Here is a 57,671-nt window from a genome sequence, read left to right as displayed (position 1 = left end):
GCTCCACTGCCTCGGGGAGGACGGCGAGGACTGGCGCGGTGTGGTCGGCAGGCTCGCCGGCACCCACCGTGTCTACGCCCTCGACCAGCGGGGCCACGGGTACAGCGACTGGCCCGGGGCGTACGGCTTCGAACGGTGGCGGGACGATGCGATCGGCTTCCTCCAGGCACTCGGCCTGGAGCGGGTGATCCTGATCGGGCACTCGCTGGGCGCGGTGGCCGCGCTGCTGCTGGCCGCGGACCGGCCCGAGCTGGTGGACCGCCTCATCCTGGAGGAGGTGGCGCCGCCGCGGCCCGCCGATCCGCCGCAGGAGGTGCCGGAGCAGCCGGCCGGCCCGCAGCCGTTCGACTGGCAGGCCAAGGTCGCCGTGGTGGCGGAGCGCAATGCGCCCGACCCCGTGTGGTGGGAGGCACTGGAGAAGATCACCGCACCGACCCTGGTCATCGGCGGCGGCGAGTCCAGCCATATCCCGCAGGAGCACCTCGCCGAGCTGGTCGAGCGGATCCCGGACGCCTGCCTGGTGACGGTGGAGGGCGCCGGCCATCTCGTCCACGAGGAGCGCCCCGGGGAGTTCCTCGCCGCGGTCAACTCGTTCCTCGCGCCGCGCCCGTAGCCTGCCGCGCGCTGTCGTGCGGGTCCCGACGGGCCCCGGCGGGGTCCGCCGTGGCCCGCACGACACACCCTCGGTCCCCGCCGCATGGCCCCACGGGGCCCCGGCCGCCTCGTCCGTCTCAGGGCTGTCGTCGCGCGCCCGCCGGGGATGACGGGACAGCCGTTAGGCTCACGGGAGATGCCGCCGCTGAACTCCCCGGGGGTTTCCCGGGGTTCGAGAAAGGCCGACCGTGCAGCTGATCACCTCGATGCGGAGCGCCCTGACCGCCGGAGCGGCCGCCGCCGTCCTGCTGACCGGAACCGGTGGGGCCGTCGCGGCTCCGGCGGCCCCACCGGCCAGGGCCACCGCCAAGGCCAGTGCTCCGTCGGCCAAGGCCACTGCCCCGTTGGCCGCCGACACCGCGCTGGCGGCCAAGGGGCACGCCCCGGCTGCCGCCACCGCGCACTCCGCGTACGGCCGCCTCGGCCCGCTCGCCGAGCTGTCCGCACAGCGGCTGGCCACCGGCGATCTGGTGGCCGCGGCGAAGTGGGGCACCGGCGGCCCGATCGACGACCCGGCCCGTGAGCAGGAGGTACTGGACGCGGTGGCCGAGCAGGCCCGGCGGCTGGGTGCCGACCCGGCGGCCACGGTGCGGATCTTCCGGGACCAGATCGAGGCCAGCAAGGTCGTGCAGCGGGGGCTGCACCGCAGGTGGCACGCGGACCCCGCGCAGGCGCCGACCACGCGACCCGACCTCGACGAGGTCCGCAAGGAGATCAACCGCATCAACGGCGAGCTGGTGCGGGCCATCGCCCGTTCCCCGCACGCCCGCTCGGCGCCGTACTGCGCTCCGCTGCTGACCGTGGCCGCCGCGCAGGTCCGCCATGAGCGGCACCTGGACGGGCTGCACACGGTGGCGCTGGCCCGTTCGCTGCGCTCGGTCTGCGACGGCACCTGACCAACGGCCACGGCCGCGCCCGCGGCCCGCCCGGCTCAGCCCGTCCGCTCGCCCGTCGCCACCGCCCAGGGCCTGTCTTCACAGGTCCGTCTGCCTGGCGACGCTTCCCCAGCTACCGCTGGGAGGTGCCCCAGGCACGCACGCTCCCCCCACGCCTGAACGGCGCGGAGAACCCCCATCCGCGTTGTCGGGCTCATCCCAGTACACCCGGTACACCCGGTACACCCGGTACCGGGACGACCCTCCGCCTTGCGATCGCGCTCGGCATCCACCGGTTGATCAGGAGCCGGGACGGAGCGAGCGGTGGGGGCCCCTCCCGCGCCCTTGAGGCGTGGGGGAGAGTTGCAGCGCGCCAGACGCCGCCAGGCCCGCCCTACGGGCGAACGACGGGACTGTGAAGACAGGCCCTCGCCCAGCGGTAGTCCGCCTTGCCGCTGGGCGAACGCTGGATGTGGTCGGTGAAGACGACGGCGCGCGGAATCTTGTAGCCCGCCAGCCGGGTCCGGCAGTGGAGCTGGAGGCCCGCGAGGTCCAACGGCGCGGCGTCGGGGCGCAGTTGGACCACGGCCGCGACGCGGTTGCCCCACCGCTCGTCCGGCACGCCCGCCACCAGCGCGTCATAGACGTCCGGATGCGCCTTCAGCGCCTGTTCGACCTCCTCCGGGTAGACCTTCTCGCCGCCGGAGTTGATGCACTGCGAGCCCCGGCCGAGGACGGTGACGATGCCGGCCGCGTCGACGGTGGCCATATCGCCCAGCAGCACCCACCGGTCACCGCGCGCCTCGAAGAAGGTCTCGGCGGTCTTCTCCGGGTCGTTGTAGTAGCCCAGCGGGACATGCCCGCGGAGCGCGATACGGCCCACCTCGCCGACCGGGACCGGTTCGTGGGTCGCGGGGTCCACCACCGCCGTACGGGAGTTGACCCGCAGCCGGAATCCGTTGGCGGGTCCCGAGTCCTCGGTGGCGGTGCCGTTGAAGCCGGATTCGGAGGAGCCGAAGTTGTTGAGCAGCATGACGTGCGGGGCCAGCGCACTGAACTGGGCGCGTACGGTCTCGGAGAGGATCGCGCCGGAGCTGCTGACGCTGAACAGCGAGGAGCAGTCGGTGCCCTTGAGCGGTCCGGTGAGCGCGTCGACCAGCGGGCGCAGCATCGCATCGCCGACCAGCGACACGCTGGTGACCCGCTCCCGCTCGATCGTGCGCAGTACCTCCTCGGGCACATATTTGCGGTGGACGACGACCTTCTGGCCGAAGTGGAAGGCGATGAACGCGGTGAGGGTGGAGGTGCCGTGCATCAGCGGGGGAGTGGGGAAGAAGACGATCCCCTCACCGCCGGCCGCGACCCGCTCGGCCAGCTCCTGCGGCCGTTGCACGGGCTCACCGGTCGGTGCCCCGCCGCCCATCCCGGCGAAGAAGAGGTCCTCGTGGCGCCACATCACGCCCTTGGGCATACCGGTGGTGCCGCCGGTGTAGATGACGATCCGGTCGTCGGCGGAGCGCGGGCCGAAGCCGCGCGCGGGGGAGCCGGCGGCCTCGGCGTCCGCGAGCGCGACGGGTGTGATCCGCGGCTCGGGGGCGTCGGCCGGCGGGGTGCCGACGCGTACGAGATGCCGTAGGCCGGGCGCCTGGGGGAGGGTGGCGGCCACCCGCGCGGTGAACTCCGCGTCGAAGACCAGCGCCGCCAGGTCGGCGTCCCGGTAGAGGTAGGCCAACTCCTCTTCCACATAGCGGTAGTTGACGTTGACCGGGACGGCGCGGATCTTCAGGCAGGCGTAGACGGCCTGGAGGTATTCGACGCCGTTGTAGAGGTGCAGCCCGACGTGCCGGCCGGGGCCGATGCCGTGGTCGGCGAGGTGGTGGGCCAGGCGATTGGCCGCGCGGTCCAGCTCCGCGTACGTCAGGCGTCGTTCGGCGCCGGTCCCGGGGTGGCCGACGTACACCAGCGCCTCGCGGTCGGGGACCGTGTCGACGATCGACTCGAAGAGGTCGGCAAGGTTGTACTCCACGTCTCCTCCAGACCGGGCGGGCGTCGGCTTGGCGGTCATTAGAGCGCCGCCGGAAGGAGCAGGGAAGGGCCACGGCACAAGAAAACTGACTATGTGTCAGAAAGGTCTTGAAGTCGGTGTGCGCCTACTGCAACCTGTTCTACGTCGCGAGACGGGAGGACGGAATGGGCAGCACGGAACATCTGTCGGTGGAGCGCCTCGGCGCGACCCTGGTGCTCACCCTCAACCGGCCGGAGGCGAAGAACGCGCTCTCGCTGCCGATGCTGGTGGGCCTGTACGACGGCTGGATCGCCGCCGACGAGGACGACACGATCCGCTCCATCGTCCTCACCGGCGCCGGCGGCACCTTCTGCGCCGGCATGGACCTCAAGGCCCTTGCGGGCGACGGCATGGCCGGCGAGCACTACCGCGACCGGCTGCGTGCCGACCCCGATCTGCACTGGAAGGCGATGCTGCGGCAGCACCGCCCCCGCAAACCCGTGATCGCCGCCGTCGAGGGCCACTGCGTCGCGGGCGGCACGGAGATCCTCCAGGGCACGGACATCCGCGTCGCCGGGGAGAGCGCCACCTTCGGGCTCTTCGAGGTCCGGCGCGGGCTCTTCCCGATCGGCGGATCCACCGTCCGCCTCGCCCGCCAGATCCCCCGCACCCACGCCCTGGAGATGCTGCTCACCGGCCGGCCCTACCCCGCGCGCGAGGCCGAACGCATCGGGCTGATCGGCCATGTCGTGCCCGAAGGGACCGCGCTGGACAAGGCCCTGGAGATCGCGGAACTGATCAACGGCTGCGGACCGCTGGCCGTCGAAGCCGTCAAGGCCTCCGTCTACGAGACCGCCGACATGACCGAGACCGACGGGCTCGCGGCCGAACTCGCCCGCGGCTGGCCGGTCTTCGACACCGCCGACGCCAAAGAGGGCTCCCGGGCCTTCGCCGAGAAGCGCCCGCCCGTCTACCGGCGCGCCTGACCCAAGGAGCCCGCATGCCAGAGGTCCTCACGGCGCCTCTCGTCGTCGAATTCCCCTTCACCCGCTCGCTCGGCCCCGTCCAGAGCGCCTTTCTCACCGGGCTGCGCGAGCGCACCGTCCTCGGTGTCACCGCGAGCGACGGCCGGGTGGTCGTACCGCCCACCGAGTACGACCCGGTCACCGCCGAGGAGGTCCGCGAGCTGGTCGAGGTCGGCACCGGCGGCACCGTCACCACCTGGGCCTGGAACCCGTCCCCACGCCGCGGCCAGCCGCTCACCACCCCCTTCGCCTGGGTGCTGGTCCGGCTCGACGGCGCCGACACCGCACTGCTGCACGCACTGGACGCACCCGGCCCCGACGCCGTACGCACCGGGATGCGGGTCCGGGTCCGCTGGGCCGCGGAGCGCACCGGCGCGATCACCGACATTGCCTGCTTCGAGCCGGACGACAGCGCCGCGGACGACGGCCGGCCGGCCGCGCACAGCGGGGAGTTCGCGGACGCCGTCACCGGTATCACCGTCCCCGCCCGGCTCGACTACACCTACTCGCCCGGTCGCACCCAGTCCCGCTACCTCCGGGCGCTCACGGATCACAGGATCGTCGGCGAGCGCTGCCCTTCCTGTCGCAAGGTCTATGTCCCGCCCCGCGGCGCCTGCCCCACCTGCGGTGTCGCCACCGACACCCAGGTCGAGGTCGGCCCCCGCGGCACCGTCACCACCTTCTGCATCGTCAACATCAAGGCCAAGAACCTCGACATCGAGGTCCCTTACGTCTACGCCCATATCGCCCTGGACGGTGCCGACCTGGCGCTGCACGCCCGCATCGGAGGCATCCCGTACGACCGGGTCCGCATGGGGCTGCGCGTCGAACCCGTCTGGACCGAGGGCGGCCGCTTCCCCGACCACTACCGCCCCACCGGCGAACCCGATGCCGACTACGCCGGCTACAAGGAGCTGATCTGATGCGCGAAGTCGCCATCGTCGCCTTCGGGCAGAGCGATCATGTCCGCGACAGCGCGGAGACCTCCGAGGTCGAGATGCTGATGCCGGTGCTCCACGATGTCCTGGCGCAGACCGGCCTGGCGGCCCGCGACATCGACTTCACCTGCTCCGGCTCCTCCGACTACCTGGCCGGCCGGGCCTTCTCCTTCACCATGGCCCTGGACGGCGTCGGCGCCTGGCCGCCGATCTCCGAATCCCATGTCGAGATGGACGGCGCCTGGGCGCTGTACGAGGCCTGGGTGAAGATCCTCACCGGTGAGGCGGAGACCGCACTGGTCTACGCGTACGGCAAGTCCTCGCCCGGTGATCTCCGTGAGGTCCTCACCCGGCAGCTCGACCCGTATTACGTCGCCCCGCTGTGGCCCGACTCCGTCGCGCTCGCCGCACTCCAGGCCCAGGCCCTGATCGACGCGGGACTCACCGACGCGCGGGCACTGGCCGGTATCGCGGCCCGCAGCCGGGCGGCCGCCGGGTCCAACCCGCACGCCCAGCTGCGCGGCGAGGTGCCCGCAGGCGAGGTGCTCGTCGCCCCGCTGCGTACCGGCGACTGCCCGCCCATCGGCGACGGCGCGGCCGCCGTCGTCCTCGCCGCCGGCGACACCGCCCGCAGGCTGGTCGACCGCCCCGCCTGGATCCGCGGCCTCGACCACCGCATCGAGGCCCACAGCCTGGGCGTCCGCGACCTCACCGACTCGCCGTCCACCCGGCTCGCCGCCGAGCGCGCCGGTGCCTTCGAGCTCCCCCATGGCCTGGACGGCACGGGAGGTGCCCCCATGGTCGATACGGTCGAGTTGCATGCCCCCTTCACCTCCCAGGAGGTCGTGCTGCGCCGCGCCCTGAAACTCGACGCGCCGGACAGCACGGTGTGCATCAACCCGTCGGGCGGCGCACTGGCCGCCAACCCCGTCATGGCCGCCGGCCTGATCCGCCTCGGCGAGGCCGCCGCCCGCATCCACCGCGGCGCATCCGACCGCGCCCTCGCCCACGCCACCTCGGGGCCGTGCCTGCAACAGAACCTGGTCGCCGTCCTGGAGGGTGAGCGATGAGCAAGGAGCCCGTGGCCGTCGTCGGCATCGGCCAGACCAAACACGTCGCCGCCCGCCACGACGTCTCCCTCGCCGGACTCGTCCGCGAGGCGGCCCGACGCGCCCTGGACGACGCCCAGTTGACCTGGGCCGACATCGACGCCGTGGTGATCGGCAAGGCCCCCGACTTCTTCGAGGGCCTGATGATGCCCGAGCTGTATCTCGCCGACGCGCTGGGCGCCGTCGGCAAACCGATGCTGCGGGTGCACACCGCCGGATCGGTCGGCGGCTCCACCGCCCTGGTCGCCGCCAACCTGGTCGCCGCCCGGGTCCACCGCACCGTCCTCACCCTCGCCTTCGAAAAGCAGTCCGAGTCCAATGCCATGTGGGGCCTGTCCCTGCCGGTCCCCTTCCAGCAGCCCCTGCTGGCCGGCGCCGGCGGCTTCTTCGCCCCACACGTCCGCGCGTACATGAGGCGCACCGGGGCCCCGGACACCGTCGGCTCCCTCGTCGCCTACAAGGACCGCCGCAACGCCCTCAAGAATCCCTACGCCCACCTCCACGAAAACGACATCACCCTCGAAAAGGTCCAGGCCTCGCCGATGCTCTGGGACCCGATCCGCTACTCCGAGACCTGCCCGTCCTCCGACGGCGCGTGCGCGATGGTCCTCACCGACCGCACCGGGGCCGCCCGCGCACCGCACCCGGCGGCCTGGGTGCACGGCGGTGCGATGCGCAGCGAACCCACCCTCTTCGCCGGCAAGGACTTCGTCTCCCCGCAGGCCGGCAAGGACTGCGCCGCCGACGTCTACCGGCAGGCCGGCATCACCGACCCGCGCCGGCAGATCGACGCGGTCGAGATGTACGTCCCCTTCAGCTGGTACGAGCCGATGTGGCTGGAGAACCTCGGCTTCGCCGAGGAGGGCGAGGGCTGGAAGCTCACCGAATCGGGCGTCACCGCACTCGACGGCGACCTCCCGGTCAACCCCTCCGGCGGGGTGCTGTCCACCAACCCCATCGGCGCCTCGGGCATGATCCGCTTCGCGGAGGCCGCCCTCCAGGTGCGCGGGCAGGCCGGCGGCCATCAAGTCGACGGCGCCCGCACGGCGTTGGGACACGCCTACGGCGGCGGCTCCCAGTTCTTCTCGATGTGGCTGGTCGGGGCCGGCCGGCCGACCACCTGACACCCCTCGGGGGCGGGCGCGCCGACCTGGCGCGCCCCTCCCGGACCACCACTCCACCGGCCCGCCACGTCCCCTGTCCGTCCCCGGACACAGTGGTTAGGCTGACGCGGACGACGTACCGGGAGGAGCGGGACACGTGACCGACAGCATCACCGAGCAGCGGCTCGCGGGCGGACCCAAGCCTGATGTCGACCTGACGCAGGCCGAGTGGCAGTCGAGCACCCAGGGCGTGGGCGGCGTCCAGATCGCCTTCGTCGAGGGCTATATCGCGATGCGCAACCGCCACAGCCCGGACGTCCCCGCGCTGATCTTCACCCCCGCCGAGTGGCGGGCCTTCGTCCTCGACGCCCGCGACGGCGAATTCGATCTCACCTAGGTCTTGACGCACGGATCGGGGAGAGCGGCCCGAGCCGGGGACCGGCGACCGCGACCGTCATGCCATCGGCCCACGGTGTCAGACGCCCGCCCCGCGGTGCCCCGCGCCCGCCCGCGGCGCCCGATGCCCGCCCCCGCCGCCCCGGCCCCACTCGCGAGCCGGCGTCAGGTGAGCACCACGCACCCTCTCTCCCGTAGCGCCGGCACCGGGCTCGCGCCGTCGTCCACGGTGTTCCAGCGCAGATCCAGCTTCTCCAGCGACGGCAGCCGGGCGATCCACGGCGGCAGCGCCTCGATCCGGTTGCCGCGCAGGTCGATCCGGCGCAGCAGCGGCAGCACGCGCAGCGCCTCGGGGACGCCGGGGAGAGCGTTGTCCCGGAGTTCGAGCACCCTCAGCTCGCGCAGCGCCGCCGTGCTCTCGGGCAGCGCCGTCAGCGCATTGCCGCCCAGCCACAGCTCACGGAGGCGGCCCAGCCGCCCCAATGACTCGGGCAGAGTGGTCAACTCGGCGTTCTGGCAACGTAGTTCGACCAGCGCGGCCATCTCGCCGAGCGCGGCCGGCAGCCGGCCGAGCGGATTCTCGCCGACGTTGAGATAGCCGAGCCGGTCCAGCCTGCCGAGCGAGTCCGGCAGTGCGGTGAGCCGGTTGTCGTGCAGATAGAGGAAGCGGGTCAGCCCGGTGAGCCGGCCGATCTCGTCCGGGAGGGCCGTCAGCGCGTTGTGGCCGAGGTCGAGGGTGTGCAGCGCGCGCAGCCGGCCGAGGAGTGCCGCCGGGATCTCGGTCAGAGCGTTGTCGGCAAGGATCAGCACCTCCCAGTCGTCACGCCGCCAGACCTCGGAAGGAACCGAACGCAGGCCCGCTTTCCAGAGGTCGAGCGTGGGAGGGGTGCTGGACCCGGGACAGGGCATGGGGTGCGCAGTCCTTTCCGGAAGTGCCGGGCGCGCCGCCTGAGGGCTGTCGCCGTGCGCCCGCCAGGGGTTACGGGACGGCCCTTCACCGGCCGCGACCAGTCGGCCGGGCCGACCGCCGCCCAGGCCGCGGACGCCTCGGCCAGCGCGGCCCGTACGGCGTGCCCGAGCGCCGCCGCATCACGCACCGCTCCGGCCTCGATCGCGGCCGCACGCGCCGGGCGCCCGCCGTCGTACGGCTCGACCGGCTCACCGCGCAGCGCGTAGCGGGCCTGCCGGGCCAGGGCGAGCGCGACGCCCTCGAGGTGCGAGAGAACATGTGCACGGGACCAGCCGGGCAGCTCGCTCGGCTCCCGCACCCCGTCGTCGCCCAGACCGGGCAGCAGGGCCCGCAGCCGCTCCTGGCCCGTCTCGACCGCAGCCCGTACCGCCTCGGCCGGCAGCGCATGCTCATGCGTCACGGACACGGAGGTCCCTTCGTCCATGCGTTGCGGCACGCCGGCAGAGCGCCCGCGAACACCGGGGGACCGCAGAGCAGTTGACGTACGCCGGCCATACTTCCCCCCCAGCTAGTTAATGGTTGGCGGTGACGTTACCATTAGCCTCATGACCGCAACACGGCTCGCACTCGAACTCGCCGTCACCCTGCGCCACGACGGGCACGGCGGCGTCGCCGATGACCTGGCCGGTCCGGAGGGGCTCGCGGTCTGGGTGCGTGAGCGGGCCGCGCTGCTGGACTGCGCGGAGGACCCGGCCGTCCCGGACGAGGCGCTGCACACCGCCGTGCGCGAGCTGCGGGCCGCGGTCCGGTCGCTGTTCGCCCGCGCCGTCCGGCCGGGGCCGCCCAGTTCCGCCGATGCGCACCGGCTGCTCCCGGAGGAGGAGGCGCTTCGTCGGCTGAATGCCGCCGCGGCCCTGGTCGCCATGACACCCCGGCTCAGCTGGGAGCCGGGCGCGCCGCCCGCCGTGCGGCACCACCCGGCCGGCTCCGCGCCACCCGCCGACCGGATCGTCGCCGCGCTGGCCCGCGCCGCCCTCGCCTTCCTCGCCGGCCCCGACCGGGAGCTGCTGCGGGCCTGCCCCGCCCCGCGCTGTGTGCGCTACTTCGTCAAGGACCATGCCCGCCAGGAGTGGTGCGCCCCTTCCTGCGGCAACCGCGCCCGGGTCGCACGCCACCACGAGCGGCGCCGGGAAGGACAGGGCGGCGCCCCGTAGGGTGGGTCGCATGACGGGCGAACGTGATCTCCGGGCCCTGCTCAGCGGGATGCGTCCCGAGCGGAACGAGGGCCGCTTTGTCTTTGCGAGCGTGCCCGGCGCGATCCCCGGTGGCCTGACACCGGTGGTCACCGTCACCGAGCCCGAAGGCCGCACCCTCGTCGTCCACCAGGACGAGGCCGACCGCGCGGGCCTGGCGTACGACTATGTCGCCGGCTGGATCACCCTGCGGGTGCACTCCGCGCTGGACGCTGTCGGACTGACCGCCGCCGTGGCCACCGCACTCGCCCAGGCGGGCCTCAGCTGCAATGTCGTCGCCGGTTTCCACCACGATCACCTCTTCGTGCCGTATGCCGCCACCGACGAGGCGCTGCGCCGGCTGCGCGCGCTGGCCGACCAGGCATAACGGCCGGTACAGCGACCAGCGGCAAGAGGACGCGGCGGCTCCGCCCACCGGGCGCCGTTCCGCCCGACGTCCGCGCCGCGTGCCCGGCCGGGCCACGTACGATGGCGGCATGTCCTTCCTCCGCCGCCGCAGCGCAGCCACGCCCGCCGGGCCTGACTTCGACGTCCTCGCCATGGACCCCGGGGACTGGCCGGGCAATCTCGGGGCCGGGCTGCTGCCCGCGCCCGACGGGAGCTGCCAGGGCGTCTTCCTCCGCTACGACCTGTTCGGCGGCCGCGGCCCCGCGATGGTCATCGGCAACCTGCCCGAAGGCTCCCCGGCCCGCGAGCTGGAGGACGACCAGGTGCCCTTCGAGGTGGCACAGCTGCTCGCGGCGCTCGGCAACGACGAGCCGGTGACGGTCGTCGAGAGCGAGGACACCCCCGTGATGCACGAGGACAACCTGCTGATCGTCAAGCGCATCAAGTGCTCCGAGAGCCGGATCTCCTGCGCCCAGTTCGACCGCAGCGACGGGGTACTGGTCACCATCGCCAGCTGGGACCGGCCGATCACGGACGACCTCTACGCGCTGCTCAAGCCGCTGCCGGCGGAGCTCTTCCAGCAGGGCTGAGTCCCGGCACAGCTCCGGAGCGGACACCGTCGCGCCCGGTGGACGGCACTGCCGTCCACCGGGCGCGACGCGCTCACCCGAACGGTGCGCGAGCGGACTCAGGAATCCGAGCGCCGCACCTCGACATCGGCCGCCCGCACATACCCGACCCGGTGCCCGAGCTGGATCTCGTAGTAGACGTCCTCGCCGCGCACGATCGCGTGTTGGGAGACATCGAAGGTCGGGGCGTAGAAGTAGTCGCCCGCCATCCGGTCCCCGACGGCGTACTTCTGGCCGGCGGCGAGTTTGTACGGCAGCGGCGAGACCGCCTGGTAGGGCACCCCGGCCGGGTAGGCCCCCTTCTCCGGGTAGGCGCGGCCGTAGACCGGGATCTCCTGCCGGCCGTCCTTCGGCGTGGCGATCAGCCCCTTGGCGTTCACCGCCGTCGGCGCGCGGTGCGGATTGTGGAACCACGCCTTCTGCCCGAGGTACCAGACCGCCGTCCAGTCGCCGGACCGGCCCGCCACGGCGAACCGCTGGCCCGTCGAGGCGCGGGCACCGATGTCGTTCACGCCGTTCGTCGAGTCACTGCCGTCCGGGTGCAGGCCGATGTCCTTGACCAGCGGTGCGCTCTCGCTCGGCGCGGTGTACAGCCGGACCGCCGTGGAGCCGTGCGGTGCGCAGGTGTCACCGGGCTTCTCGCAGCCGGTGTAGACCGGCTTGTTCCGCTCGTAGTGGGGGCGGATGGTGACCAGCCCGCCGTGCGAGCCCGAGGCGGCCTTGAACGGCTTGCCCAGCAGAGTGAAGTAGTGCGACCAGTCCCAGTACGGACCGGGGTCGGTGTGCATACCGGGGATCGTGGCCGTGGTCGTGCCGGGCACATTGTCGTGGCCCAGGATGTGCTGCCGGTCGAGCGGCACGTCGTACTTGCGGCTCAGGTACTTCACCAGCCGGGCCGAGGCGCGGTACATCGCCTCCGTGTACCAGGCGTCCGGCGCGGCGAGGAAGCCCTCGTGCTCGATGCCGACGGAGTGCGAGTTGATGTACCAGTTGCCCGCATGCCAGGCGACGTCCTTGGTCGGCACATGCTGGGCGATCAGACCGTCCGCGGAGCGGATCGTGTAATGCCAGGACACATAGGTCGGGTCCTTGATCAGCTTCAGCGTCGTCTCCCAGGACCCCTCGGTGTCATGGATGACGATGGTGCTGACCCGCTGGTCGTCGGGCCGGCCCGCCTTGTCGTGGTTGCCGTAGTCACCGTCGCCGAACTCCTCGTACGGTGCCGGGACCGACTCGCAGGCGACCTTCCGCGGGCACTCCGGCGTGCGGGCGGACTGCGGTGCCGATGCCCTGTCGGGCGAATCGCCGAGACGTTTCTTCTGCGTGGCGTCGGGGGCCAGTTCCGGAGTGGCGGGCAGCGTGACCCGCTGTCCCGCGTCGGTCGTGCGCGTCTGGCCCCGGCGCATCACCTCGTAGACCTCGTCCGCAAAGGCCTGACCGCCGCGCAGGTCGTCCTGGCCGCCGTACCGCGCCACCGCCGCGTACCACTGCGCCGGGTCGCTGCCGGCGGTCTGCCCCAGCTTGCGCTGTTCCGCCGCGAGCAGCGCCGCCCCGCCGAGCACATTGGCCGCGGGGTCGGTGCGCAGCCTCTCGGCCGGAAGGCCGGCCAGCGTGGCAGCCGTCGTCAAGGTCCGCAGCCGGGCGGGGAGTTCCGCGGGCACCACGGCCCGCTTCGCGGCACCGGCCGACACCTTCTGACGGGGCCGCGCCTCGTCGCCGCGGGCGTCCTCGTCGCCCTCGCTGAACTCCGGGGCCCGCGCCAGGGCCGTACGGGCGTCGGTCAGATGCATCGGGCCGTAGCCGCCGGAGACGCTGGGCGCGCCGCCATGGGCGTCCCAGCGGGACTCCAGGTACGCGACGCCGAGCAGCACGCTGCGCGGCACATGGAAGCGGGCGGCGGCGTCGGTGAAGGCGCGCTGAAGTTCATCCGTCCGGGGTGGCCCGGCGTGTGCGGACGGCGCTCCCGAGAGCGGCAGCAGCAGCACCGCTGCCGCGACGGCGGTGGCGGATCTGCGCAGGGCGGGGCGGTGGAATCTCTTCTCGTCTTCCGGGGCGGATCCTCGCAAAGCAACCTCCTCGAGCCGGCCCGAGCCGGGGCGGTGTGACGGCGGGTGCGCAAACGGCCGCACGGGCGGGACCCGAGACTAGAGCCCCCGTCGGCTTAGAGCTATACGTTTGCCGAGGGTCCGTCAATCACCGTGCCGGTTCGGGATTTCGCATGTCAGGGCGTCTCCAGAGGAGCCTTCCCGGACCGGTGCCCGGCCTGCGGGGCGTCAGTGGAATGGACCAATGACCTGACTCGGACGACGGCCGCCGGACGGACGGCCAAAGGAGAGGGCGAGGTCGGTGCGCCGCACATGGGTGAGCGGCGCACCCCGTACCCGGGCGCGCCGCTCACAGTCCCCCCTTGCGGGTGCCGGCGACATCCGGCACCCCTCGGCAGTCAGCGGGTGCCGACCGCCGCCCGCACCGCACGACGTGCCATCTGGCAGTCGTCGTGCAGCCGGCGCAGGAGCAGCCGCTGCTCCTCGCCCGCCGCGGGTACGCCGGGTAGTCCCGGGCCCGGTGTGCCCGTCGGCGTGGGTTCGCGCATGGTCCGTTGGACCGCGGTCTCATAGCGTCGGATCTCGCGGGTGAGCACCAGCATCAGATTCACCAGGAAGGCGTCCCGCGAGGCCGGTCCCGCGTTCTGGGCGAGCTGGCTGATGTGCCGGCGGGCCACCGGCGCGTCACCGAGCACCGACCACAGCGTCGCCAGGTCGTAGCCCGGCAGATACCAGCCCGCGCTGTCCCAGTCCAGCAGGACCGGGCCCGCGGGGGAGAGCAGCACATTGTTCAGCAGCGCATCGCCGTGACAGAACTGGCCCTGGGTGTGCGACAGACCGTGCAGCAGCTTCTGCAGATCGCCCAGGTCCCGGTCCGTGAGCAGCCCCAGGTCGTGATAGCGGCCGATCCGGCCCGCATAGTCCAGCGGGGCGTCGAACAGCCCGGCCGGCGGACGCCAGAGGTTGATCCGGCAGATCGCGCTGAGCGCGGCCCGTACGTCCGCGCGGGGAGGCGCCTCGGACGGGTGCCGGGTCAGCGCCGCGACCCGGCCGGGCATCCGCTCCATGACCAGTGTGCAGTTGTCGGGATCGGCCGCCACCAGACGCGGCACCCGTACCGGCGGACGATGCCGGACGAATGCGCGGTATGCGCTTATTTCCTGCCGGAACCTCTCCGCCCAGGCGGGGGACTGGTCCAGTAAACACTTGGCGACCGCGGTCATTCGGCCCGTCGTGCCGACGAGAAGGACGGACCTGCCGCTGCGCCGCAGCACCTGCACCGGGTTGAACTCCGGGCAGATGCGGTGCACCGAGGCGACCGCGGCGCGCAACTGGGCACCCTGGGGGCCGGACAAGTCGAGTCTCCCGCTGAGCGGCTGGGCGCCCGTCGTCTGCGTCCGCCGGGTACGGCCGCCGGGGAGACCGGTGAGCGCCCCCGCGGAAGGGGAGGGGTCGAGATACGGCCCGCTTCCGGTGGGGTGCGGGCGGTACGGCCGGGTGGGGGCGGTCACGGCGGACGATGCTGCATACATGGGTGAGACAGATCCCTTCGTGCGCCGGCGAGTTGCGTGCGCTCCCCGGCCCGGTGATGGGAACCCGTGAACGGGCCCCGTGCAGGAGGCCGATCCAGGGCCCCTGTGAAGGGCGCGCACCCTGGGGAATGCGGTCCCGCCACCAGGCCGGGGGCGGCATATCTACAGAACACGCGACTGCGGGTGGCAGACCATCTGGCGCACCCTGGCGAACCCTGGCGAATGCCCACAGCCCATGTCACCGGCCGTTACTGTCAACTCAGTCGAGGAACCTGGGGGCTTGACGTGGACAGGCAGCCGAACACCCGTCTCGCGGACCTTTTCGGCCTGGCCGGCTGGTCCAAAGGAGAGCTGGCGAGACTGGTCAACCGGCAGGCGGCGGCCATGGGCCATCCGCAGCTGGCGACCGACACTTCACGAGTGCGGCGCTGGATCGACATGGGGGAGACCCCGCGCGATCCGGTGCCCAAGGTTCTGGCTTCCCTGTTCACCGAGCGCCTCGGCCGTGTCGTAACCATCGAGGACCTCGGGTTCGCAAGAACCGGTCGCTCGGGGAAGCGGCAGGCCATGGACGGTCTGCCGTGGGCTCCCGAACGGACCGCTGCGGTCCTCACGGAATTCACGGGAATGGACCTCATGCTCAACCGACGCGGCTTGGTGGGTGCGGGCGCCGCACTCGCCGCGGGCTCCGCACTCACCGGCGCCATGTACGACTGGCTGCACACCGACCCGGCCCCGGCGGCCGCCCCACGCCACGACCCGTTTGCTCCCGACTCCTTCGACGAACTCGACCAGATCGGCCTCGACCGCTATGAGGCGGCCCCCGTGGGGTCGCAGGAGATCGATGCGCTGGAGCGCTCGGTCGAGGTGTTCCGCGCCTGGGACGCGGCCCGCGGCGGCGGGCTGCAGCGCAAGGCCGTGGTGGGCCAGCTCAACGAAGTGGGCGGCATGCTCGCCTACCGCCACCCCGACCATCTCCAGCGCAGGCTGTGGGGGGTGGCGGCCAACCTGGCGGTGCTGGCCGGCTGGATGTCCCATGACGTGGGCCTGGAGCCCACCGCCCAGAAGTACTTCATCATCGCCGCCCATGCGGCGCGCGAGGGCGGCGACCGCCCACGCGCCGGCGAGGCGCTCTCCCGTGCCGCCCGTCAGATGGTCCATCTGGGCCGTCCCGACGACGCGCTGGATCTGATGAAGCTCGCCAAGTCCGGCTCCGGCGAGGAAACCCTGCCGCGCACCCGCGCCATGCTGCACACCATCGAGGCCTGGGCGCAGGCGTCCAAGGGCCACGGCCAGGCGATGCGCCGCACCTTGGGCGAGGCGGAGGACCTGTTCGTCTCGGACAAGGGCGATGTGCCGCCGCCGAGCTGGATGCAGATGTTCGACGAGGCGGATCTGCACGGCATGCAGGCGCTGGCGTTCCGTACGCTCGCCGACCACGATCCGTCGGCCGCCAGGATCGCCCAGCATCACGCCAAGCGGGCGCTGAAGCTGCGGGAGAACGGCCGCCAGCGGTCACAGATCTTCGACTACATCTCGATGGCCTCGGCCTGCTTCATCGGCGACGACCCCGAACAGGCCGACCGCTACGCCCGGTTGGCGCTGGTGTCCATCGGCGAGAACTCCTCGCACCGCACCTGGGACCGGCTCCGCGAAATGTTCCGCCTCACGGGACAGTATGCGAGTTACGCCAAGATCCAGGACCTGCGCGAGGAGATCCAGCATGTCCTGCCGAAGGCGAAGCCCAAGACCAAGGGATCGGGTCTCGGCCCCGGAATCGGATCACGAGTCGGAAAGAATTTCTCGGCCTGAGACGGGCGGATGCGGCGAGCGTGACGGTACGTCACCCATAGGGGTGGCGTCCTCCACGACGCCGCTGCCTCATCCGTCAGCCGATGGTCCGCCCACCGACGCCCTCGGGGCGGCCGGCTCGGGATGCGCCGGTCCGCCCTCAGCTGCCGCGGGGTGTGTCAGTCGCCGACCCTGGCGATCAGCACACACGCGTCGTCCTCCCGCTCGGCGCTGCCGAACTCCTCGACGACGATGCGGACGCTGTCCTGCGCACTGCGCGCCGCGGCGAACCGAGGCGCCAGGGCGAGGAGCCGCTCGGTGCCCTCATGGGGGGCGTGCACACCGTGCGTACGGCGTGGGACGAGACCGTCGGTGTGCAGGACGAGCAGGTCACCGGGCTCCAGTTGCTCGGTGTGCTGGGTGTAGGCCGCGCCCGAGGTCGCCCCGAGCAGGACACCCTCGGGCGGGTCCAGCGCGCGCCCCGTGCCGCCGCGGAACAGCAGTGGCGCGGGGTGCCCGGCCTGGGCCCACTCCAGCGTCCGCGCCGCTGGATCGAACCGGCCGCACACCGCGCTGCCCAGCGCCGGCTGGGCGGCGGTGTCCAGCAGCTGGTTGAGGAAGCTCATCAGGGGACCCGGCCGGTTTCCGGCGACCGCCATACCGCGCAGCGCGCCGAGGACCATGGCCATACCGGACGTGGCGGTGGCGCCGTGGCCGGTGAGATCGCCGACGCTCAACAGCGTGGTGCCGTCGGGGAGTTGCAGTGCGTCGTACCAGCCCCCGCCGACCAGGTCGCGGGTGCCGGACGGCAGATAGCGCCCGGAGAGGTCGAGGGCGACGGGACCGCCCTGCGGGAACCGCAGGGAGCCGCGCCACGGGGGCAGCACGGCTTCCTGCAGCTCGACCGCAAGCCGGTGCTCGGTCTGCGCGATATGCCGCTCGCGGTGCAGCGAGTCACGGGTCTCGCGTACCGCCTGCTGGCTGCGGCGCAGCTCGCTGACGTCCCGCAGCACGGCCCACATACAGGCGGTGCTGCCGTCGGCGTCGAGCACCGGCTCGCCCACCATGTGCACCGTGCGCAGACTCGTGTCCGGGCGCACGATGCGGAATTCGCCGTCGATCGGCCGGCCGTCCACCAGACAGTCGGTGACCATCGTGGCCAGCCCCTCCTGGTCGTCGGGGTGGACCAGGGACGGCAGCTCGTCGAGGGTGAGCGGTCCGTCGGAGGGGGCCCTGCCGAACATGGCGAACAGCTCGTCGGACCAGCTGACTTCGTCGGTGAGCAGATTCCACTCGCCGCTGCCCACCCGGCGCAGCAGTGCACCGCGCTCATGCGGCTCGGGTTCCGGCGCGGCCGGGGGGAGTTCGGCCTCCGGTGCCGGGGCGTCCTCGCTCTCGGCGGGCAGGCCCTCTCTCAGCTGGTCGAGATGGCCCCCGAGGTCGTCGAGGTGGTGGACGGCGAGATCGCACAGCGCCCGCTGCCAGCGCAGCTGCGGGTCCGTGGCGAGGCCGGTGTCCACTGCGGACTCCCTGCGCACCGCATCGAGGTCACCGCGCAGGCGGCGGGCCTGCGTGATGAGTGACTCGACCGTGTCGCGCTCGGGGGGCCGGTCGGCTGGGTGATCCGCGAAGAGAGGGGACGGCATGACGTACTCCGTGATCAGGCGGCGCCGGGCTGAAGGGCCGGTAACGACTGTTGCACAGGCGGCGACCGTCCGTAAGTGATTTGGCACTACCCGATACGGTGGTGCATCTGGCATATGCCCCCGGCTTTCCTGGGGCATACCGGGGGCGAATCGGCGGAATGACAGCTTCCAGGCTAGGCTTCGGCCGCCGTACGCAGGCGCTTCCGCCGATCCATGGTGGGAACGAGGCTTACGGCCCGCGGTCACCGGCAAGAATGCCGGTCAGCGGAAATCCCGTTGCCAGCCTGCCCCCCGCACCGGATGCTGACCTCATGTTCGATCCAGACATAGCGCCCAGCGGCACCCTGCTCGGCCTCCTGCAGCGAGGCCGCGGCGACGGGACCCTGCATGCCCTCGCGGCGCCGCGGGCCGAGGCGCTCGCGGCACTGAACGACAGCGTGCTGCGCGATCCCCGTCGCGACTGGCAGGTCGAGAACCGCTCGCTCTACTACGCGCGCCTCTATATGCAGCTCGACGGCGGGCTCGAGGAGATCGAACGGCACCTCTTCCACCCCGACGACCTCGTGGACACTGGCGAGGAGCGCACCGGCCTGGCCCTTGCGGTCCTCGGCCACCTCGCCGCGTACGGCAGGGACGCCGCCCGGCTGCTGCTGCGCAGCTATGCCGCGGCCGGCAGCAACTGGCGCTGGGCCCTCGACGAGCTTGCGCTGCGTGACGACGACGCCGGGCTGATGACTCTCGCCCCCGCCGTCCTCGCCCGCTTCCCGGAGACCGAGGACGGCCGGGCCGCGCTGGCCGCCGCCGTGCGCGACGCCTTCGAGCCCCGGCCCTGGCGCCTGTGGGCCGAGGACCCCCGATACGGCCCGCGACTGGCCGCCGCCGGGGAACAGGGCTCCTTCGACCGCTGGCAGCGGCAGCTGCGGCCCCGCGGGCCGCGCCCCGGCTGGAGCGTGACCGAGGTGCTCCAGTGGGCCGAAGAGGGGATGGAGCCGGAGTCCGAGGATCACCGGCACCTCGCCGCGGCCCGCTGCCTGGCCGCCGTCGCCGGTCCCGAGGACCGCCCAGAGCTGCTGCGCGCCGCGCGCAGCGCACCGGACGCCGCCCGCGCCGCCGTACTCCACCACCTCGCCGAGCGCGGCGACCCGGACGCCCTCGATCTGATCGAGGACGCGGTCGTCGACCCCTTCTCCTCCGAGCGGCTGGCGTCCGCCGCACTCGCCGCCTTCGCACGGATGCGCAGTGTGGCCGCCGTCGAGCGGGCCCGGGTCTGGGCGCCGCGCGCGGACCTGCTCGGTGCGTCCGCCGCCGCGATGCTCGCCCGCCGCGGCGGACGGCGCGACGCCGGACCGGTGCTGGCCGCGCTGCGCCGCACCGTCCGTGAGGAGGGGCCGGACGCGGACGGACTGTGGGAGCTGGTCGACGGCACCGGCCGCCTCGGCGTCGGCTGCGCCGCCCCCGTCCTGCGGCACATCTACCGGGAAACGTCCTCCTCCCACCTCCGCGGCCGGGCCGCCGGCGCGCTCGCCGCCACCGACCCCGGTTTCGCGGCCGGCTTCGCCGTCGAGTGCCTGTGGGACTGCGAGGAGAACACCCGGGAACTGGCCGCCCGGCACGCCGCCACCGGCGACGACCGGGTCGTCGAACAGCTTCGCCGCCTGGCCGCCGACCCGGCCGAGGAAGCCGAGGTACAGACGGCCGTGCGCAGCCGGATCGGACCTGAGTCCTAAACCTTTCCCACGTCTTCGGCTTTCCCGCCGTGGTGGTTGTCCGCCGTTTGCCACCCGCTGCGCGGTGCGCCCGCCGTTGCGCCTGCGGCGGGCCGGGGTCGCTGCGCGGGGCTGTCGGGTGCGGTGCCGCTCCTCCGGACTTCGTCCTGCGGCGCGTCCCCTCCCGTTGGGGGGTGGGAGAAGGCCGGTGGGGGTGCACGTAGGTGGTCCGGCACCCCTCGTGGATCAGACAGACGACCGAGTGGCCCGCCCCCACCCACATTCACTTTCTCCCTCCACGGGAGGGGGCGGACCGAAGGACGAAGTCCGTAGGGCCGTCACCGCACCCGACAATCACCCGCCCGCCGCAGGCGCAACGGCGAACAACCCCTACGGCGGGACAGCCGACAACGTGGGCCGCAAGCAGAGCGCAGCGGAGAGGCGCAACGGCGACAAACCACCACGGCGGGACAGCCGAAAACGTGGGAAGCAGACCAAGCGCAGCGGACGGTCATAGGACGTTCTCCGCCAGGAAAGATCCCCTTGGCCCCCTCCACGCACGGCGCGCCGAGAACAGCGGTATGCGTGTCGTTCTCGTCACCGAATCCTTCCCGCCCGATGTCAACGGCGTCTCCCACTGCGCCCTGGAAACTGCCCGGCATCTCGTCCGGCGCGGCCACGATCCGCTCGTCATCGCGCCGCTCGGTGGCGCTGCGCCGGCCGCCGGTACGTACGAGAGCCCTTGCCCCGTCGTCCGTGTGCCCTCCGTGCCGCTGCCCGGTTACCCGCAGGTGCGGATCGCGCTGCCCGGACGCCGGCTGTCCGCGGCGCTCGACGGGCACCGCCCCGACCTGGTGCACCTCGCCAGCCCCTTTGTGCTCGGCGCCCGGGGCATGGCGGCCGCCGCCCGCCGCCAGGTGCCCGCGATCGCCGTCTACCAGACCGATCTGGGCCGCTACGCCCGCACCTACCTCGGTGGCGGCGCGGCCGCGGCCTGGCGCCGTATCCGGGCGGTGCATGCTGCCGCCGACCGCACCCTGGCGCCCTCCAGCGCGGCGCTGCTGGACCTGACCGAGCACGGCGTGCCGCGGGTGCATCTGTGGCCGCGCGGCGTCGACTCCGAACGGTTCCACCCCGGACGGCGCGACGTGGTGCTGCGCAGCTCGCTGACCGCGGGGCGGGAGCTGCTGGTGGGGTACGTGGGGCGGCTCGCACCGGAGAAGGACGTCCGGCTGCTGGCCGAGACCTCGCGGCTGCCGGGCGTACGCACCGTCGTCATCGGCGAGGGGCCCAGCGCCGCCGGGCTGCGCACCGCGCTGCCGGAGGCCCGCTTCCTCGGCCGCCGTACCGGGGACGAACTCGCCCGGCTCTACGCCTCGCTGGACGTGTTCGTCCACACCGGGCCGTACGAGACGTTCTGCCAGACGGTGCAGGAGGCGATGGCCTCCGGCGTGCCGGTGGTGGCGCCGCGGGCGGGCGGTCCGCTCGACCTGGTGGACCACGGCCGTACGGGGCTGCTGGTGACACCGGGCGACGGCGGCGCGTTCCGGGACGCGGTGCGGCTGTTCGCGGACAGCGCCGACCTGCGGGTCCGGTACGGTGCCGCGGCCCGCAGAGCGGTGGCGGACCGCACCTGGGCGGCGGTCGGCGACCAGCTCCTGGGCCACTACGAGGCCGTGCTCGGCGACCGGACGGCGGTGGCGGCATGAACGCGCGGCGCACCACCGGGGCGGCCCTGCGGATCGTCCGGATCGCCAACTTCGTCACCCCGGCCTCCGGCGGTCTGCGCACCGCGCTGCGTGAACTGGGCGCGGGCTACCGGGCCGCCGGGCACGAGCCGGTGCTCATCGTCCCCGGACCGCCGGGGACGGGCGGGAGGGCCGGCCTCCGCGACGAAGCCACCGCGCAGGGCCGGGTGATCACCGTGCCGGGTCCTGAGCTGCCGGGCAGCGGCGGCTACCGCATGCTGACCGACCGCCGACGGCTCCAGCGGCTGCTGGACTCGCTGGCCCCCGACCGGCTGGAGGTCTCCGACCGGACGACGCTGCGGTGGACGGGTGAATGGGCGCGCCGGGCGCGGGTGCCCGCGGTGATGGTCTCGCACGAGAGCGTCGACGGGGTGCTGCGCACCTGGGGCGTGCCGCCGCCGCTGGCCCGCGCCGCCGCGGACCGGCTCAACCTCCGTACGGCGCACGCCTACAGCCGCGTCGTGTGCACCACCGACTGGGCGGCGGCGGAGTTCACCCGGGCCGGTGCGCGCAACGTGGTGCGCGCTCCGCTCGGTGTCGATCTCGCCGTCTGGCACCCGGACTGCCGCAGCCCGGAGCTGCGACGGCGCTGGGCGGGCCGGGCGGAGGTCCTGCTGCTGCTCTGCTCCCGGCTGTCGCAGGAGAAGCGTCCCGGGCGGGCCCTGGACGCACTGGCGGAGCTGCGGTGCCGCGGGATCGACGCGACGCTGGTGGTGGCCGGTGACGGGCCGCTGCGTGCACGTCTGGAGGCCCGGGTGCGGGCCGAGCGGCTGCCCGCGGCCTTCCTCGGACATCTCGCCGACCGGTCCCGGCTCGCCGCGTTGCAGGCCGGTGCCGACGTCGCACTGGCGCCCGGCCCGGCCGAGACCTTCGGGCTGGCCGCCCTGGAGGCGCTTGCCTGCGGCACGCCGGTGGTCGCCAGTGCGGCCTCGGCGCCGGCGGGTCTCGTCGGCAGCGGCGGTGACACGGCGCTCGACGACGGGCCCTCGTTCGCCGATGCGGTCCAGCGGGTCCTGGCCCGGCCCGAGCCCGCCCGGCGCGCCGCCGCCCGCCGCCGTGCCGAGGGCTACGGCTGGCAGCCCGCCATCGATGCCTTCCTCGCGGCGCACGACGCGCCCGCACCGCTCGGCAGGCCGGTCGCCGCCTCGTCCTCGCCGTCCCCGGCCGGCCCGCCCGGCGGGTGGTGACGGTGCGCCCCGAGGAGGCAGTGATGCCGGAGCAGGCGCCGGGCGGCGGCCGTGGCCCGGCTCCGGCCCGCTTCGTCGCGCTCGGCGATTCGCTCACCGAGGGCCTGGGCGACCCCGTACCGGGCGGCGGCCGGCGGGGCTGGGCGGCCCTGCTCGCCGGGACGCTGGGCGAGCGTCCGGGCGGTGTGGAGCTGGTGAACCTGGCGCGGAGCGGGGCACTGGCGGCGGAGCTGGCCGAGCGGCAACTGCCCGCGGCGCGGGAGCTCGCGCCGCGCTTCGCCTCTGTGGTCGTCGGGGCGAACGACACCCTGCGCGCGGCCTTCGCCATCGAACGGGTCGCGGCCGCACTGGACCGGGCGCACGGTGCGCTGAGCGCCGACGGGGCCGTGGTGCTGACGGCGTGTCTGCCCGATCCGGGCCGGATGCTGGGGCTGCCCGCGCCGCTGTCCCGTCCGCTGGCCCGCCGGATGCGCGCCGTGAACACCGTCGTCCATGCGGTGTCCGCCCGCTACCAGGGCGTGCATCTGCACCTCGCCGAGCACCCCTGGGTCACCGAACGGGCCTCCTGGAGCGTGGACCGGCTGCACCCCGGCGAGCGCGGCCACCGGCTGCTGGCCCGCGGCTTCCACGCGGCGCTCGCCGCCGCCGGCGTGAGCGTCGGACCGCCGCCCGCGCTCACCCTCGACGGTCCGCCGCCGACCCGCGCCGGATCCGCCCGGTGGATGGCGACCCGCGGCACCCGCTGGGTCGCCGACCGCTGTACGGATCTGCTGCCCGGCCTGCTCGGCCTGGCGCTCCAGGAGTGCCGGCACGGTCTGGCCGGATCCGGGCGGCTGCTGGACGCCGCGGCCGAGCGGGCCACCCGCGGTGCTCTCGCCGCCCTGACCGAACCGGACGGTGCCCCGGCGTGGAAAGCCCCTGCGGCGGTGAGGGGCGCTGCGACAATGACAGGATGACCGGACGCTGGGAGTTCTGGATCGACCGCGGTGGCACGTTCACGGACGTCGTCGGCAGGCGACCGGACGGGCGGCTGGTCACCGGCAAGCTGCTCTCGCACCACCCGGAGCGCTATCGGGACGCCGCGGTGGCCGGCATCCGGATGATGCTGGGGCTCGGCCCGGACGAACCGGTGCCCGCCGAGCGGGTCTCCGTCGTCAAGATGGGCACCACCGTCGCCACCAACGCCCTGCTGGAGCGCAAGGGCGAACCGACGGTGCTGCTGACCACCGCAGGGTTCCGGGACGCGCTGCGGATCGCCTACCAGAACCGGCCGCGGATCTTCGACCGCCGGATCGTGCTGCCCGAAGCGCTCTACGACCGGGTGATCGAGGTGCCGGAGCGGATCGGCGCCCAGGGCGAGCTCGTCCGGCCGCTGGACGTGGACGAGGTCCGCCGGGCGCTGATCCGGGCCCGCGCGGACGGCCTGCGCAGCGCCGCCGTCGTCCTGCTGCACGGCTACCGCCATGCCGAGCACGAGCGGGCCGTCGCCGAGCTGGCCAGACGGGCCGGCTTCGCCCAGGTCAGCTGCTCGCACGAGGTCAGCCCGCTGATGAAGCTGGTGCCGCGCGGCGACACCACCGTCGTCGATGCCTATCTCTCCCCGATCCTGGGCCGCTATGTCGACGAGATCGCCGCCCAACTCCCCGGTATCCGGCTGATGTTCATGCAGTCCAACGGCGGACTGCGGCAGGCCGCACACTTCCGTGGCAAGGACGCCGTGCTGTCCGGCCCCGCGGGGGGCGTCGTCGGCATGGTCCGGACGGCCGCCGAGGCGGGCGGCGGCCACGACCGGGTGATCGGCTTCGACATGGGCGGCACGTCCACCGATGTGTCGCACTACGCCGGGGAGTTCGAGCGGGTCTTCGGCAACGAGGTCGCGGGCGTACGGATGCGCGCGCCCATGATGAACATCCACACCGTCGCGGCCGGCGGCGGCTCCGTACTCCACTTCGACGGCCGCCGCTACCGGGTCGGCCCCGACTCGGCCGGCGCGGACCCGGGACCGGCCTGCTACCGGCGCGGCGGACCGCTCACCGTCACGGACGCCAATGTGATGCTCGGCCGCATCCAGCCCGCCCATTTCCCCGCGGTGTTCGGGCCGGAGGGCGACGAGCTGCTGGACGCCGGCATCGTCCGCACCCGCTTCGCGGAGCTGGCCGCGCGGGCCGCGGCCGAGACCGGGGACGACCGCGGCCCCGAGGAGGTCGCGGCCGGCTTCCTCGGCATCGCGGTGCTCAACATGGCCAACGCCGTCAAGAAGATCTCCGTCCAGCGCGGCCACGACATCACCCGCTACGCCCTGACCAGCTTCGGCGGAGCCGGCGGCCAGCACGCCTGCGCGGTCGCCGACGCGCTGGGCATCGACACGGTGCTCGTCCCGCCGCTGGCCGGGGTGCTCTCCGCGTACGGCATCGGGGTCGCCGACGCCACCGCGATGCGCGAGCAGGCCGTCGAGGCGGAGTTCACCGACCCCGGGGCCGTCGGCCGGGTGCACGAGGTGTGCGAGGCCCTCGCCGGACAGACCCGGCGCGAACTCCTCGACGACGGGGTGCCGGACGAGTCGGTCAGCACCCGCGCCCGGGTGCTGATCCGTTACGCCGGGACCGACTCCACCATCGGTGTCCCGCTGGCCGACGCCGAGACCATGACCGCCGAATTCGTCCGGGCACACCGCGAGCGCTACGCCTTCACCATGGACAAACCCCTGGTGGCCGAGGCGGTGTCGGTCGAGGCGCTGGGCGCGGCCGGCGGCGCGGGCGGCTACGAGGCGCTGTCCGGCGGCAGCGAAGGGGAGCCGGTGCCCGCCGCCACGGTCCGGATGTACGCGGGCGGCCGCTGGCAGGACACCGGCCTCTACCGCCGCACGGACCTGCGCCCCGGCGACACCCTCACCGGCCCGGCCGTCGTCGCCGAGGAGGACGCGACCACGGTCCTGGACCCGGACTGGCGGGCGGCCATGGGCGAGGGCGGACACCTCCTGCTGACCCGGGCCCGGCCGCGCACCGACCGGGTCGCGGTCGGCACCGAGGCCGACCCGGTGATGCTGGAGGTCTTCAACAGCCTCTTCATGGCCATCGCCGAGCAGATGGGCGTCCGTCTGGAGAACACCGCACACTCCGTCAACATCAAGGAGCGCCTCGACTTTTCCTGCGCCCTCTTCGACGCCGACGGCAATCTGATCGCCAACGCCCCGCACATTCCCGTGCACCTGGGCTCGATGGGGGAGTCCATCAAGGAGGTGCTCCGGCGCCGCGCCGGCGAGATGCGGCCGGGCGATGTGTATGCGATCAACGACCCGTACCACGGGGGCACCCACCTCCCCGACGTCACCGTCGTCACTCCCGTCTTCGACACCGAGGGGGCCGAGCTGCTGTTCCTGGTCGCCTCCCGCGGCCACCACGCCGAGATCGGCGGCATCACCCCGGGCTCGATGCCCGCCTTCAGCAGCACCATCCAGGAGGAGGGCATCCTCTTCGACAACTGGCTGCTGGTACGCGACGGCGAGCTGCGCGAGGACGCGACCCGCGAACTGCTCGCCGCCGGCCCCTACCCCTCCCGCGCTCCGGACGCCAACCTCGCCGACCTGCGCGCCCAGATCGCCGCCAACGAGAAGGGCATCCAGGAACTGAGGCGGATGACGGAGCAGTTCGGGCTGGATGTCGTCCAGGCCTACATGGGGCACGTCCAGGACAACGCCGAGGAATCGGTGCGGCGGATCATCGCGCGGCTGTCGGACGGCAGCTGCCGCTACGAGACCGACAGCGGGGCCGAGATCCACGTCGCGCTGACCGTCGACCGTGCCGCCCGCGGCGCCGTACTGGACTTCGCCGGCACCTCGCCCCAGCAGCCCGGCAATGCCAATGCGCCCAGCTCGGTGGTGATGGCGGCCGTCCTGTACGTCTTCCGCACCCTGGTCGCCGACGACATCCCGCTCAACAGCGGCTGCCTCAAGCCCGTCGAGGTCCGTATCCCGGAGGGTTCGATGCTCGCCCCCGTCTTCCCGGCGGCCACCGTCGCGGGGAATGTGGAGACCTCCCAGGCGGTCACCGGCGCGCTGTACGCCGCGCTCGGTGTCCAGGCCGAGGGCTCCGGCACCATGAACAACGTCACGTTCGGCAACGACCGGGTGCAGTATTACGAGACCGTCGCCAGCGGTTCGGGTGCCGGTGACGGCTTCGACGGCGCGGACGCCGTCCAGACCCATATGACCAACTCGCGGCTGACCGATCCCGAAGTGCTGGAGTGGCGCTACCCCGTCCGCGTCGACAGCTTCGCCATCCGCTCCGGCAGCGGCGGTACGGGCCGCTGGCACGGCGGCTGCGGTGTCGAGCGGCGGCTGCGCTTCCTGGAGCCGATGACGGTCGCCCTGCTGACCAACCACCGCAGAATCGCGCCGTACGGCATGGCGGGCGGCGCCCCCGGCGCGCTGGGCGCCAACTCCATCGAACGGGCCGACGGTTCGCGCGAGGAACTGGCCGGCTGCGACGCGGCGGACGTCGGCGTGGACGATGTGCTGGTGCTGCGCACACCGGGCGGCGGCGGATACGGGGCGGTGGACGAGGACTGACGGGGCCTTCGGCGGGCTTCGGTTGCGCTCCGCCAGGGGCGCGGGGGCTGCGCGAGCGGCCACGACGCAACCGCAGACGCACCTCGGCATCCCGCGGCATCTCGCGGCACCTCCCGGCAGTCCCGCGAGTGCTCAGCGCATGCGGAGAAAGCGGACCGGCGTCCCCGGTACCGCCTGGGCCGCGGGGGCCAGGTAGCGCTCGGGGACGACGCCGATGACCGGGTAGCCGCCGGTCGTGGGGTGGTCGTGGAGGAAGAGGACCGGCAGCCCGTCGGGCGGGACCTGGAGGGCCCCCAGGGGCATGCCCTCGCTGGGGAGTTCGCCGGTCCGGGCGCGTTCCAGGGGCGGGCCTTGGGTGCGCAGGCCGATGCGGTTGCTGGCCGGGGAGACCCGGAAGCGGCCGGTGGCGAGGGTGTGCAGCCCGGCGTCGGTGAACCAGGCGTCTCGGGGGCCGGGCAGGAACGGCAGGAGGAGCTCCGTCGCCGGACCGGTGTGCGGGACCGCGTCGGCGGTGGCCGGCGGGCCGTGCGGGTCGCCCAACGGTAGGACCGCGCCATCGGTGAGCGGGTCGGGGCCCAGGCCGGAGAGCAGATCGGCGGCGCGGCTGCCGAGGACCGGTTCGGTGTCGATGCCCCCGGCGAAGGCGAGGTGGGAGCGCAGACCGTGGGTGGCAGGGCCCGCGTCCAGGACGGCGCCCGCCGGGACGCGGACCGGTGCGCCCCAGGGGGCGGGGCGGCCGTCGACGGTCACCGGGCAGGGCGCGCCCGTGACGGCGACGGTGGTGGCCGTACGGACCCGCAGGGCGCAGCCCGTGAGCGTGGTCTCCAGCGTGGCGGCGGACTCGGGGTTGCCGACCAGGCGGTTGGCGAGGCGGTGCGCCGGTTCGTCGAGGGCACCGGCCCGCGGCACACCGAGGTGGGCGTGGCCGGGCCTGCCGAGATCCTGCACGGTGGTGAGCGCACCGGCCCGGACGACCGAGAAGGCGCGGTCGGTCATCAGGCGGTCTCCTGCGGGACGAAGCGGACACGGGTGCCGGGCGTGAGCAGCGCCGCCGGTTCGCGGCGCGGGTCCCACAGGACGGTGTCGGTGGTGCCGATCAGCTGCCAGCCGCCGGGGGAGGAGCGCGGGTAGACACCGGTGTACGGGCCGGCCAGGGCGACCGAGCCGACCGGGACCTTCGTACGGGGAGTGTCCCGGCGCGGTACGTGCAGCGGCTCGGGCAGTCCGGTCAGATAGCCGAAGCCGGGGGCGAAGCCGCAGAAGGCGACATGGAACTCCGTGGCGGAGTGCCGTCGCACCACTTCCTCGGGGGTGACGTCCCACAGGGCGGCCACATCGGCGAGGTCGGGGCCGTCGTAGCGGACCGGGATCTCCACGGCGGGCCGGTCGCCGGCGGTGAGCGGCGGAATGTCCCAGGCGGCGAGTTCGGCGATGAGCCCGCGGGGGTCGGCGAGGCCGTCGAGGAGCACCGTACGGGCGGCCGGGACGATCTCGCGCACCGGCGGCAGGGCGCCGTCGGCGGCCCGGCGCAGCAGTTCGGCGTGCAGCGCCTCGACCTCCTCGGCGCTGTCCAACTCGATGAGCAGGCCGTGTTCACCGACCGGCAGCGGCCTCATGCGAAGCTCCGGATGTGCACCCCGGCCGCGGCCAGCTCGGACCGTACGCGCAGGGCGAGGCCGGCGGCGCCGGGGGTGTCGCCGTGCAGACACAGCGAGCGGGCCGTGATGCCGACGCGCCGGCCGTCGTGGGAGGTGACGGTGCGGTCGCGGGCCATGCCGAGGGCGCGTTTGACCACCTCGTCGGCGTCGTGGATCACCGCGCCCGGTTCACGGCGCGGTACCAGAGTGCCTTCGGCGGTGTAGGCGCGGTCGGCGAACGCCTCACCGACGACGGGCAGGTGGGCCCGCTGTGCGGCCTCGTGCAGCCGGGAGCCGGGGAGCCCGAGGACGGGCAGGCTGCCGTCGGCGGCGCTGATGCCGTCGATGACGGCAGCGGCCTGCTCCTCGTCATGGAAGCAGCGGTTGTAGAGCGCGCCATGGGGTTTGACGTAGCCGACGCGGGCACCGGCGGCGCGTGCGAAGACCTCCAACGCACCGATCTGGTAGGTGATCTCGGCGGACAGCTCGTCCGGCGGTACCTCCATCGCGCGGCGGCCGAAACCGGCCAGGTCGCGGTAGGAGACCTGGGCACCGATGACCACGCCGCGTTCGGCGGCCAGTTCGCACACCCTGCGCATCGTGGCCGGGTCACCGGCATGGAAGCCGCAGGCGACATTGGCGCTGGTGACGACGGAGAGCAGGGCCTCGTCGTCGGTGAGCTGCCAGCGGCCGAAGCCTTCCCCGAGGTCGGCGTTGAGGTCGATGACGGAGGGGGTCTCCGGGCCGTCGCTCATGTGTATCCGTTCCAGAGGTGCTCGGTGCTCGGTGCCGGGTGGGTGTGCGGGGCGCACCGGCCGCTTCGGGGGCGGGAGGGGCGGGGGCCTCCGCACCGGCCGGCCCGTATCCGTAGTGGCTCTCCCCCGAGGGCAACTCGAGCCGACCGGCATGGACGACAACGTAGAGGATCGTTGAACGATCCGACAAGAGGTGGGCTGCATCCGGGAGAGGATGCGTTGTTTTGTTCCCCCATCTGGGATTGACTTTCGCTCACACGACACCGGGACGGCCGCGACTGCCACCCCGGTACGGCGCGAGAGCAGGGAGCGGTATGGCGGGCGGAGCGGCGAAGAACGACCAGTGGCGGCTCACCGAGGTCGCGGGCCTCGAAGGGGACCGCGCTCTGCTGGGGCGCTCCAGCACGGCCGAGCGGGTGGCCGACATCCTGCGCGACCGGATCACCGAGGGCTACTTCCCGCCCGGCGCCCGGCTCTCGGAGGAGAGCATCGGCGGTGCGCTGGGCGTCTCGCGCAACACCCTGCGGGAGGCGTTCCGGCTGCTGACGCACGAGCGCCTGCTGGTGCACGAGCTCAACCGCGGGGTGTTCGTCCGGATGGTGACGGTCGAGGACCTCGAGGACATCTACCGGGTGCGCATGCTCGTGGAGTGCGCGGCGGTGCGGGGGCTGGGGCAGGGACCCTACGGCCCCGGTGTGACCGAAGCCGTTGCGGCGATCGAGGCCGCCGTGGAGGCCGGCGAGGCCGCCTCCGGGGACCGGGAGTGGCAGGCGCTCTCGACTGCCAACATCCGTTTCCACCAGGGCATCGTGGCCCTGGCGGGCAGCCCGCGCACGGATGAGCTGATGCGGGCCGTGCTCGCCGAGCTCCGGCTGGTCTTCCACGTCATGGCCGACCCCCGGCGCTTCCATGCGCCCTATTTGACCCGTAATCGGCAAATTGTCGAGGCGCTGCAGGCGGGTGATGCCCCCGAGGCCGAACGGCTGCTGCTGTCCTACCTGGAGGACTCGCGCAGCCAGTTGTCGGGAGCGTACGCGCAGCGCATCGCGGAGGGGTGAGACCCGCGGTGCGGGCCGCCGCGGGAGGTGCGGGCTTGCGCCGCGGGGGCGGGTTGAGATCCGTCCTCGCAGACCCCTTGTCGGATCGTTGAACAATCGCCTAGCCTCCGCTGCAATCTCTTCATCTCCTTGTGGACCCCGTGGGGTCCCCCGTACGCGGAAGGCGGATCCATGATCGTGCTCCTCGGCGTGCTCGTGGTCGTGATCGGCTTCGCCACGAAACGCAATCCCCTGCTGGTCGTGGGGGTGGCCGGTATCGCGACCGGCCTCCTCGGAGGGCTGTCGCCGGGCAAGGTGCTCGCCGCGTTCGGCGACGGCTTCGCCGGCAGCCGGGCGGTGACGATCTTCGCGATCACCCTTCCGGTCATCGGCCTCCTGGAGCGCTACGGCCTCCAGGAGCAGGCCCGTAACCTCATCGCCCGGTTCGCCACGCTCACCACCGGACGCTTCCTGGCGCTCTACCTCGGACTGCGGCAGATCGGCGCCGCGGTCGGGCTGACCAATGTCTTCGGCCACGCCCAGACCGTCCGCCCGCTCGCCGTCCCGATGGCAGAGGGAGCGGCCGAGCGCAAATACGGCGAACTCCCGGACCGGACACGGGAGAAGGTCAGGGCGTTCTCCGCCAGCGCGGACAACGTCGGCCTCTTCTTCGGGGAGGACGTCTTCCTCGCCGTCGGCTCGATCCTGCTGATCACCGGCTTCGTCAACACCACCTACGGCACCCACCTCGAACCGCTTCAGCTCGCGCTGTGGGCGATCCCCACCGCCCTGTGCGCGTTCGTGGTCCACGGCTGGCGACTGCTGCGCCTGGACCGCCAGTTGGAACGCGAACTGCTCACCGCCCATGTCCACAACACCGCCGCAGCGGAGGCCGCCCAGTGATCAAGGCAGAGTGGTTCTACTGGCTGGTGGGCCTCAGCTTCCTGGTGATGGCCTCTCAAATGGTCACCGACCGCAGCAACCCCAAGCGCTACGGCACCGGAGCCTTCTGGGGCCTGATCGGCGCCGGCTTCATCTACAGCAGCTGGGTCGTCACCAAGCAGGCACCGGCCGAGCCGCTGGGCGTCGCGGTGCTGGTCATGGCCTGCCTGGCGGGCTTCGGCTTCACCGGGCGCGGCACCCCGCGCACCACCACCCCCGAGCAGCGCACGGCCAGCGCCGCCAAGCTCGGCAACAAGCTGTTCGTCCCGGCGCTCACCATCCCGGCCGTCGCCATGGCCTGCGCCATCGGCGTCAAGCACCTGTCCATCGGGGGTGAGCCGGTTCTCCAGGAGGGCAGCGAAACCATCCTGGGCCTGGGGATCGGCGCCGTCGTCGCGCTCGTCGTCGGCATGATCATGCTCCGCGAAAAGCGGATCTCCGTGCCCGTGCAGTCGGGCCGCTCCATGCTGGAGGCGATGGGCTGGGCCATGCTGCTGCCCCAGATGCTGGCCACGCTGGGCGCCATCTTCCAGGTCTCCGGCGTCGGCGACCAGGTCGGCAAGATCGCCACCTCCGTACTCCCCGAGGGCTCGCTCTACATCGCGGTCGTCGTCTACTGCGTGGGCATGTTCGTGTTCACCATGATCATGGGCAATGCCTTCGCCGCCTTCCCCGTGATGACCGCGGCCGTCGGCTGGCCGGTCCTCATAGGCCACTTCGACGGCAACCCCGCCGCCGTCCTGGCCATCGGCATGCTCGCCGGATTCTGCGGCACCCTCGTGACCCCCATGGCCGCCAACTTCAACATCGTTCCGGCGGCCCTGCTGGAACTGAAGGACCAGTACGGGCCCATAAAGGCGCAGCTGCCCACCGCGGGCGTCCTGCTGGGCTGCAACATCTTGATCATGGCGCTGTTCGCCTTCTGAGCCGGCCCCGGGCGCAGGTGCCGCACTCCACGGCACGGCCCCTGACCCTGTTCGCTGCCCCACCACCGGACGCATCGCACCAAGGATGACCGTATGACCCGGGTACTGCTGACCGGATTTGCACCCTTCGACGGCGAATCCACCAATCCCTCCTGGCAGGCGGTACGCGCCGCCGCGGACGAACCGCCCACCGGCATCGAGGCCTTCGCCGTCGAGCTGCCCTGCGTCTACGGAGCCTCGGTGGCGGTGCTGCGCGCCGCGATCGAGGAGACCCGACCCGACATCGTGCTCTGCGTCGGCCAGGCGGGCGGCCGCCCCGACATCACCGTCGAACGCATCGCCATCAACGTCGACGACGCCCGGATCCCCGACGTGTCGGGCGCCGAACCGGTCGACGAGGCGATCGTGCCGGGCGGCCCCGCCGCGTACTTCTCCACCCTGCCGATCAAGGCCTGTGTGGCCGCCGTGCGCGCCGCCGGGCTACCCGCCACCGTCTCCAACACCGCGGGCACCTTCGTCTGCAACCACGTCTTCTACGGCCTCGCCCACCTCATCGCCACCGAACTGCCCGACCTGCGCGGCGGGTTCGTCCACGTCCCCTACGCACCGGAGCAGGTCGTCGACCGCGCCCAGCCGTCGCTGCCGGTCGGTGCGGTCGCCCGGTCCCTGCGCGAGATCGCGGTCACCGCCGCGCACACCCGCACCGACCTCCGCGTCTCCGGAGGAGCCACCCACTGAGGCCGGCACCGGCGCCCACGGGACCTGGCGGCCGGCCGCCGTGGGCCACGCCGTAGACTGACGCGCCGGTCCGGCTAGTGGTCCGTCAACGGCTCCACCAGCGGTTCCACCCATGAACGGACCCGCGCCGTTTCGTCCGTTGTCAGTGCGAGCGCCTACTCTGTGCGACGTGACTTTTTCCGCCCCGGGGGCCGCTGCGCCCCAGCTCAACGGGCCGAACCGGCCCGCGCCGGGCCCGGCCGCCGACGAAGGCCTGGCCCGTCGGCTGCGCGCCCTCGCGTGCACCGCGCCGCTGCACGACCTCGACGTGCGCAAGGCCAACCTCGCGGGCGAATACGGGATCTATGCCATGGCGGAGGTGGCGCTCGCCGTCATCGATCTCGTCACCCTCAACATGGACTTCGACACCGGCGCCGACCACGAGGAGATAGTGGCGAAGGTGCTCCCGCGGGTCGCCGCCCAGGCCCCCCGCCGTCCCACGGGTGAGCACGAGCGGGTGGCCCGCTGGGTGCTGGAGAACCTGATCAACGTCGGCAGCGTGGACCGCGGCTTCCGTGCCGTCTACGGCACCTTCGACACCGAAGGCCAGTACGTCCGCCGCGACTACGACTTCAAGCTCATCGAGGAGGTCCCCGGCGCCGGCGGCACCGTCTTCCTGCGGGCCACCGACGAAGCCGTCAACGTCCTGGTCGGCGCGCTCGACACGGACGTCACCAGCGCCCAGATCGCCGCCGAGGTCAAGCTGGAGGTGCTGATCAACCGCGGCCGGCTGGCCGACGCCCAGCTCGCCGCCGAGCAGGCCCGCTACCGCACCGTGCAGTACGCCGAGACGCTGCGCAGGACCCTGGACGCCACCCGCCGCAACGTCCGCGCCGTGGACTGGCTGGAGACCGTCCCGGACATGATCAACGAGGCGCTGGACCACGTCGCGGACCGCTACCGCCACGAGAACGCCATCCTCACGAACATCCGCAAGGCCCGGGACGAGACCGAGGAGCCCGAGCACAAGCGCCGCGCCGCCGAGCTCGTCGACATCGTCAAGGACTGCATCCGCCGCCACACCCAGCTCCAGTCCCGGCTGCTGGAGGCCGGACCGCTGTTCCGTGCCGAGCAGGACCGGCAGGCCTTCGCCACCCCCGCCGCCCGCTCCGGACTCGACCTGTACGGCCAGCTCGTCGCCCCGCTCCTGCCGCTCCCCGCCGAGCAGGCCATCCGCGTCACCGACGCCTTCTTCGCCAAGGGCACGGGGCTGCGCACCCCCTCGGCCGTCCGCGTCGGCGACCTCGTCGAGGTGCTGCTCACCCCGCCCATGGAACGCGAGCATCTCGGCGCCGAGATGCCCGAGCCCGACCTGGTGGCCACGCCCGACGACAGCCGCTTCAGCGAGGCGCAGCTCGACGCCGCCATGGCGCTGCTCGACCTGCCCGCCGACGCACCGCGCAGGCTCTCCGGACTGCTGGCCGAGGCGCGCCGAGGCGACCCCGAACTCCCCTACCTCGTCGCCCTGCTGGCGGTACACGCCGCCAGCCCGCCGGTCGGCACGGCCTACCGCCAGGGCGAACAGCAGCTGCTGTTCGCCGTGGACGACGGCACGGAGCTGATAGACCCCGAGTTCGGCGGCGCCGACCTCATCGTCGGCACGGCCCTGCTGGACTCCGCCGGGATGGCAGCGGACCGTTCGGAGGTGGCGTGATGTCCCGCGCCCGGGAGCAGCGGCCGGCGAACGGCGCGGCGCGCCCGGCCCGGCAGGGCCCCGGCGCGCCGGGCGGCCGCCCGCCGTCGTGCCGGCCAGAAATTTCCGAGACCGTCCCCCGCAAGGAGCTAGTTCCGTGACCCAGTACGACGAGGCACCGCAGCCGGACCTGGCGTCCGGGGCCGGTGAACCGGGCTGGGGCGCGCCCACCGCCGAAGCCGAGCCGGCCGCGGCGGGGCCGGCGCCCCTGACCCCGGCCGATGCCGCCGACGCCGCCCGGCTGGTCTCCTTCGGCCTCCAGCCCAAGCTGCTGCCCGCCCGCGACGCCGAATACGGCGAACTGCTGCGCCGCTATCGTGACGAGCCCGCCTTCGCCCGCCTCGCCGACGCCGTCGCCACGGGCCTCGGCCTGGTCGTCCTGGAGGTCTCCACCCGCGCCGGGATGGCCGTCACCGCCGACGAGGACTCCGTCTTCGCCGTACGGATGGGCGACTACGCGCGTCGCGCCTCCGCCGACTCCGCCGACCGCTTCCTGCACGGCCTGGCCCATCTCGCCGTCGCCGCACTGGCCTTCCCACGCCCCGAGGACCTCGCCGACGACGGCTATATCGGCCGGATCACCGTCAACGGCGTGGACGCCTTCGTCCGGCAGGCCTGCCGCCGGCTGGAGGAGCGCGCCGAGCAGGAGGGCGAGAACACCGACCCGGTCACGGACGCCCCGGGCCTGGAGTCCGCCTGGCGCATCTACGCGCGGCGCAGCGCGACCGGCGCCACCAAGGACGCCCGGCGGCTGGCCGGTTCGACCACCGGCATCATCGCCAAGGCCGTCACGTTCCTCGTCGACTCCGGCTTTCTCCAGCGCACCGGCGACGACGCCGGCGGCGCCTACCGCACCACCGCCCGCTATCAGCTCCAGGTCCGCGACATGGCCGGCAGCGCCGCCATGGCCGAGCTGCTGGAGCTGGGCATCGTCCCCGTCGCCGACGGCAGCGCCGCGCTGCTGCCGGGCGAGGAGACCGATGACCTCGAGCTGGTTTCCGATGCCGGACTGCCCTTCCACTCCGGCTGACGGGGCGGCCTTTCGACCACTGACGTTCCGACTGACCGGCCGGCTGCAGACTGACTGACTGACGACCGGCCGCCGACCGGTAGACCGGCTACCGGCCACTGACCGATCCGACTGCCTGACCTGCTACTGACCGGCTACCGGCCACTGACTGATCCGACCGACTGACCTGCTACTGACCGGCCAACGGCAACGGCCATCGACTGATCCGACCGACCCGCCCACGACCACTGACCGACCGCCCCGATCGACCGTTCCGATCACCGGCCACCGGCCGCCGACCGCCGATCACCGACTGCCGATCACCGACCGCCGACCGCCCGTCGCACGACCGCCGACCGCCCGTCGCACGACCTCCGCTCCCCCCACCCCCGAACCCACCCCCGCCCCCTCCCCCGAAGGGGGAGGAGGGGAGGGGGCGGGGGAGCAGCCGGCTGGTGGTTGCAGTGCCCGACCCCCGGCCACCACCCCTTCCCGCCACAACAACGAGAGTCCGCCATGTACGAGCTGTCCCGGGTCCGCCTCTACTCCATCGGGCCCGCCGGTGCGCGCTATGCCGACACCGTGCTGGACCTGCGCGGAGTCGGCGCGACCGTGCCCCAACCGGCCCCGGCCCAGGCGGACTTCTTCGAGGACGAACCGGTCGGCCCGCCGCGCCGCCCGGCCCCCGCGGGCGTGCTCTTCCTGGAGAACGGCGGCGGCAAGTCCGTCCTGCTCAAGCTGATCTTCTCGGTGATGCTGCCCGGCCACCGCAACACCCTCGGCGGCGCCAGCTCCGGCGTGCTGCGCAAGTTCCTGCTCGCCGACGACTGCGGCCATGTCGCCCTGGAGTGGCAGCACGTCCTCACCGGCGAGAGCGTGGTCGTCGGCAAGGTCAGCGAATGGCGCGGCCGGCAGGTGTCCAACGACCCCCGGAAGTTCGCCGAGGCCTGGTACAGCTTCCGCCCCGGGCCCGGTATGAGCCTGGACTCCCTCCCCGTCGCCGAGGCCACCGTCGTCCGCCCCCGCCAGGAGAGCGGTGAGGGCAGTTCCGGCGCCCAGGGCCGCCGGCGCACGATGAAGGGCTTCCGCGACGTCCTCACCGAGGCCGGGAAGAGCTACCCCAACCTCGACGTCGTCTGGGAAGAGATCCACGAACGCTGGAACGAACACCTCGGCGAGCTCGGACTGGACCCCGAACTCTTCCGCTACCAGCGGGAGATGAACGCGGACGAGGGCGAGGCGGCCGGGCTGTTCGCGGTGAAGAACGACTCGGACTTCACCGACCTGCTGCTGCGCGCCGTCACGGACACCCGGGACACCGACGGCCTCGCCGACCTGGTGCACGGCTTCGCCCACAAGCTCGGCCGGCGCGCCGAACTCACCGCCGAGCGGGACTTCACCGCCGGCTCCCTCGACCTGCTCTCCCGTATCGCCGACGCCGCCGAGCAGCGCGAGCGCGCCCGCGAGGTGCATGCGGGCGCCGAGCGCCGCACCCGCGGTCTCGCCCAGCGGCTGTACGCCCGCGGCACCGAAGAGCGCGGCCGCGCCGCCGAGCTGGCCGAAGAGGTCGCCGGCGCGGCCCACCGCGTCACCGACGCCGAGCGCGTCCGGGAGCGCCGCTCCCTGGTCTCCGCCGAACTCGCCTACCGGCACGCCTCCCTGGCGCTGGCCGCCGCCGAGAAGGGCGCCGCCGCCCAGCGCCGTGAGCTGAACGACGCCCGTACGCTGCACAGCGCCTGGCAGGCCGCCGAGACCGCGCTGCGCCACCGCGCCGCCGCCGACCGCTCCGCACGGGTCGCCGTCGCGATCCGTGAGGCCGAGCGCGATGCCGCCCCCGCGCTCGCCGCGCGGGCCACCGCCGCCACCGACCTCGTACGCGCCCTGCATGCGGCCGCCGAGGCCGGTGAACGGGTCGCCAACGAGGAGGAGGAGCGCTCCGCCGCCCTCCAGGAGGCCGGGGAATCCGCGCACCGCGACGCCACCACGTCCGCCACCCACGCCCAGCGCGCCCGCAGCGAGGCCGACCACCTCAAGCAGCGGCTGGCGGAGGTCGCCGAGGAGACCGCCGAAGCCGTCCGGGCGGGCTGGCTGGACGACAGCGCCCCCGACGCCGACCCGGCCCGTGCCGCGCTCGCCGCCTCGGACGCGGAGAAGACCGCCGTCGAGGCCTGGGACTCGGCCCGTGAGACCGCCCGGCAGGCCACCGACCGCGCCCGCGAGGCCACCGCCCGGCACGCCGCCGCCGAACTCGCGGCGGCCCGCGCCGAGGACGCCGCACAGGCCGCGGAGCGGGCCTACGACGCCGAGCGCCGGGCCGCCGAGTCCATCGGCGCCGAGCAGCGGCTCGCCGACCTCCTCGGACTCCCGCAGTCCGAGACCAAGCCCCTCGGCGTGCCCGGCCCCCGTACGGCCACGCCCGGCACGGACCCGGCCACCCCGCGCCGCCCCGCCGCCGGCCCGCTCACCGCCGACGAGCTGGACCGCAACGCCGACGAGCTGCACGAGCTGCTGGAGGAGGGCGTCGCCGCCGCCGAACGGCAGCTGTTCGACCTGCGCACGGCCGCCGCCGACGACGCACGGATCCTCGGCGCGCTGGGCGACGGCGGACTGCTGCCCCCGGGCCCCGATGTACTGGCCGCCGTGGAGTACCTCGGCGAGCACGGCGTCCCCGCGTTGCCCGGCTGGCGCTATCTCGCCCAGTCCGTCGACCCGGCCGACCACACCCGGGTGCTCGCCGCCCGCCCCGAGCTGGTCGACGGCGTGATCATCACGGACCCGGAAACCCATGCACGGGCCCGCGAGGTGCTCGCCCAGGCCGCGCTGCTGCCGCGTTCGGCCGTCGCGGTCGGTACCGCCGCCGCGCTGCTCGCGCCCACGCCGGCTCCCGATGAGCGGGAGAGCGGCGTCTTCCTCGTGCCGCCGAACCCGGCGATGCACGACGAGTCCGCCGCCGACGAGGAGCGCCAGGCGCTGCGGGCGCGCGCCATAGAGCGTGACGAGGAGATCCGGGCACTGGCCGCCCGGCTCGCCGGGGACCGTGCGCTGGCCGCCCGGCTCGGATCGTGGCGGGCGGGCTGCCCGGCCGGCCGGCTCGGTGAACTGGCCGCCGCCGCGGACGAGACCCGGACGGCAGCGGACGAGGCCGCCGCCGAACTGGCCGAGGCCCGCGCCGCCCGCGCCGAGACCGATGAGGTCGCGGCCGAGGCCACCCGGGTGCGGGACGAGCGCCAGGAGACCGCACAGCGCGCCCGCCGCGCCGCCGACCTGCTGGCCGGGCTCGCCCACCGGCTGCGGGAGCGTGCCGCCTGGCAGTCCCGGATGCGGGAACTCGCCGATGAAGCGGCCGAGTTCGAGGCGCGCGCCGAGGAGTGCGTGGACCGCGCGCGGGCCGCCGACGAGGACCGCAGGGCCGCCCAGCGCGCCGCCGACGACGCCCGCCGCACCGCCCGTGCGCTGCGCGCCGAGCGCGCCGAGATCGCCGGTGTGCCGGACGACGTGGGGGAGGCCCCCGAGGGCGCGAGCGCCTCGCTGCCCGCGCTGCGCGAGGCCTACCGCGCCGCCTCCCAGCTCTACGAGAAGGTCGGCGTGGGCGCCGATCTGCGCGCCGAACAGGCACGGGCCGAGGGCGACGAGAGCGCCGCCCTGGCCGAGCTGAACCGCCTCACCAACAAGGTCCGCACCCGCGCCGAGGCGCTGTTGGAGAGCCCGGACGCCGCCGACGGCCCGTCCCGGCAGGCCGCCGCCGGCCGCGCCGAATCGCTGGTGCAGATGCTGGAGACCCGAGCCTCGGCCGCCAGCGAACAGCTCGGCCGGCTGCGCGGCGAAGCCGAGCGCCTCGCCCCCGCCGACGGCGAGGCGCACACCGAGCTGCCCGACGAACTGGTGCCCAAGGACGCGGACCGCGCCAAGGAGCTGCTGCGCACCGCGGCGGGCGAACTGGCCACCGCCACCGAGGCGTTGGAGACCGCCCGCGAGCGGCACGAGGAGCTGCTGCGCGGCCACCGCGCCGCCGAGGACGCCGCGGGCGGCTTCGACGAGACCGCCGCCCTGCTGCGCGATCTGCTCCGCGACCAGCAGGACGCCGAGGACACCGCCGGCGGTCAGATCGAGCCGTACGCGGGCCGGGTGGAGGACGCCCGGCAGGCGGCCGCCGAGTCCCGCCGCTCGCTGCGCGGCTGTGCCGCCGACCTCTCCAGCGCCGAGTCCGCGGTGCGCGAGGCGAGCGACATCCTCGTACGGCACGCCAACTCCACCCGCTACGAACAGGTCCGTACCCCCGCCCGGCAGCAGATCCGCGAACTGCCCGCCGCGGCCCTGCCGGACCATGCGGCCAAGTGGGCGGAGGCCTTCGCGCCCCGGCTGCGGGTGCTCACCGACGAGTTGGAGCAGCTGGAGCGCAACCGCGACTCCATCGTCGACCGGCTGCGCGGGCTGGTCGAGTCGTCGCTGACCACACTGCGCTCCGCCCAGCGGCTGTCCCGGCTGCCCGAGGGGCTGGGGGAGTGGTCAGGACAGGAGTTCCTGCGGATCCGCTTCGAGGACCCCGACCAGGCCACGCTCACCGAGCGGCTCGGCGAGGTGATCGACGAGGCGACCCGTGCGGCCGTCAGGAAGAACAGCGATCTGCGGCGGGACGGGATGTCCCTGCTGCTGCGCGGGGTCAGCGCGGCGCTGCTGCCGCGCGGTGTGGCCGTGGAGATCCTCAAGCCGGATGCGGTGCTGCGCGCCGAGCGGGTGCCGGTCGGGCAGATGGGCGACGTCTTCTCCGGCGGCCAGCTGCTGACCGCCGCCATCGCGCTGTACTGCACGATGGCGGCGCTGCGCAGCAACGACCGGGGCCGCGACAAGCAGCGGCACGCCGGCACGCTGTTCCTGGACAACCCCATCGGCCGTGCCAACGCGACCTATCTGCTGGAGTTGCAGCGTGCCGTCGCCGACGCGCTGGGCGTCCAGCTGCTGTACACCACCGGCCTCTTCGACACCACGGCGCTCGCCGAGTTCCCGCTGGTCATCCGGCTGCGGAACGACGCGGACCTGCGGGCGGGCCTGAAGTACATCAGCGTGGAGGAGCATCTGCGGCCGGGCCTGCCGCAGCCGGACCCGTCCGGCGAGGCGGTGCACGGGCAGATCACCGCCACGCGGATGTACCGCCGCCCCGAGGACCCGGCTCCGCAGGAGCAGCCGGACGACGCCGCCGGGTGACCGGCGTCGGCGGAGGCCCGCGGGCCGGGCCGGGCGGAGCCGGGCGGATCCGTAGCGGGCGCCCTACACCACCACCACGGACCGCAGGACCTCCCCGCGCTGCATCTTCGTGAAGGCCGGTTCGATGTCGTCGAGCGTGATCGTCTCGCTGATGAACCGTTCCAGGTCGAGCTTGCCGCTCAGAAACAGATCGATCAGTACGGGGAAGTCGCGGCTGGGCAGGCAGTCGCCGTACCAGGACGACTTCAGCGCACCGCCGCGCGAGAAGAGGTCGATGAGCGGCAGCTCGATGCGCATGTCCGGTTCGGGGACGCCGACCTGGACCAGCGTGCCGGCCAGATCGCGCATGTAGAACGCCTGCTGGTAGGTCTCCGGGCGGCCCACCGCGTCGATCACCACATCGACGCCGTGCCCGCCGGTGAGCGCGCGGACCGCCTCGACCGGGTCCGTACCACGGGAGTTGACGGTGTCGGTGGCGCCGAACCGCTCCGCGGCGTCCAGCTTGCCGTCGTCGAGATCGACGGCGATCACCCGTCGTGCGCCGGCCCGGGAGGCGCCCGCGATGGCGGCGTTGCCGACGCCGCCGCAGCCGATGACGGCGACGGTGTCCCCGCTGCCCACCCCTCCGGTGTGGACGGCCGCGCCGTACCCGGCCATCACCCCGCAGCCGATCAGACCGGCGGCCTCCGGGCGCGCCGAGGGATCGACCTTCACCGCCTGCCCGGCGGCGACCAGGGTCTTCTCGGCGAAGGCGCCGATGCCCAGGGCCGCCGTCAGCTCCGTGCCGTCCAGCAGGGTCATGGGCTGGGCGGCATTGCGCGAGGCGAAGCAGTACCAGGGACGGGCGCGTCGGCAGGAGCGGCACTGCCCGCAGGGCGCCCGCCAGGCCAGCACCACGTAGTCGCCGGGCGCCAGGTCCGTGACTCCGGTGCCGACGGCCTCGACGACCCCGGCCGCCTCATGGCCGAGCAGGTAGGGGAAGGCGTCGCCGATCGCGCCGTCGCGATAGTGCAGATCGGTGTGGCACACCCCGCAGGCCTGCACGGTCACGAGCACTTCGCCCGGGCCGGGGTCGGGTACGAGGATCGGCAGCACCTCGACGGGGGCGCCCTTCTTGAGGGCGACGACGGCGCGGGCTTCGTGCGGCATGTCTCACTCCTAAAACAGCGCCTGCGGGGCGGCAGGGCGGGTAGCACGCGTGAGGTGGCACGGATGCCTGTGAGGGGTTGGAGTGGTGCGCGGTGCTGAGAACCTGGGACGGGGTGCTGAGAACCTGGGAACGGTGACAGCGGTGGAAGACGGTCCACCCCCGTCGCCGTGTTGCCTATAGTGCGCCGGGTTGCGCTATAGGAGACATGCTGGAAGTCCGGTCAGGGATCCGTCAAGGGGGATTTTCCGCTACGGGGCTCAACCGGCGTACCCCATCCGGCGGGAGAGCTCCGCGGCCGCCTTGGCGGACCGCTCCGCGAGCTCCGGCAGCAGCTCACGCTCCATCCGGTAGGCCGGTCCGGAGACGCCGAGCGCGCCGATCACCGCGCCGTCGTGCGCCCGCACCGGTGCCGCCACCGCGTTCAGCCCGATCTCCAACTCCTCGCTGGTGCAGGCGTATCCGTCCGCGAGCGCGGCGGCGAGCTGTTCGCGCACACCGGCCGCCGTGGTCAGGGTGTTCTCGGTGAACCGCGGCAGCTTGCGGGTCACCAGGGTCTCCCGGCGCTCCGTCGGCAGATGCGCCAGCAGTACCTTGCCGCTGGCGGTGGCGTGCAACGGGGTGCGGCGGCCCAGCCAGTTGTACGCGGTGACCGCCGCGGAGCCCCTGGCCTGCATGATGTTGACCGCCGCATCGCCGTCCAGCACCGCGATGTTGGCGGTCTCCCCGGTGTCCTCGGCGAGCGCCCGGCACACCGGCTGGCCCTCCTGGGAGATGTCCAGCCGGATCGCCGCGGCGCCGGCCAGCCGCAGCACCCCGGCGCCCAGGTAGTACTTCCCGCGGTCCCGCTCCTGCTCCACCAGTCCGCGGTTCTCCAGCACCCCGAGGATCCGGAACGCGGTCGACTTGTGGACGCCCAGCTCCTCGGAGATCTCGGTCACCCCGGCCTCGCCCAGCTTGGCCAGGATCTCCAGCACGCTCACCGCACGGTCCACGGACTGGACGGATCCCGCCCCGCCGCGCCGTTCCTCGGACCGGTCGTCTGTCGTATCGCTCGTCTTCGGCATGGGTCTTTGTGTCACCACCCGGTGGCCCCCGAGGGGCACGTCTGAGGGCATCTGCCGGGAAGCCCTTGACGGCCCGCTTCCCGGCTTGGATTCTGTTGCGCATCGCGCTCTGCGATGCGTTATTCAGAACACATGATACCGATCAGCGAGAGGGGGGCCAGATGATTCCCATCTGCCGCATCGAGGACCTGCCCGAGGGCGAGTCCGTACGGATCGAGATCGACGACGTCACGCCGGCCATCGCGGTCTTTCATGCCGAGGGCGGCTACTACGCCGTCGACGACACCTGCAGCCATCAGGACGCCTCCCTCTCCGAGGGCTGGGTCGAGGGCTGCTTCGTCGAATGCCCGCTGCATGCGGCCCTGTTCGACCTGCGTACCGGGGCCCCGGCCTGCCTGCCCGCCCGCAGGCCGGTGCGCACCCACGAGGTCAGTGTCCTGGACGGCATGATTCACGTACGGCCCGCCGTACGGGAAGAGGCGGTGGCGTAACCACCCGGTCACGGCGTGCGGGTCGGGACCGTTCCGAGCCGCACCCGGTCACGGCGTGCGCGTCGGGACCGTCCCGAGCCGGGTGCGGTTCCTCGGTTCCCCGGGAGGCCGGACGGTCCGAGGGGTCCGGCGGGCCAGGAGTCCTCCGGGGAACCGCTTGTCCCGCCCGCCCGTTCAGGCGGCCGCCCGGTCGATCCCCGACGGGTTCTCCCGTACTTCCCTGCGCTGCCGCCGGCGTGCCCGGCGCCGCTCCCGGCGCAGCTCCCGGGCCGTACTGCTGGGCTGCGACTGCACCCCGTTGCGCTGCACCCACACCTGACGGGTCACCCAGACGTCCAGCACCGCCCAAGTGGCGACCACGGTGCTGGCGACCGTGCTGAGCACCGCGGGGAACGCGTACCAGGAGCCCGCCAGGGTGCACAGGAACGCCACCATGGCCTGGGTCAGGGTGAGTGCCGCGATGATGACGGCACGCACCGCGGCGGTGCGCACCGGATCGGCCATCCGGCGCCGGACCGCCGGCTCCTCCTGCCACAACGGATGTCTGCCGGTGTCCATGAACCCGTCACGCTCCCCGTACTCTCCCCGCATGTCCGACTCCTCGGTGGCTGCCCGGATTCGCCGGGTACATGTCCCTCGTGCGGCACCCCGTCCTGTTGCATGGTCACGTACCGCGGCCGCGCGGAGTGATCCGGGGTAGAGCAAAACCGGCCAACCGTCCGGCATCTTTGCCGGACAGGGCAGGGGCGAACTGCCCTGCCAATGCGGGCGGGTTGTCCGGGAATCGGCGGACAACTCATGATGATCCCGCCCCGGCCGCTTCCCCTGCGTCACGAGAGGTCTTCGGCTGGGTCACTCGACAGTAGTAGGCTCGCGCCGTTTGTTGACGGAACACCACCCCCGTGCGCCGGGGTTGACGTAGGGGAGGCCATGCGCTTTCGCGGGAAGTCGGTCCGCCGGAAGATCGTGGCGTTGCTGCTCGTACCACTGGTGTCCCTGATGTCCATGTGGGCCTTCATGACCTATATCACCGGGCGTGAGGCGAACCAGCTGCTGGACGTCGGCAACGTCGTGAAGAATCTGGGCTATCCGGTCGAGGACGTCATCCAGACCCTCCAACGGGAGCGCCGGCAGAGTCTGCTGTACCTCGCCGACCGGCGCGGCGCCGACGCGCTCGACGAGCTCCACCGGAGGACCCGGGCCACCGACGAGGCCGTCAGCCGGCTGCGCGCCGACATCGACCTCCGCGATATCCGCGAGGATCTGAGCGAGGACACCGGCGACCGGATGACCGGCGTCCTCAAGGGCCTGGGCGCACTCGGCTCGCTGCGTGCCCAGGTCGAGGACAACACCGTCTCCCGCGACGAGGCCATGGAGAGCTACAACGCCCTCGTCGACCCCGGCTACGACTTCCTCGCCGCGCTCCACGCCCTGGAGAACGTGGAGATGGACAAGCAGGCGCGTGCGCTGGTCAACGTCACCCGGGCCCGGGAGGCGGTCTCCCGCGAGGACGCCCTGATGTCCGCGGTGCTCGCCTCCGGCAGCATGAGCAAGCGCGATCTGCGCGCGCTGTCCGACCGGGTCGCCGAGCGCCGGGTCCTCTACCGCACCAACCTGCCCGCCCTGCCCGCCAAGGACCGCGGTCTCTACGCCGATTACTGGCACTCCGCGAAGGCCCGCGAGCTGACCTCCTACGAGGACCGGGTGATCGCCGCCGGTCCGCAGGCCGGACCGCGGGCGGTCAACGCCGAGCGCTGGAACACCACGGCACGCAAGGTGCTCGACGACCTCCAGCGGATGGGCAAGGACGCCGGTGACCGCTACCAGGAGCGTGTCGCCCCGGTCGCCATGAACGTCCTGCTCAAGGCCGCCATCGCCGGCGTCCTCGGCTTTGCCGCGCTGCTGGTCTCGCTCATCGTCTCGTTCCGTATCGGCCGCCGCCACGTCCGGGACCTGATCCGGCTGCGCAAGGCCGCCCATGACGTCTCCGGCGTACGGCTGCCGAGCGTCATGCGCCGGCTGGCGGCCGGCGAACAGGTCGATGTGGAGACGGAGGCGCCCCGGCTCGAATTCGGCCCGGACGAAACCGGCCAGGTCGGCCAGGCGCTCCACACCCTCCAGCGGGCCGCGATCGAGGCCGCCGTCAAACAGGCCGAAATGCGTCGTGGTGTGTCCGAGGTGTTCGTCAACCTCGCCCGCCGCAGCCAGGTCCTGCTGCACCGCCAGCTGACCCTCCTGGACGCCATGGAACGGCGCACCGAGGACACCGACGAACTCGCCGACCTCTTCCGGATCGACCATCTGACCACCCGTATGCGACGGCATGCGGAGGGCCTGGTCATTCTCTCCGGCGCGGCACCCTCCCGGCAGTGGCGCAAGCCGATCCAGCTGATGGACGTGGTGCGTGCGGCGGTCGCCGAGGTGGAGGACTACGAGCGGATCGAGGTGCGCCGCCTTCCCCGGCTCGCGGTGGACGGCCCCGCGGTGTCCGACCTCACGCACCTGATAGCCGAACTCCTGGAGAACGCCACCGTCTTCTCGCCGCCGCACACCGCCGTGCAGGTCCTGGGCGAGCGGGTCGCCAACGGCTTCACCCTGGAGATCCACGACCGCGGTCTGGGCATGACCCCCGATCTGCTGCTGGAGGCCAACCTCCGGCTCGCCGAGACCCCCGAGTTCGAGCTGTCCGACACCGACCGGCTCGGCCTGTTCGTGGTCAGCCGGCTCGCCCAGCGGCAGGACGTGCGGGTCTCCCTTCAGCCCTCGCCGTACGGCGGGACCACCGCCGTGGTCTTCATCCCGGCGAGGATCCTCACCGAGAGCACCGCCGGCGGCCGGGAGGACGACGACCCGGCGCCGGACGGTCTGCCCGGCGGCCCGGTCGGCAATGAACTGGAGCACGCGGCGGGCAAGTTGGCCGCGCTCTCCCAGGCACCGCCCCGCCGGGAGCGGCGCATCCCGGCCGTCATCGACGGCCCGGTCGAACTCGAGGCGCCGCTCGGCCCGGACGAACTGGCCCCGGACGGCCTGGGCCCGGACGGCCTGGGCCCGGCCGACGACGAGGACGCTCTCTTCCGCAAGCGGGACCGCGACCGCGAGCGGAAGGGGCCCGCCCCCGCCCCCGACGGTCCGGCCGCCGCACCGCGCGCCATCGCACCGGTGCCGCCCGTCCCCGAGGGCGAGCAGCACCAGCAGACCCGGGACCAGGCGCCCGGCGGGCCGGCACCGCTGCCGCGCCGCCGCCCCCGCCCGCCGGTGCTGGTCGCCGACCACGGCAGAACGGTCGACGACCGCGGCGCCCAGGAGCAGCGGGCCGCCGAGCGTCCCGGCTCCGAGCGTCCCGGCTCCGAGCGTCCCGGCTCCGGGCGTCCGCGTCCCGAGGGCTCCGAGGCCCGGCCGTCGTCGTCGGCCGCGCCCGAGCCGCCGGGCCCGGCCCTGGACGGCACGCAGCCCACCAAGGACCGCGAGCGGCCCGCGCCCACCACACCCACGGGGCTGCCCCGCCGGGTACGGCAGGCCAGCCTCGCGCCCCAGCTCAAGGCCGAGGCCACCGGGCAGACCGAGGTGCAGGGGCGGAGCACGGAGGCCGAGGACGACCGCGACGCCGAGGCGGTCCGCGCCCGGATGGCCTCGCTCCAGCGCGGCTGGCAGCGCGGCCGCCGCGACAACGGCGAGGACCCGCGCGCGACCGCACCACCACGGGGGCAGACCCCCGCAGCCGGTGAAACGGCGGCTGCGGGCGGAACGGCCCCGGACCCCACAGGACCGGACACCACAGACCCGGACGCCCGTGCCACGGCCACACAGGACGGCCACGACACGGGCAGCACAGCACCACCAGGAACCACATCGGGAGGGGACGGTCCATGACCGCACCGAAGGCAGCAGCTTCCACCGCATCGGTCTCGGAGAAGGGATCCGGGGAGCTGAACTGGCTCCTGGACGAGCTCGTCGAGCGGGTCGGCTCCATCCGCAAGGCACTGGTCCTCTCCAGCGACGGGCTGGCGACCGGGGCCTCGAAGGACCTGACCCGCGAGGACGGCGAGCATCTGGCCGCGGTCGCGTCCGGCTTCCACAGTCTGGCCAAGGGCGTCGGCCGGCACTTCGAGGCCGGGCAGGTACGGCAGACCATGGTCGAGCTGGACGAGGCGTTCCTGTTCGTCAGCGCGGCGGGCGACGGCAGCTGCCTGGCCGTACTGGCCGACGCGGACTCCGACGTCGGGCTGATCGCGTACGAGATGACGCTGCTGGTCAAGCGTGTGGGTACGCACCTGGGCACCGCGCCCAGGTCCGGCCTTTCCACCTGAGCACGACGACGGTGACGCCATGAGCGAGCGCGGCGAGCGAAGATGTGAGAGGTGCGCGCCGCGCGAATGCGAGGCCGAGCGAAGCGAGGTTTCGGCATGAGCGACCAGGACGGCCGGGCGGCGCGGGAACGGGACGCCGCCCGCTGGTTCGACGACGAGGCGGGCCCCGTCGTCCGGCCGTACGCCATGACGCGCGGGCGCACCCGCACGGCCGCGGAGGGGCGCCTCGATCTGATCGCGCTGGTGATCGCCGAGAGTCGTGCGGAGGAGCCGGTCGACGACCGGACCCTGTCGCCGGAGCACATCGAGATCGTCGAGCTGTGCCGGCAGGAGCCGCTGTCGGTCGCCGAGCTGGCGGCCGAACTCGACCTGCCGGTCGGCGTCGTACGGGTCCTGATCGGGGACCTGCTGGATGCCGAGCTGGTCCATGTCAGCAGGCCGGTACCGCCGGCCGAGCTGCCGGACGAGAAGGTGCTGCGCGAGGTGATCGACGGCCTGCGCGCGCTGTGACGCGCGCCGTGACCCGTCGGCCGCCGTCGCCCGGAGCCCTCCTCCGCGACGGCGCCCACCGCTCGGCGGCCGGTCCGGCCCCCGCCGGGAGACCACCTCCGTCGGCCGGACGCAAATCCGCCGGATCGCGCCGTGGGTTCACCGGTCTCGCCGGTGAACCGGCCACGCGTGGCGGCAGACCGGCCCCGCGGTACGGTTCCTGTTGAGCAACTGTCAACAGGAGGAGATCCGCGCCATGGCCACGGACGAGACCCCGGCCCCCGTCGAACACCTGGAGATCCAGGCCGGCCCGCACACCTACGACGCACTGGCCTGCGGCCCGGCCGACGGCGAGTTCGTGCTGCTGCTGCACGGCTGGCCCGAGTTCGCCGACTCCTGGAGCGCCGTGCTCCCCGTCCTGGGCGCGGCGGGCTACCGTGCCGTCGCCGTCGACCAGCGAGGCTATTCGCCGCGCGCCCGTCCGCCCCGCATCGCCGACTACGCGGTGCCCGAACTCGTCGCCGACGCACTGGCCTTCGCCGATTCCCAGGGCGCGGGCCGCTTCCACCTCGTCTCGCACGACTGGGGCGGCATGGTCGCCTGGGCGCTGGCCGGCGCCCACCCCGAGCGGCTGAAGTCCCTGACCGTGCTGGCCACCCCGCACCCGGACGCGCTCAACCGGGCCGCCGCCGAGGACTCCGTCCAGCATCACCGTCTCGACTACGTCCGGTTCTTCCGCCGCGACGACGGGGCCGCGGAGGCCGCGCTGCTCGCCGACGACGCCGCCCGGCTGCGCGCCGCATACGCCGGCAAGGTGCCCGCCGCGCTCGTGGACGGCAACATCCGCCGGCTCTCCGCCCCGGGCGCACTGACCGCCACGCTCAACTGGTACCGCGCCCCCGAGTCGGTCATCTCGGTACCCGCAGGCCGGATCACCGTTCCCACCCTCTTCCTGTGGGGCAGCGAGGACACCGCCCTGGGCCGTGGCGCGGCCGAGTCCACGGGGGAGTGGGTGGACGGCCCCTACCGCTTCGAGGCCCTGGAGGGCGCCAGCCACTGGCTGCCCGAAGAGGTCCCCGACGTGGTCAGCCCCAAGATCCTCGAACACCTCGGCCAGTACGCCTGACACCGCGGCGGGCCGGGACCCGGGGCGGTCCCGGCCACCGTCGCCGTAAACTGCGGGCATGTCCGGCAAGCGCACCACCCGCCTCACGCCCGACCAGCGCAGGGAGCAGCTGGTCGGCATCGGTCTGGAGATGCTCGCCGGCCGTTCCCTGGACGAGCTGTCCACCGACGAGGTGGCCCGGCGGGCCGGTATCTCCCGAGGGCTGCTCTTCCACTACTTCGACTCCAAGCGTGACTTCTACCGCGCGGTGGTCCGCGCCGCCTGCGACCGCTTCACCGACGCGACGGAACCGGACGGCTCGCTGGAACCGGTCGCCTGGATGCGGGCCTTCATCACGGGCTTCGTGGCGTACGTCCTGGAGCACCGTCAGGTGTATCTCGCCCTGGTGCGGGGCGCCGCCGGCAGCCATCCCGCGGTCACGGACATCGTCGGCGCGGCCCGGGAGACCGTCGCCCGCCGGGTGCGCGACGGCCAGAAGCGGCTCGGCCTGCCGGACGCCCCGCGGCTCGAACTGGCCTCCCGGGCCTGGATGGCGTTCGCCGAGGAGGCGGTCGTCAACTGGCCCGTGCAGGAGCCCGACGCCCGCGAAGAGCTCTGCGCCTTCGTCGAATCCAGCTTTGTGAGCATGCTCGGGCTGCTCGACCGGCCCGGCGTCCTCGCCGCGCGCTGAGCGCCGGCCCGCCCTGCTCCGCCCGCTTCCACCGGCCCGCCCTGCTCCGCCCGCTTCCACCGGCCCGTGCCGACGCGCCCTTTTGGGCAGGTTGGCCCCCTCTGACCCACGACGTCTCCCCGGCGTGACGCATCTCAAGTGGGCGTCGTGCCGAGCACGTTGTACCGTTCCCTTGCACCAGCTGCCCCGTGCGCCGACGCTCGGGCACCAAGCGTGAGCTCCCCCCCGTATATACGGCAATTCAGGAGAAGAATCCCATGGCCTTCGGGCGATCCGATCGCCGCCGACGGTCCGCCGCCGTCGAGCCGGTGACGCTCAAGATCCTGGTCGCGGGCGGCTTCGGGGTCGGTAAGACCACCCTGGTCGGTGCCGTCAGCGAGATCAAACCCCTGCGGACCGAGGAACGGCTGACCGAGGCGGGCAGGCCGCTCGACGACCTCGACGGGGTGGAGGCCAAGACCACCACCACCGTCGCCATGGACTTCGGACGGATCACCGTCAACGAGGAACTGGTGCTGTATCTCTTCGGCACCCCGGGCCAGGACCGCTTCTGGTTCCTGTGGGACGAACTGGCACGGGGCGCGCTCGGCGCCGTGGTGCTGGCCGACACCCGCCGGCTGGCCGACAGCTTCGCCGCCATCGACTACTTCGAGCGGCGCGGGCTGCCCTTCACGGTCGCCGTCAACTGCTTCGACGGCGCCGACCGCTACCCGCCGGAATCCGTACGCGACGCCCTGGACCTGGACCCCCAGGTGCCGGTGATGCTGTGCGACGCCCGCCTCAAGGACGACGCGCGGGATGTGCTGGTCTCCGTCGTCGAGCATGCGATGGAGGCCGGTGCCCGCCGCCGGGAGCCCGCGCTCCCCTGACGGGGCGCGGAAGTACGGCCCGTACCCCGCCGTCCGGGGTACGGGCCGTACGTCTGCGCGCTGCCGACGCCGCTACCTCGCCGAACCGTCGTCGGCCAGCCAGCCGAAGCTCCGCTCCACGGCCTTGCGCCAGTTGGCGAACTCGCGGTCGCGGACCTGCGCGTCCATCCGCGGCGTCCACTCCGTGTCCCGCTTCCAGTGGGTCCGCAGCTCGTCCAGGTCCTGCCAGACCCCGGTCGCCAGACCGGCCGCGTACGCCGCTCCCAGACAGGTGGTCTCCGAGATCACCGGGCGGATCACCGGCACGTCCAGCACATCCGCCTGATGCTGCATCAGCAGGTTGTTGGCGGTCATCCCGCCGTCGACCTTGAGCTGGGTGATCCGCACGCCCGAGTCCTGGAACATGGCGTCCACGACCTCCCGGGTCTGCCAGCTGGTCGCCTCCAGTACGGCGCGCGCCAGATGCGCCTTGGTGACGAACCCGGTCAGGCCGGTGATCACGCCGCGTGCGTCGGAACGCCAGTAGGGCGCGAACAGGCCGGAGAACGCCGGTACGACGTACGCCCCGCCGTTGTCCGGGACGCTCGCCGCCAGCGGTTCGATCTCCTCGGCCGACGCGATGATGCCCAGCTGGTCGCGGAACCACTGCACGAGCGCGCCGGTGATGGCGATGGACCCCTCCAGGCAGTAGACCGGCGCCTCACCGCCGAGCTGGTAGCCCATCGTCGTCAGCAGCCCGTTCTTGGAGGGGACCGGGCGGTTACCGGTGTTCAACAGCAGGAACGAACCCGTGCCGTAGGTGTTCTTGGCCTCGCCGACGCCGTAGCAGGTCTGGCCGAAGACGGCCGCCTGCTGGTCGCCGAGCGCGGACGCCACCGGCACCCCGCGCAGCTGCCCCACGGCTGTGCCGTACACCTCGGCCGACGACCTGATCTCCGGCAGGATCGCGGCCGGTACGTTCATCGCCGCCAGGATCGCCGGATCCCACTGGAGGGTGCCGAGGTTCATCAGCATCGTGCGGCCCGCGTTGGTCACATCGGTGACATGCACACCGCCGTCGGTGCCACCGGTCAGATTCCAGATCAGCCAGGAGTCGATGGTGCCGAAGGCGATCTCGCCGCGCTCGGCACGGGCCCGCAGCCCCGGGACCTCATCCAGTAGCCAAGCGGCCTTGGGGCCGGAGAAATAGCTGGCCAGTGGCAGCCCGGTGGCCTCACGGAAGCGGTCCTGGCCGTCCGCGCCGCCCAGTTCGGCGCACAGCTGAGAGGTCCGGGTGTCCTGCCAGACGATCGCGTGGTGCACCGGCTTGCCGGTGGCCCGGTCCCACAGGACCGTGGTCTCCCGCTGGTTGGTGATGCCCAGCGCACTGAGCTGGTCCGCGCGCAGCCCCGCTTTGGCGAGCGCGCCCGCCACCACGGCCTGCACCTTCGACCAGATCTCGGTGGCGTCATGCTCCACCCAGCCCGGCTTGGGGAAGATCTGCCGGTGCTCGCGCTGGTCGACGGCGACGATCGCCCCGCCGTGGTCGAAGATGATGCAGCGGCTCGACGTGGTGCCCTGGTCGATCGCGGCTACATACTTCTCGGTCTTCCCGGTTCGCTCCGTCATGCCGTCACGCCTCCTGAAGTCCTGGTGAGTGGGTGCAGCGGGCCCGGGCACCCGGGCCCGGTCGGGCGGACACCTCTCGGCCGGTGTCAGAACGCCGCGTTGTAGACCAGGCCGGACAGCACCGCGCCGATCAGCGGCCCGGCCACCGGGATCCAGGAGTAACTCCAGTCGGAGGGACCCTTGTTGGGGATCGGCAGCAGGGCGTGCACCAGGCGCGGACCGAGGTCGCGGGCCGGGTTGATGGCATAGCCGGTGGGCCCGCCCAGCGACAGCCCGATACCGACGACCAGCAGCGCGACCAGCAGCACATTGATCCCGGAGCCGTAGACGCCCACGTGTTCGCCGGGGACCCGGCCGATGCCGATGCCCTTGTTCTGGCCGAAGAACAGCAGCGGCAGCACCAGGCCGATGGTGGCGATGACCTCGGTGACGAGGTTGGCGGCCGGCTTGCGGATCTCCGGGCCGGTGGAGAAGATCCCCAGCGTCGGCTGGGCCTTGTCCTGCTCCGCGTTGGCGGCGAACTGCGCGTAATACAGCGCCCAGGCCAGTACGGCCCCGATCGCCGCACCGACCATCTGCGCCAGGATGTACAGCGGCACCTTCGACCACTCGGTGCCGCCCGCGACCGCCGAGCCCAGCGTGACCGCGGGGTTGAGATGCCCGCCGGACAGCGGCGCCGCGGTGTAGGCGCCGGCGAGTACGCCCATGCCCCAGCCGAAGGCGATCACGACCCAGCCGGCGCCCTTCGCCTTGGAGTAGTGCAGGGTGACGGCGGCGCACACACCGGCGCCGAAGAGTATGAGTATCGCGGTGCCGATCACTTCACCGACGACGATGTCCCCATTGGAATACATGGCGGCTCCTTGGCCCTCGCCCGGGGACGTCCCCCGGTCCTCCGTGCAGGGTGCGTGCCACCGGCGGGCAGCGGACAGCCGCTGCCACCCGGCCGGGGTGCCTGAGTGCGGCGATGCCGACTGGCACCCGGAAGTGTTCACCGGTGGTGAGGGGCCGTCAAGGTCGCGCACAGCCGAGGATGTTGAGACCGTCAGCGTTGGCGCCGCTACCGTGCGTTCCCGTCCACTCGGGGGCCCGCACCTCCGTCTGGCCGGGGGCGGGCGGCGCCCGCCGGGCCGGTGTTCACCGCTTCCGGGCTCGCGCTCACCGCTCCCGCTCCGCGTTCACCGCACCGCGACCACCGCCGACCCGTGCCCGAACAGCCCTTGGTTGGCGGTCACACCCACCCGGGCACCCGCCACCTGCCGCGCGCCCGCCTGCCCCCGCAACTGCCGGGTCAGCTCGCAGACTTGGGCGATGGCCTGGGCAGGGACCGCCTCGCCGAACGAGGCCAGACCGCCGCTGGCATTCACCGGCAGCCGCCCGCCCAGCGCCGTGGCCCCGTCCCGCAGCAGCCTCGCCCCCTCGCCGGGGCCGCACAGCCCCAGGTCCTCGTACCACTCCAACTCCAGTGCCGTGGACAGGTCGTAGACCTCGGCCAGCGAAAGATCCTCGGGGCCGATCCCGGCCTCCTCGTAGGCGGTGTGCGCGATCGACGCCCGGAAGCCGGTCTCCGGCGGCGGTACGGCGGCTGCGGAGTCAGTGGCGATGTCCGGCAGGTCCAGTACGGTCCGCGGATACTGCGGGGTGGCCGTGGCGACCGCGCGAATCCGGACCGGATCCGTGGCGCCGTGCCGGCGCGCGAACTCCATGCTCGTCAGGACCAGCGCCGCGGCGCCGTCGGAGGTGGCGCAGATGTCCAGCAGCCGCAGTGGATCGCAGACCACGGCCGACGCCGCGACCTCCTGCGCGGTGACCCGCTTGCGGTAGCGGGCGTACGGATTGGCCGTGCCCGCCGCCGAGTTCTTGACCTTCACCTGCGCGAAGTCGTCGGCCGTGTCGCCGTACAGCGCCATCCGGCGGCGCGCGTACAGGCCGAAGTACGCCGGGTTGGTGGCCCCCAGCACCCGGAACCGCAACCAGTCCGGGTCGTCGGGCCGGTCGCCGCCCGCCGGGGTGAAGAAGCCCTTGGGCGCGGCGTCGGCGCCCACCACCAGGGCCACGTCCGCCATCCCCGAGAGGATCTGCGCCCGCGCGGTGCCGATGGCCTGTGCGCCGGACGCGCAGGCCGCATAGACGCTGGTCACCCGGGCGCCCTGCCAGCCCAGCGCCTTGGCGAAGGTCGCGCCCGCCACATAGCCGGGGTAGCCGCCGCGCACCGTGTCCGCGCCGACGATGCTCTGCACGGCGCGCCAGTCGAGCCCGGCGTCCGCGAGCGCCTCCCTGGCCGCCTTCGTGCCGTACTCGACAAAGCTGCGCCCCCACTTGCCCCAGGGGTGCATACCGGCGCCGAGCACCGCCACATCGCCGGTCGCGATGCTTCCGGGGCTCCTCCCTACCCGCCGCCCACCCGCACCTCCAGTTTTTTCCCCGCCGCCCACCCCCCTTCGGGGGGTGGGCGGGTGTAGTGATGCGGTTTCCGCTCCGGGAGCGACGACTTCCGCTTCGGGGGCGGCGACTTCCGCTTCGGGGGCGGCTATGTGTACCGCTTCGGGAGTGGCGACGTGAACGGGCGGAGTGCCAGGCTCCGCACCCGGCGCGACCGACCGCAGCGAGTCAGGCATCGCCCCGCCCCCGGCAGATGCCGCCCCGCAGCCGAGCGGCTGCCCCGGCTCACGCTCCGCCCCGGCCCCCCGCTCACCCCCACTAGGCCGCCAGTGCCACGTCGTCCAGGTGTGCCCGTCGCCCTCGTTGAGGATCCCGGGCACCAGCTCGACCTCCGTGCCCACGGTGAGCTCAGCGGTGCGGACGCCGGGTGCCGCCTGTCCGAGGACCACCATCCGCTCCTCCGCCAGCTCCACGGCGACCAGGATGTACGGCTGCCACTCGGCGTCCGGGTCGGAGACGTAGGGGGCGGGCGGGCGATAGCGCGCGTCGGTGTACGACCAGACCGTGCCGTGCCGGGACAGCGGCACCTCCGCCAACTCGTCGCCCCCGCAATCGGGGTTGCGGCAGAACGAGTCCTCGCGGGGGAAGAACACCGCGTCGCAGGCCCGGCAGCGTGTCCCCAACAGCCGGAAGTCCGGTGCGTCCGGATCGAACCACCCCGGCACCACCGGCTTGTGTGTATGTGCCACAGACCCTCCCCGACTGCAGAACGACTGCAGAACGACCGCAGAACGACCGCGGAACGGCAACCACAGAACTGACGGAACGTCAGGAGTGTGGCACGCTGCCGCTCCGCGCGGAACCCCGGTACAGCCGCCGGGCGATCAAGCCGTTCACGCGGGGGAGCCGCCCGCACCGACGCCCTTCCGGGTCGTGAACCCGCCGCACCCGCCGTACGGCTCACCGCCCTCACCAAGGAATTCGGCCCGCTGCGTGTCGGTCATCCCGGTGCACGTCACCCAGCTGCTCTCGTCGGATCCCGCCGGCGGCCGGCTCTGAGCTCACCGGCGGCGGGGCGCGGGCGCCCGCCGTCGCGGACGGTGCGCCACCTCCGGGCATGACCGCCCGTATTGCAGCCCGTATTGCTCTCCCTTGCTCCCCTGGACGCCGCTGCCACCCGGTGCTATGTTGTACTCATTCCGAGAAAGACTCGGAGTGAGAACAACATCGGGGGCGGTCGTGACCACGGACCGGCAGGGCAACGGAAGCGGCGCCGCGCAGGACGACGGCGACGGCGACAGTGCATTCCTCGCCTCCTACGACCCGCGAGAGTTCCCCGCCATCGCCGTGACCGTCGACATCGTCGCGCTGACGCTGCGCGCGGGCGCCTTGCACCTCCTGCTCGTCGAGCGCGGCGGCCGGCCCTTCCAGGGCGCCTGGGCACTGCCGGGCGGATTCGTCCGCGCGGGGCGGGAGTCGCTCGATGCGGCCGCGGCCCGCGAACTCGCCGAGGAAACGGGGCTGGACGCCACGCAGCTGGAGCGCGTCCACCTCGAACAGCTCGGTTCGTACGGCGACCCCGGCCGCGACCCGCGCATGCCCGTCGTGACCGTCGCCTACCTGGCCTTCGCGCCCGATCTCCCCGAGGCCCGGGGCGGCGGCGATGCCTCGTCCGCAGCCTGGGTCCCGGTCTCCGCGCTGGACCTCGGCGGCCGGTGCGAGGGCTGCGCGGAGGCGCAGGGCCCCGAAAGGATGACTTCGCAGACTTTCGCCGAACCGGACGCGGCCCGGCCGCGTCCCCCAGAGCAGGGTCCGGGGCACGGGATCGACGGGGGTGGTTCCGTGCCCCGGCCCGCCGACGACACGGCGGCGGAGGGGCAGCCCGGTCCGCAGACCCTCCGGCCGCTCGCCTTCGACCACGCCCGCATCGTCGCCGACGGACTCGACCGGGCCCGCGCAAAGATCGAGTACACCCCGCTGGCCACGGCGTTCCTCGCGGAGGAATTCACCATCGTCGAGCTCCGCGGCGTC

46 protein-coding genes and 1 pseudogene (2 of these 47 cut by a window edge) are annotated in these 57,671 nt (G+C 73.1%); 31 read left to right on the top strand and 16 right to left on the bottom strand.

Annotated features, from left to right (window positions below; translation table 11 throughout):
* Positions 1 to 613: the 3' portion of an alpha/beta fold hydrolase gene (locus K7C20_RS04595; RefSeq protein ID WP_053209935.1), read on the top strand. Its footprint begins 86 nt before the window's first position; 613 of the gene's 699 nt are visible here — the last part of the coding sequence; its start codon lies off the left edge, out of view; the stop codon is at positions 611 to 613.
* A gap of 229 nt (positions 614 to 842) precedes the next feature.
* Complete coding sequence (locus tag K7C20_RS04590) at positions 843 to 1,550, top strand: chorismate mutase (protein ID WP_063781298.1); 708 nt, start codon at positions 843 to 845, stop codon at positions 1,548 to 1,550.
* Positions 1,551 to 1,923: 373 nt separating this feature from the next.
* On the opposite strand, the gene K7C20_RS04585 is transcribed toward K7C20_RS04590, so the two are convergent.
* Positions 1,924 to 3,555 carry an acyl-CoA synthetase gene (locus K7C20_RS04585; protein ID WP_053209936.1) on the bottom strand — a complete coding sequence of 544 codons (1,632 nt, stop codon included), beginning with the start codon at positions 3,553 to 3,555 and terminating at the stop codon, positions 1,924 to 1,926.
* Between the two features lie 164 nt (positions 3,556 to 3,719).
* Here K7C20_RS04585 and K7C20_RS04580 point away from each other — a divergent pair, with 164 nt between their 5' ends.
* From K7C20_RS04580 to K7C20_RS04560, 5 genes are all read left to right on the top strand, one after another.
* Complete coding sequence (locus K7C20_RS04580) at positions 3,720 to 4,520, top strand: crotonase/enoyl-CoA hydratase family protein (protein ID WP_053209955.1); 801 nt, start codon at positions 3,720 to 3,722, stop codon at positions 4,518 to 4,520.
* A gap of 14 nt (positions 4,521 to 4,534) precedes the next feature.
* Positions 4,535 to 5,482: a Zn-ribbon domain-containing OB-fold protein gene (locus K7C20_RS04575; protein WP_030079816.1), complete on the top strand. Its 948-nt coding sequence runs from the start codon at positions 4,535 to 4,537 to the stop codon at positions 5,480 to 5,482.
* Positions 5,482 to 6,567 carry a thiolase domain-containing protein gene (locus K7C20_RS04570; protein WP_053209937.1) on the top strand — a complete coding sequence of 362 codons (1,086 nt, stop codon included), beginning with the start codon at positions 5,482 to 5,484 and terminating at the stop codon, positions 6,565 to 6,567. The genes K7C20_RS04575 and K7C20_RS04570 overlap by 1 nt, the downstream gene beginning before the upstream one ends.
* Positions 6,564 to 7,730: a thiolase domain-containing protein gene (locus K7C20_RS04565; RefSeq protein ID WP_030079818.1), complete on the top strand. Its 1,167-nt coding sequence runs from the start codon at positions 6,564 to 6,566 to the stop codon at positions 7,728 to 7,730. The genes K7C20_RS04570 and K7C20_RS04565 overlap by 4 nt, the downstream gene beginning before the upstream one ends.
* A gap of 136 nt (positions 7,731 to 7,866) precedes the next feature.
* A complete protein-coding gene (locus K7C20_RS04560) occupies positions 7,867 to 8,106 on the top strand; it encodes a DUF397 domain-containing protein (protein WP_030079820.1) in 240 nt (79 codons plus the stop codon).
* A gap of 164 nt (positions 8,107 to 8,270) precedes the next feature.
* Here the strand turns inward: K7C20_RS04560 and K7C20_RS04555 are convergent, their stop codons facing one another.
* Positions 8,271 to 9,014 (bottom strand): leucine-rich repeat domain-containing protein, encoded by a 744-nt coding sequence (locus K7C20_RS04555; RefSeq protein WP_030079821.1) that lies wholly within the window; start codon positions 9,012 to 9,014, stop codon positions 8,271 to 8,273.
* Positions 8,909 to 9,481 carry a maleylpyruvate isomerase N-terminal domain-containing protein gene (locus K7C20_RS04550; protein ID WP_409351302.1) on the bottom strand — a complete coding sequence of 191 codons (573 nt, stop codon included), beginning with the start codon at positions 9,479 to 9,481 and terminating at the stop codon, positions 8,909 to 8,911. Before K7C20_RS04550 ends, K7C20_RS04555 begins: the two co-directional genes overlap by 106 nt.
* A 139-nt stretch (positions 9,482 to 9,620) precedes the next feature.
* Here K7C20_RS04550 and K7C20_RS04545 point away from each other — a divergent pair, with 139 nt between their 5' ends.
* The 3 genes from K7C20_RS04545 to K7C20_RS04535 all read left to right on the top strand — a co-directional run bounded on the left by K7C20_RS04545 (position 9,621) and on the right by K7C20_RS04535 (position 11,245).
* The gene (locus tag K7C20_RS04545; RefSeq protein WP_053209939.1) at positions 9,621 to 10,229 is read left to right on the top strand and encodes a CGNR zinc finger domain-containing protein; all 609 of its coding nucleotides are present in this window, start codon (positions 9,621 to 9,623) and stop codon (positions 10,227 to 10,229) included.
* A gap of 10 nt (positions 10,230 to 10,239) precedes the next feature.
* Entirely contained in the window at positions 10,240 to 10,635 is a 396-nt protein-coding gene (locus K7C20_RS04540) for an ACT domain-containing protein (RefSeq protein WP_053209940.1), read from the top strand.
* 109 nt (positions 10,636 to 10,744) lie between these two features.
* Entirely contained in the window at positions 10,745 to 11,245 is a 501-nt protein-coding gene (locus K7C20_RS04535; protein WP_030079833.1) for a hypothetical protein, read from the top strand.
* A gap of 98 nt (positions 11,246 to 11,343) precedes the next feature.
* On the opposite strand, the gene K7C20_RS04530 is transcribed toward K7C20_RS04535, so the two are convergent.
* Both K7C20_RS04530 and K7C20_RS04525 read right to left on the bottom strand, forming a co-directional pair.
* On the bottom strand, positions 11,344 to 13,350 hold the full coding sequence (locus K7C20_RS04530) for an N-acetylmuramoyl-L-alanine amidase (RefSeq protein ID WP_030079835.1): 2,007 nt from the start codon (positions 13,348 to 13,350) through the stop codon (positions 11,344 to 11,346).
* Positions 13,351 to 13,727: 377 nt separating this feature from the next.
* Positions 13,728 to 14,861 (bottom strand): aminoglycoside phosphotransferase family protein, encoded by a 1,134-nt coding sequence (locus K7C20_RS04525; RefSeq protein ID WP_030079837.1) that lies wholly within the window; start codon positions 14,859 to 14,861, stop codon positions 13,728 to 13,730.
* A gap of 285 nt (positions 14,862 to 15,146) precedes the next feature.
* On the opposite strand from K7C20_RS04525, the gene K7C20_RS04520 reads away from it, so the two are divergent.
* Entirely contained in the window at positions 15,147 to 16,673 is a 1,527-nt protein-coding gene (locus K7C20_RS04520) for a DNA-binding protein NsdB (RefSeq protein WP_030079839.1), read from the top strand.
* A gap of 158 nt (positions 16,674 to 16,831) precedes the next feature.
* On the opposite strand, the gene K7C20_RS04515 is transcribed toward K7C20_RS04520, so the two are convergent.
* Positions 16,832 to 18,298: a PP2C family protein-serine/threonine phosphatase gene (locus K7C20_RS04515; RefSeq protein ID WP_030079840.1), complete on the bottom strand. Its 1,467-nt coding sequence runs from the start codon at positions 18,296 to 18,298 to the stop codon at positions 16,832 to 16,834.
* Between the two features lie 311 nt (positions 18,299 to 18,609).
* On the opposite strand from K7C20_RS04515, the gene K7C20_RS04510 reads away from it, so the two are divergent.
* The 5 genes from K7C20_RS04510 to K7C20_RS04490 all read left to right on the top strand — a co-directional run bounded on the left by K7C20_RS04510 (position 18,610) and on the right by K7C20_RS04490 (position 27,506).
* Positions 18,610 to 20,025, top strand: a complete 1,416-nt coding sequence (locus tag K7C20_RS04510) for a hypothetical protein (RefSeq protein WP_053209941.1) — start codon at positions 18,610 to 18,612, stop codon at positions 20,023 to 20,025.
* A gap of 560 nt (positions 20,026 to 20,585) precedes the next feature.
* Positions 20,586 to 21,713, top strand: a complete 1,128-nt coding sequence (locus K7C20_RS04505) for a glycosyltransferase family 4 protein (RefSeq protein WP_030076365.1) — start codon at positions 20,586 to 20,588, stop codon at positions 21,711 to 21,713.
* Positions 21,710 to 22,939 carry a glycosyltransferase gene (locus K7C20_RS04500; protein WP_053209942.1) on the top strand — a complete coding sequence of 410 codons (1,230 nt, stop codon included), beginning with the start codon at positions 21,710 to 21,712 and terminating at the stop codon, positions 22,937 to 22,939. The genes K7C20_RS04505 and K7C20_RS04500 overlap by 4 nt, the downstream gene beginning before the upstream one ends.
* A 23-nt stretch (positions 22,940 to 22,962) precedes the next feature.
* The gene (locus K7C20_RS04495; RefSeq protein WP_053209943.1) at positions 22,963 to 23,895 is read left to right on the top strand and encodes an SGNH/GDSL hydrolase family protein; all 933 of its coding nucleotides are present in this window, start codon (positions 22,963 to 22,965) and stop codon (positions 23,893 to 23,895) included.
* Positions 23,892 to 27,506, top strand: a complete 3,615-nt coding sequence (locus K7C20_RS04490; protein WP_107083480.1) for a hydantoinase B/oxoprolinase family protein — start codon at positions 23,892 to 23,894, stop codon at positions 27,504 to 27,506. Before K7C20_RS04495 ends, K7C20_RS04490 begins: the two co-directional genes overlap by 4 nt.
* A gap of 132 nt (positions 27,507 to 27,638) precedes the next feature.
* Here the strand turns inward: K7C20_RS04490 and K7C20_RS04485 are convergent, their stop codons facing one another.
* From K7C20_RS04485 to K7C20_RS04475, 3 genes are read right to left on the bottom strand one after another with little or no spacing between them, the layout of a single operon-like run.
* Positions 27,639 to 28,502, bottom strand: a complete 864-nt coding sequence (locus K7C20_RS04485; protein ID WP_030076358.1) for a 5-oxoprolinase subunit C family protein — start codon at positions 28,500 to 28,502, stop codon at positions 27,639 to 27,641.
* Complete coding sequence (gene pxpB, locus K7C20_RS04480; protein ID WP_030076356.1) at positions 28,502 to 29,122, bottom strand: 5-oxoprolinase subunit PxpB; 621 nt, start codon at positions 29,120 to 29,122, stop codon at positions 28,502 to 28,504. Before pxpB ends, K7C20_RS04485 begins: the two co-directional genes overlap by 1 nt.
* Positions 29,119 to 29,898: a LamB/YcsF family protein gene (locus K7C20_RS04475; protein ID WP_030076354.1), complete on the bottom strand. Its 780-nt coding sequence runs from the start codon at positions 29,896 to 29,898 to the stop codon at positions 29,119 to 29,121. Before K7C20_RS04475 ends, pxpB begins: the two co-directional genes overlap by 4 nt.
* Positions 29,899 to 30,212: 314 nt before the next feature.
* On the opposite strand from K7C20_RS04475, the gene K7C20_RS04470 reads away from it, so the two are divergent.
* The 7 genes from K7C20_RS04470 to K7C20_RS04440 all read left to right on the top strand — a co-directional run bounded on the left by K7C20_RS04470 (position 30,213) and on the right by K7C20_RS04440 (position 41,484).
* Positions 30,213 to 30,956, top strand: coding sequence for a GntR family transcriptional regulator (locus K7C20_RS04470; protein WP_030076352.1), 744 nt, complete (start codon positions 30,213 to 30,215; stop codon positions 30,954 to 30,956).
* 171 nt (positions 30,957 to 31,127) lie between these two features.
* A complete protein-coding gene (locus K7C20_RS04465; RefSeq protein WP_030076351.1) occupies positions 31,128 to 31,838 on the top strand; it encodes a DUF969 domain-containing protein in 711 nt (236 codons plus the stop codon).
* Positions 31,835 to 32,803, top strand: coding sequence for a DUF979 domain-containing protein (locus K7C20_RS04460; RefSeq protein ID WP_030076349.1), 969 nt, complete (start codon positions 31,835 to 31,837; stop codon positions 32,801 to 32,803). Before K7C20_RS04465 ends, K7C20_RS04460 begins: the two co-directional genes overlap by 4 nt.
* A 93-nt stretch (positions 32,804 to 32,896) precedes the next feature.
* A complete protein-coding gene (pcp, locus tag K7C20_RS04455; protein ID WP_030076347.1) occupies positions 32,897 to 33,541 on the top strand; it encodes a pyroglutamyl-peptidase I in 645 nt (214 codons plus the stop codon).
* 169 nt (positions 33,542 to 33,710) lie between these two features.
* Positions 33,711 to 35,234: a hypothetical protein gene (locus tag K7C20_RS04450; RefSeq protein ID WP_030076345.1), complete on the top strand. Its 1,524-nt coding sequence runs from the start codon at positions 33,711 to 33,713 to the stop codon at positions 35,232 to 35,234.
* Positions 35,235 to 35,370: 136 nt separating this feature from the next.
* Positions 35,371 to 36,303 (top strand): hypothetical protein, encoded by a 933-nt coding sequence (locus K7C20_RS04445; protein ID WP_030076343.1) that lies wholly within the window; start codon positions 35,371 to 35,373, stop codon positions 36,301 to 36,303.
* 495 nt (positions 36,304 to 36,798) lie between these two features.
* Positions 36,799 to 41,484 (top strand): hypothetical protein, encoded by a 4,686-nt coding sequence (locus tag K7C20_RS04440; RefSeq protein ID WP_053209945.1) that lies wholly within the window; start codon positions 36,799 to 36,801, stop codon positions 41,482 to 41,484.
* Between the two features lie 63 nt (positions 41,485 to 41,547).
* Here K7C20_RS04440 and K7C20_RS04435 read toward each other — a convergent pair whose 3' ends face one another.
* Both K7C20_RS04435 and K7C20_RS04430 read right to left on the bottom strand, forming a co-directional pair.
* A complete protein-coding gene (locus tag K7C20_RS04435; protein ID WP_030088753.1) occupies positions 41,548 to 42,633 on the bottom strand; it encodes an S-(hydroxymethyl)mycothiol dehydrogenase in 1,086 nt (361 codons plus the stop codon).
* 258 nt (positions 42,634 to 42,891) lie between these two features.
* Complete coding sequence (locus tag K7C20_RS04430) at positions 42,892 to 43,698, bottom strand: IclR family transcriptional regulator (protein ID WP_078953453.1); 807 nt, start codon at positions 43,696 to 43,698, stop codon at positions 42,892 to 42,894.
* Between the two features lie 161 nt (positions 43,699 to 43,859).
* Here K7C20_RS04430 and K7C20_RS04425 point away from each other — a divergent pair, with 161 nt between their 5' ends.
* On the top strand, positions 43,860 to 44,189 hold the full coding sequence (locus K7C20_RS04425) for a bifunctional 3-phenylpropionate/cinnamic acid dioxygenase ferredoxin subunit (RefSeq protein WP_030088757.1): 330 nt from the start codon (positions 43,860 to 43,862) through the stop codon (positions 44,187 to 44,189).
* A gap of 174 nt (positions 44,190 to 44,363) precedes the next feature.
* On the opposite strand, the gene K7C20_RS04420 is transcribed toward K7C20_RS04425, so the two are convergent.
* Positions 44,364 to 44,915: a hypothetical protein gene (locus K7C20_RS04420; protein ID WP_409351301.1), complete on the bottom strand. Its 552-nt coding sequence runs from the start codon at positions 44,913 to 44,915 to the stop codon at positions 44,364 to 44,366.
* A gap of 204 nt (positions 44,916 to 45,119) precedes the next feature.
* Between K7C20_RS04420 and K7C20_RS04415 the strand changes: the two genes are divergently transcribed.
* The 6 genes from K7C20_RS04415 (at position 45,120) to K7C20_RS04390 (ending at position 51,650) form a co-directional block, all read left to right on the top strand.
* Positions 45,120 to 48,059 carry a nitrate- and nitrite sensing domain-containing protein gene (locus K7C20_RS04415; protein WP_053209947.1) on the top strand — a complete coding sequence of 980 codons (2,940 nt, stop codon included), beginning with the start codon at positions 45,120 to 45,122 and terminating at the stop codon, positions 48,057 to 48,059.
* Positions 48,056 to 48,496 (top strand): roadblock/LC7 domain-containing protein, encoded by a 441-nt coding sequence (locus K7C20_RS04410; protein WP_053209948.1) that lies wholly within the window; start codon positions 48,056 to 48,058, stop codon positions 48,494 to 48,496. The genes K7C20_RS04415 and K7C20_RS04410 overlap by 4 nt, the downstream gene beginning before the upstream one ends.
* Before the next feature lie 96 nt (positions 48,497 to 48,592).
* Positions 48,593 to 49,006: a DUF742 domain-containing protein gene (locus K7C20_RS04405; protein WP_053209949.1), complete on the top strand. Its 414-nt coding sequence runs from the start codon at positions 48,593 to 48,595 to the stop codon at positions 49,004 to 49,006.
* 235 nt (positions 49,007 to 49,241) lie between these two features.
* A complete protein-coding gene (locus K7C20_RS04400; protein WP_030088770.1) occupies positions 49,242 to 50,111 on the top strand; it encodes an alpha/beta fold hydrolase in 870 nt (289 codons plus the stop codon).
* 58 nt (positions 50,112 to 50,169) lie between these two features.
* The gene (locus K7C20_RS04395; RefSeq protein ID WP_053209950.1) at positions 50,170 to 50,781 is read left to right on the top strand and encodes a TetR/AcrR family transcriptional regulator; all 612 of its coding nucleotides are present in this window, start codon (positions 50,170 to 50,172) and stop codon (positions 50,779 to 50,781) included.
* Positions 50,782 to 51,038: 257 nt separating this feature from the next.
* Positions 51,039 to 51,650, top strand: a complete 612-nt coding sequence (locus tag K7C20_RS04390; RefSeq protein WP_030088772.1) for a GTP-binding protein — start codon at positions 51,039 to 51,041, stop codon at positions 51,648 to 51,650.
* Between the two features lie 72 nt (positions 51,651 to 51,722).
* On the opposite strand, the gene glpK is transcribed toward K7C20_RS04390, so the two are convergent.
* From glpK to K7C20_RS04370, 4 genes and pseudogenes are all read right to left on the bottom strand, one after another.
* Positions 51,723 to 53,258: a glycerol kinase GlpK gene (glpK, locus tag K7C20_RS04385; protein WP_030088775.1), complete on the bottom strand. Its 1,536-nt coding sequence runs from the start codon at positions 53,256 to 53,258 to the stop codon at positions 51,723 to 51,725.
* A gap of 86 nt (positions 53,259 to 53,344) precedes the next feature.
* Positions 53,345 to 54,112, bottom strand: a complete 768-nt coding sequence (locus K7C20_RS04380; protein WP_030088777.1) for an MIP/aquaporin family protein — start codon at positions 54,110 to 54,112, stop codon at positions 53,345 to 53,347.
* A gap of 324 nt (positions 54,113 to 54,436) precedes the next feature.
* Positions 54,437 to 55,630, bottom strand: a complete 1,194-nt coding sequence (locus K7C20_RS04375) for a lipid-transfer protein (RefSeq protein WP_280922025.1) — start codon at positions 55,628 to 55,630, stop codon at positions 54,437 to 54,439.
* 324 nt (positions 55,631 to 55,954) lie between these two features.
* Positions 55,955 to 56,368 (bottom strand): annotated as a pseudogene (locus K7C20_RS04370) (Zn-ribbon domain-containing OB-fold protein); the annotation flags it as partial.
* 457 nt (positions 56,369 to 56,825) lie between these two features.
* Here K7C20_RS04370 and K7C20_RS04365 point away from each other — a divergent pair.
* Positions 56,826 to 57,671 carry the 5' portion of an NUDIX hydrolase gene (locus K7C20_RS04365; RefSeq protein ID WP_078953455.1) on the top strand. It continues 207 nt past the right edge of the window, so only the first 846 of its 1,053 coding nucleotides appear in the window; the start codon lies at positions 56,826 to 56,828; its stop codon lies off the right edge, out of view.

Origin of the sequence: Streptomyces decoyicus, from assembly GCF_019880305.1 — a bacterium.
GTDB classification, from domain to species: Bacteria; Actinomycetota; Actinomycetes; order Streptomycetales; family Streptomycetaceae; genus Streptomyces; species Streptomyces decoyicus.
This window is presented reverse-complemented; position numbering and strand designations above follow the sequence as displayed.

Coding starts and splice junctions, on each gene's coding strand:
- K7C20_RS04475 (WP_030076354.1), bottom strand. CDS start 29,898: ATGAGCGACGGCCCGGAGACCCCCTCCGTCATCGACCTCAACGCCGAC.
- K7C20_RS04555 (WP_030079821.1), bottom strand. CDS start 9,014: ATGCCCTGTCCCGGGTCCAGCACCCCTCCCACGCTCGACCTCTGGAAA.
- K7C20_RS04410 (WP_053209948.1), top strand. CDS start 48,056: ATGACCGCACCGAAGGCAGCAGCTTCCACCGCATCGGTCTCGGAGAAG.
- K7C20_RS04485 (WP_030076358.1), bottom strand. CDS start 28,502: ATGACCGACCGCGCCTTCTCGGTCGTCCGGGCCGGTGCGCTCACCACC.
- K7C20_RS04540 (WP_053209940.1), top strand. CDS start 10,240: ATGACGGGCGAACGTGATCTCCGGGCCCTGCTCAGCGGGATGCGTCCC.
- pcp (WP_030076347.1), top strand. CDS start 32,897: ATGACCCGGGTACTGCTGACCGGATTTGCACCCTTCGACGGCGAATCC.
- K7C20_RS04400 (WP_030088770.1), top strand. CDS start 49,242: ATGGCCACGGACGAGACCCCGGCCCCCGTCGAACACCTGGAGATCCAG.
- K7C20_RS04470 (WP_030076352.1), top strand. CDS start 30,213: ATGGCGGGCGGAGCGGCGAAGAACGACCAGTGGCGGCTCACCGAGGTC.
- K7C20_RS04495 (WP_053209943.1), top strand. CDS start 22,963: ATGCCGGAGCAGGCGCCGGGCGGCGGCCGTGGCCCGGCTCCGGCCCGC.
- K7C20_RS04565 (WP_030079818.1), top strand. CDS start 6,564: ATGAGCAAGGAGCCCGTGGCCGTCGTCGGCATCGGCCAGACCAAACAC.
- K7C20_RS04575 (WP_030079816.1), top strand. CDS start 4,535: ATGCCAGAGGTCCTCACGGCGCCTCTCGTCGTCGAATTCCCCTTCACC.
- K7C20_RS04580 (WP_053209955.1), top strand. CDS start 3,720: ATGGGCAGCACGGAACATCTGTCGGTGGAGCGCCTCGGCGCGACCCTG.
- glpK (WP_030088775.1), bottom strand. CDS start 53,258: ATGACGGAGCGAACCGGGAAGACCGAGAAGTATGTAGCCGCGATCGAC.
- K7C20_RS04545 (WP_053209939.1), top strand. CDS start 9,621: ATGACCGCAACACGGCTCGCACTCGAACTCGCCGTCACCCTGCGCCAC.
- K7C20_RS04420 (WP_409351301.1), bottom strand. CDS start 44,915: ATGCCGGACGGTTGGCCGGTTTTGCTCTACCCCGGATCACTCCGCGCG.
- K7C20_RS04390 (WP_030088772.1), top strand. CDS start 51,039: ATGGCCTTCGGGCGATCCGATCGCCGCCGACGGTCCGCCGCCGTCGAG.
- K7C20_RS04395 (WP_053209950.1), top strand. CDS start 50,170: ATGTCCGGCAAGCGCACCACCCGCCTCACGCCCGACCAGCGCAGGGAG.
- K7C20_RS04380 (WP_030088777.1), bottom strand. CDS start 54,112: ATGTATTCCAATGGGGACATCGTCGTCGGTGAAGTGATCGGCACCGCG.
- K7C20_RS04435 (WP_030088753.1), bottom strand. CDS start 42,633: ATGCCGCACGAAGCCCGCGCCGTCGTCGCCCTCAAGAAGGGCGCCCCC.
- K7C20_RS04515 (WP_030079840.1), bottom strand. CDS start 18,298: ATGCCGTCCCCTCTCTTCGCGGATCACCCAGCCGACCGGCCCCCCGAG.
- K7C20_RS04415 (WP_053209947.1), top strand. CDS start 45,120: ATGCGCTTTCGCGGGAAGTCGGTCCGCCGGAAGATCGTGGCGTTGCTG.
- K7C20_RS04465 (WP_030076351.1), top strand. CDS start 31,128: ATGATCGTGCTCCTCGGCGTGCTCGTGGTCGTGATCGGCTTCGCCACG.
- K7C20_RS04490 (WP_107083480.1), top strand. CDS start 23,892: ATGACCGGACGCTGGGAGTTCTGGATCGACCGCGGTGGCACGTTCACG.
- K7C20_RS04525 (WP_030079837.1), bottom strand. CDS start 14,861: ATGTATGCAGCATCGTCCGCCGTGACCGCCCCCACCCGGCCGTACCGC.
- pxpB (WP_030076356.1), bottom strand. CDS start 29,122: ATGAGGCCGCTGCCGGTCGGTGAACACGGCCTGCTCATCGAGTTGGAC.
- K7C20_RS04570 (WP_053209937.1), top strand. CDS start 5,482: ATGCGCGAAGTCGCCATCGTCGCCTTCGGGCAGAGCGATCATGTCCGC.
- K7C20_RS04440 (WP_053209945.1), top strand. CDS start 36,799: ATGTACGAGCTGTCCCGGGTCCGCCTCTACTCCATCGGGCCCGCCGGT.
- K7C20_RS04505 (WP_030076365.1), top strand. CDS start 20,586: ATGCGTGTCGTTCTCGTCACCGAATCCTTCCCGCCCGATGTCAACGGC.
- K7C20_RS04425 (WP_030088757.1), top strand. CDS start 43,860: ATGATTCCCATCTGCCGCATCGAGGACCTGCCCGAGGGCGAGTCCGTA.
- K7C20_RS04535 (WP_030079833.1), top strand. CDS start 10,745: ATGTCCTTCCTCCGCCGCCGCAGCGCAGCCACGCCCGCCGGGCCTGAC.
- K7C20_RS04405 (WP_053209949.1), top strand. CDS start 48,593: ATGAGCGACCAGGACGGCCGGGCGGCGCGGGAACGGGACGCCGCCCGC.
- K7C20_RS04430 (WP_078953453.1), bottom strand. CDS start 43,698: ATGCCGAAGACGAGCGATACGACAGACGACCGGTCCGAGGAACGGCGC.
- K7C20_RS04510 (WP_053209941.1), top strand. CDS start 18,610: ATGTTCGATCCAGACATAGCGCCCAGCGGCACCCTGCTCGGCCTCCTG.
- K7C20_RS04500 (WP_053209942.1), top strand. CDS start 21,710: ATGAACGCGCGGCGCACCACCGGGGCGGCCCTGCGGATCGTCCGGATC.